The 54,844-nt window shown below is 75.1% G+C and carries 52 protein-coding genes and 1 pseudogene (2 of these 53 running past the window's edge); 19 read left to right on the forward strand and 34 right to left on the reverse strand.

Features of this window, described 5'->3' with window-relative positions; all coding sequences use genetic code 11:
* Positions 1–608: the final stretch of a glycoside hydrolase domain-containing protein gene (locus ACFCLZ_RS07200; RefSeq protein ID WP_380283919.1), read on the forward strand. 1,321 nt of this gene lie to the left of the window's left edge; only the last 608 of its 1,929 coding nucleotides appear in the window; the start codon falls outside the window, past its left edge; its stop codon occupies positions 606–608.
* 69 nt (positions 609–677) lie between these two features.
* Here ACFCLZ_RS07200 and ACFCLZ_RS07205 read toward each other — a convergent pair whose 3' ends face one another.
* Positions 678–1,061, reverse strand: a complete 384-nt coding sequence (locus ACFCLZ_RS07205; protein ID WP_380283920.1) for a VOC family protein — start codon at positions 1,059–1,061, stop codon at positions 678–680.
* 368 nt (positions 1,062–1,429) lie between these two features.
* Here ACFCLZ_RS07205 and ACFCLZ_RS07210 point away from each other — a divergent pair, with 368 nt between their 5' ends.
* Positions 1,430–2,590: a serine hydrolase domain-containing protein gene (locus ACFCLZ_RS07210; RefSeq protein WP_380283921.1), complete on the forward strand. Its 1,161-nt coding sequence runs from the start codon at positions 1,430–1,432 to the stop codon at positions 2,588–2,590.
* A 52-nt stretch (positions 2,591–2,642) separates the two neighbouring features.
* Here the strand turns inward: ACFCLZ_RS07210 and galK are convergent, their stop codons facing one another.
* From galK to ACFCLZ_RS07230, 4 genes are all read right to left on the reverse strand, one after another.
* Positions 2,643–3,797, reverse strand: a complete 1,155-nt coding sequence (galK, locus tag ACFCLZ_RS07215) for a galactokinase (protein ID WP_380283922.1) — start codon at positions 3,795–3,797, stop codon at positions 2,643–2,645.
* Positions 3,794–5,020 carry a galactose-1-phosphate uridylyltransferase gene (galT, locus tag ACFCLZ_RS07220; protein ID WP_380283923.1) on the reverse strand — a complete coding sequence of 409 codons (1,227 nt, stop codon included), beginning with the start codon at positions 5,018–5,020 and terminating at the stop codon, positions 3,794–3,796. Before galT ends, galK begins: the two co-directional genes overlap by 4 nt.
* A 103-nt stretch (positions 5,021–5,123) precedes the next feature.
* Positions 5,124–5,432 (reverse strand): sulfurtransferase TusA family protein, encoded by a 309-nt coding sequence (locus tag ACFCLZ_RS07225; protein ID WP_380283925.1) that lies wholly within the window; start codon positions 5,430–5,432, stop codon positions 5,124–5,126.
* On the reverse strand, positions 5,429–6,094 hold the full coding sequence (locus ACFCLZ_RS07230; RefSeq protein WP_380283926.1) for an ArsR/SmtB family transcription factor: 666 nt from the start codon (positions 6,092–6,094) through the stop codon (positions 5,429–5,431). The genes ACFCLZ_RS07225 and ACFCLZ_RS07230 overlap by 4 nt, the downstream gene beginning before the upstream one ends.
* Before the next feature lie 96 nt (positions 6,095–6,190).
* On the opposite strand from ACFCLZ_RS07230, the gene ACFCLZ_RS07235 reads away from it, so the two are divergent.
* On the forward strand, positions 6,191–7,474 hold the full coding sequence (locus tag ACFCLZ_RS07235; protein ID WP_380283927.1) for an MFS transporter: 1,284 nt from the start codon (positions 6,191–6,193) through the stop codon (positions 7,472–7,474).
* A gap of 1,144 nt (positions 7,475–8,618) precedes the next feature.
* Here the strand turns inward: ACFCLZ_RS07235 and ACFCLZ_RS07240 are convergent.
* Together ACFCLZ_RS07240 and ACFCLZ_RS07245 are read right to left on the reverse strand one after the other, a co-directional pair.
* Positions 8,619–9,917 (reverse strand): MFS transporter, encoded by a 1,299-nt coding sequence (locus tag ACFCLZ_RS07240; protein ID WP_380283929.1) that lies wholly within the window; start codon positions 9,915–9,917, stop codon positions 8,619–8,621.
* Between the two features lie 150 nt (positions 9,918–10,067).
* Positions 10,068–10,424: an ArsR/SmtB family transcription factor gene (locus ACFCLZ_RS07245; RefSeq protein ID WP_380283930.1), complete on the reverse strand. Its 357-nt coding sequence runs from the start codon at positions 10,422–10,424 to the stop codon at positions 10,068–10,070.
* Between the two features lie 203 nt (positions 10,425–10,627).
* On the opposite strand from ACFCLZ_RS07245, the gene ACFCLZ_RS07250 reads away from it, so the two are divergent.
* On the forward strand, positions 10,628–11,500 hold the full coding sequence (locus ACFCLZ_RS07250) for a nuclease (RefSeq protein ID WP_380286099.1): 873 nt from the start codon (positions 10,628–10,630) through the stop codon (positions 11,498–11,500).
* Between the two features lie 24 nt (positions 11,501–11,524).
* On the opposite strand, the gene paaK is transcribed toward ACFCLZ_RS07250, so the two are convergent.
* Complete coding sequence (paaK, locus tag ACFCLZ_RS07255) at positions 11,525–12,883, reverse strand: phenylacetate--CoA ligase PaaK (protein ID WP_380283931.1); 1,359 nt, start codon at positions 12,881–12,883, stop codon at positions 11,525–11,527.
* 217 nt (positions 12,884–13,100) lie between these two features.
* Here paaK and ACFCLZ_RS07260 point away from each other — a divergent pair, with 217 nt between their 5' ends.
* Both ACFCLZ_RS07260 and ACFCLZ_RS07265 read left to right on the forward strand, forming a co-directional pair.
* A complete protein-coding gene (locus tag ACFCLZ_RS07260) occupies positions 13,101–14,057 on the forward strand; it encodes an ATP-binding cassette domain-containing protein (RefSeq protein ID WP_380283932.1) in 957 nt (318 codons plus the stop codon).
* A complete protein-coding gene (locus ACFCLZ_RS07265) occupies positions 14,054–15,730 on the forward strand; it encodes a hypothetical protein (protein ID WP_380283933.1) in 1,677 nt (558 codons plus the stop codon). Before ACFCLZ_RS07260 ends, ACFCLZ_RS07265 begins: the two co-directional genes overlap by 4 nt.
* Before the next feature lie 29 nt (positions 15,731–15,759).
* Here ACFCLZ_RS07265 and ACFCLZ_RS07270 read toward each other — a convergent pair whose 3' ends face one another.
* Entirely contained in the window at positions 15,760–16,497 is a 738-nt protein-coding gene (locus tag ACFCLZ_RS07270; RefSeq protein WP_380283934.1) for a hypothetical protein, read from the reverse strand.
* 92 nt (positions 16,498–16,589) lie between these two features.
* On the opposite strand from ACFCLZ_RS07270, the gene ACFCLZ_RS07275 reads away from it, so the two are divergent.
* Entirely contained in the window at positions 16,590–16,937 is a 348-nt protein-coding gene (locus ACFCLZ_RS07275) for a GntR family transcriptional regulator (RefSeq protein ID WP_380283935.1), read from the forward strand.
* Entirely contained in the window at positions 16,934–17,935 is a 1,002-nt protein-coding gene (locus ACFCLZ_RS07280) for a DUF1648 domain-containing protein (protein WP_380283936.1), read from the forward strand. The genes ACFCLZ_RS07275 and ACFCLZ_RS07280 overlap by 4 nt, the downstream gene beginning before the upstream one ends.
* Before the next feature lie 187 nt (positions 17,936–18,122).
* On the opposite strand, the gene ACFCLZ_RS07285 is transcribed toward ACFCLZ_RS07280, so the two are convergent.
* Positions 18,123–18,950 carry a LysR family transcriptional regulator substrate-binding protein gene (locus tag ACFCLZ_RS07285; RefSeq protein ID WP_380283937.1) on the reverse strand — a complete coding sequence of 276 codons (828 nt, stop codon included), beginning with the start codon at positions 18,948–18,950 and terminating at the stop codon, positions 18,123–18,125.
* Positions 18,951–19,008: 58 nt separating this feature from the next.
* Between ACFCLZ_RS07285 and ACFCLZ_RS07290 the strand changes: the two genes are divergently transcribed.
* On the forward strand, positions 19,009–19,443 hold the full coding sequence (locus ACFCLZ_RS07290; protein ID WP_380283938.1) for a DUF5997 family protein: 435 nt from the start codon (positions 19,009–19,011) through the stop codon (positions 19,441–19,443).
* A gap of 294 nt (positions 19,444–19,737) precedes the next feature.
* Complete coding sequence (locus ACFCLZ_RS07295) at positions 19,738–20,397, forward strand: transglycosylase family protein (RefSeq protein ID WP_380283939.1); 660 nt, start codon at positions 19,738–19,740, stop codon at positions 20,395–20,397.
* Positions 20,398–20,444: 47 nt separating this feature from the next.
* Here ACFCLZ_RS07295 and ACFCLZ_RS07300 read toward each other — a convergent pair whose 3' ends face one another.
* Positions 20,445–20,861 (reverse strand): cupin domain-containing protein, encoded by a 417-nt coding sequence (locus ACFCLZ_RS07300; protein ID WP_380283940.1) that lies wholly within the window; start codon positions 20,859–20,861, stop codon positions 20,445–20,447.
* A gap of 149 nt (positions 20,862–21,010) precedes the next feature.
* The gene (locus ACFCLZ_RS07305; RefSeq protein WP_380283941.1) at positions 21,011–22,009 is read right to left on the reverse strand and encodes an MBL fold metallo-hydrolase; all 999 of its coding nucleotides are present in this window, start codon (positions 22,007–22,009) and stop codon (positions 21,011–21,013) included.
* A gap of 208 nt (positions 22,010–22,217) precedes the next feature.
* On the opposite strand from ACFCLZ_RS07305, the pseudogene ACFCLZ_RS07310 reads away from it, so the two are divergent.
* The 3 genes and pseudogenes from ACFCLZ_RS07310 (at position 22,218) to ACFCLZ_RS07320 (ending at position 24,827) form a co-directional block, all read left to right on the forward strand.
* A pseudogene (locus ACFCLZ_RS07310) lies at positions 22,218–23,121 on the forward strand (ABC transporter substrate-binding protein).
* Between the two features lie 38 nt (positions 23,122–23,159).
* A complete protein-coding gene (locus tag ACFCLZ_RS07315) occupies positions 23,160–23,999 on the forward strand; it encodes a helix-turn-helix transcriptional regulator (protein ID WP_380283942.1) in 840 nt (279 codons plus the stop codon).
* A 9-nt stretch (positions 24,000–24,008) separates the two neighbouring features.
* A complete protein-coding gene (locus tag ACFCLZ_RS07320; RefSeq protein WP_380283943.1) occupies positions 24,009–24,827 on the forward strand; it encodes a GNAT family N-acetyltransferase in 819 nt (272 codons plus the stop codon).
* Positions 24,828–25,159: 332 nt separating this feature from the next.
* On the opposite strand, the gene ACFCLZ_RS07325 is transcribed toward ACFCLZ_RS07320, so the two are convergent.
* From ACFCLZ_RS07325 to ACFCLZ_RS07340, 4 genes are all read right to left on the reverse strand, one after another.
* Positions 25,160–26,473 (reverse strand): M64 family metallopeptidase, encoded by a 1,314-nt coding sequence (locus ACFCLZ_RS07325; protein WP_380283944.1) that lies wholly within the window; start codon positions 26,471–26,473, stop codon positions 25,160–25,162.
* Positions 26,474–26,548: 75 nt separating this feature from the next.
* Positions 26,549–28,450, reverse strand: coding sequence for an amino acid transporter (locus ACFCLZ_RS07330; RefSeq protein WP_380286100.1), 1,902 nt, complete (start codon positions 28,448–28,450; stop codon positions 26,549–26,551).
* 315 nt (positions 28,451–28,765) lie between these two features.
* Positions 28,766–31,015 carry a heavy metal translocating P-type ATPase gene (locus ACFCLZ_RS07335; RefSeq protein ID WP_380283945.1) on the reverse strand — a complete coding sequence of 750 codons (2,250 nt, stop codon included), beginning with the start codon at positions 31,013–31,015 and terminating at the stop codon, positions 28,766–28,768.
* Positions 31,016–31,148: 133 nt separating this feature from the next.
* A complete protein-coding gene (locus ACFCLZ_RS07340) occupies positions 31,149–31,436 on the reverse strand; it encodes a heavy-metal-associated domain-containing protein (protein ID WP_380283946.1) in 288 nt (95 codons plus the stop codon).
* A 180-nt stretch (positions 31,437–31,616) separates the two neighbouring features.
* Between ACFCLZ_RS07340 and ACFCLZ_RS07345 the strand changes: the two genes are divergently transcribed.
* Complete coding sequence (locus ACFCLZ_RS07345) at positions 31,617–31,898, forward strand: metal-sensitive transcriptional regulator (RefSeq protein WP_376097686.1); 282 nt, start codon at positions 31,617–31,619, stop codon at positions 31,896–31,898.
* A gap of 98 nt (positions 31,899–31,996) precedes the next feature.
* Complete coding sequence (locus ACFCLZ_RS07350; RefSeq protein ID WP_380283947.1) at positions 31,997–32,992, forward strand: hypothetical protein; 996 nt, start codon at positions 31,997–31,999, stop codon at positions 32,990–32,992.
* A 103-nt stretch (positions 32,993–33,095) separates the two neighbouring features.
* On the opposite strand, the gene ACFCLZ_RS07355 is transcribed toward ACFCLZ_RS07350, so the two are convergent.
* A complete protein-coding gene (locus ACFCLZ_RS07355) occupies positions 33,096–33,890 on the reverse strand; it encodes a metal-dependent hydrolase (protein ID WP_380283948.1) in 795 nt (264 codons plus the stop codon).
* 320 nt (positions 33,891–34,210) lie between these two features.
* Here ACFCLZ_RS07355 and ACFCLZ_RS07360 point away from each other — a divergent pair, with 320 nt between their 5' ends.
* Positions 34,211–34,816: a disulfide bond formation protein DsbA gene (locus ACFCLZ_RS07360; protein WP_380283950.1), complete on the forward strand. Its 606-nt coding sequence runs from the start codon at positions 34,211–34,213 to the stop codon at positions 34,814–34,816.
* Here the strand turns inward: ACFCLZ_RS07360 and ACFCLZ_RS07365 are convergent.
* On the reverse strand, positions 34,809–36,137 hold the full coding sequence (locus ACFCLZ_RS07365; RefSeq protein WP_380283951.1) for a DUF418 domain-containing protein: 1,329 nt from the start codon (positions 36,135–36,137) through the stop codon (positions 34,809–34,811). The two genes, ACFCLZ_RS07360 and ACFCLZ_RS07365, sit on opposite strands and share 8 nt — an antisense overlap.
* 95 nt (positions 36,138–36,232) lie before the next feature.
* On the opposite strand from ACFCLZ_RS07365, the gene ACFCLZ_RS07370 reads away from it, so the two are divergent.
* Positions 36,233–36,859, forward strand: a complete 627-nt coding sequence (locus ACFCLZ_RS07370; protein WP_380283952.1) for a GNAT family N-acetyltransferase — start codon at positions 36,233–36,235, stop codon at positions 36,857–36,859.
* A gap of 716 nt (positions 36,860–37,575) precedes the next feature.
* Here the strand turns inward: ACFCLZ_RS07370 and ACFCLZ_RS07375 are convergent.
* The 13 genes from ACFCLZ_RS07375 to ACFCLZ_RS07435 all read right to left on the reverse strand — a co-directional run bounded on the left by ACFCLZ_RS07375 (position 37,576) and on the right by ACFCLZ_RS07435 (position 48,728).
* On the reverse strand, positions 37,576–38,004 hold the full coding sequence (locus tag ACFCLZ_RS07375; protein ID WP_380283953.1) for a PPOX class F420-dependent oxidoreductase: 429 nt from the start codon (positions 38,002–38,004) through the stop codon (positions 37,576–37,578).
* Positions 38,005–38,009: 5 nt separating this feature from the next.
* A complete protein-coding gene (locus tag ACFCLZ_RS07380) occupies positions 38,010–38,948 on the reverse strand; it encodes an NAD(P)-dependent oxidoreductase (protein ID WP_380283954.1) in 939 nt (312 codons plus the stop codon).
* Between the two features lie 63 nt (positions 38,949–39,011).
* Positions 39,012–39,656 carry a response regulator gene (locus ACFCLZ_RS07385; RefSeq protein WP_380286101.1) on the reverse strand — a complete coding sequence of 215 codons (645 nt, stop codon included), beginning with the start codon at positions 39,654–39,656 and terminating at the stop codon, positions 39,012–39,014.
* Entirely contained in the window at positions 39,608–40,945 is a 1,338-nt protein-coding gene (locus tag ACFCLZ_RS07390) for a sensor histidine kinase (protein ID WP_380283955.1), read from the reverse strand. The genes ACFCLZ_RS07385 and ACFCLZ_RS07390 overlap by 49 nt, the downstream gene beginning before the upstream one ends.
* 22 nt (positions 40,946–40,967) lie before the next feature.
* Positions 40,968–41,933: a CPBP family intramembrane glutamic endopeptidase gene (locus ACFCLZ_RS07395; RefSeq protein ID WP_380283956.1), complete on the reverse strand. Its 966-nt coding sequence runs from the start codon at positions 41,931–41,933 to the stop codon at positions 40,968–40,970.
* Positions 41,934–42,187: 254 nt separating this feature from the next.
* Complete coding sequence (locus ACFCLZ_RS07400; protein WP_380283957.1) at positions 42,188–42,490, reverse strand: DUF1905 domain-containing protein; 303 nt, start codon at positions 42,488–42,490, stop codon at positions 42,188–42,190.
* An 81-nt stretch (positions 42,491–42,571) separates the two neighbouring features.
* Complete coding sequence (locus tag ACFCLZ_RS07405; protein WP_380283958.1) at positions 42,572–43,090, reverse strand: GNAT family N-acetyltransferase; 519 nt, start codon at positions 43,088–43,090, stop codon at positions 42,572–42,574.
* Positions 43,091–43,244: 154 nt separating this feature from the next.
* Positions 43,245–43,817 (reverse strand): dihydrofolate reductase family protein, encoded by a 573-nt coding sequence (locus ACFCLZ_RS07410; RefSeq protein ID WP_380283959.1) that lies wholly within the window; start codon positions 43,815–43,817, stop codon positions 43,245–43,247.
* Between the two features lie 57 nt (positions 43,818–43,874).
* Positions 43,875–44,612 (reverse strand): SRPBCC domain-containing protein, encoded by a 738-nt coding sequence (locus ACFCLZ_RS07415; protein WP_380283960.1) that lies wholly within the window; start codon positions 44,610–44,612, stop codon positions 43,875–43,877.
* Positions 44,609–45,238: an ArsR/SmtB family transcription factor gene (locus ACFCLZ_RS07420; RefSeq protein ID WP_380283961.1), complete on the reverse strand. Its 630-nt coding sequence runs from the start codon at positions 45,236–45,238 to the stop codon at positions 44,609–44,611. The genes ACFCLZ_RS07415 and ACFCLZ_RS07420 overlap by 4 nt, the downstream gene beginning before the upstream one ends.
* Before the next feature lie 183 nt (positions 45,239–45,421).
* Positions 45,422–45,637 (reverse strand): cold-shock protein, encoded by a 216-nt coding sequence (locus tag ACFCLZ_RS07425; RefSeq protein ID WP_380283963.1) that lies wholly within the window; start codon positions 45,635–45,637, stop codon positions 45,422–45,424.
* Positions 45,638–45,722: 85 nt separating this feature from the next.
* Positions 45,723–47,738, reverse strand: a complete 2,016-nt coding sequence (locus ACFCLZ_RS07430) for a hypothetical protein (RefSeq protein WP_380283964.1) — start codon at positions 47,736–47,738, stop codon at positions 45,723–45,725.
* A gap of 258 nt (positions 47,739–47,996) precedes the next feature.
* The gene (locus ACFCLZ_RS07435) at positions 47,997–48,728 is read right to left on the reverse strand and encodes a hypothetical protein (protein ID WP_380283965.1); all 732 of its coding nucleotides are present in this window, start codon (positions 48,726–48,728) and stop codon (positions 47,997–47,999) included.
* A 456-nt stretch (positions 48,729–49,184) separates the two neighbouring features.
* On the opposite strand from ACFCLZ_RS07435, the gene ACFCLZ_RS07440 reads away from it, so the two are divergent.
* Entirely contained in the window at positions 49,185–50,282 is a 1,098-nt protein-coding gene (locus ACFCLZ_RS07440; RefSeq protein WP_380283966.1) for a LuxR C-terminal-related transcriptional regulator, read from the forward strand.
* A 63-nt stretch (positions 50,283–50,345) separates the two neighbouring features.
* On the opposite strand, the gene ACFCLZ_RS07445 is transcribed toward ACFCLZ_RS07440, so the two are convergent.
* The 3 genes from ACFCLZ_RS07445 to ACFCLZ_RS07455 form a co-directional block, all read right to left on the reverse strand.
* Entirely contained in the window at positions 50,346–51,287 is a 942-nt protein-coding gene (locus ACFCLZ_RS07445) for a hypothetical protein (RefSeq protein WP_380283967.1), read from the reverse strand.
* Positions 51,288–51,529: 242 nt separating this feature from the next.
* Positions 51,530–52,192: a response regulator gene (locus ACFCLZ_RS07450; protein ID WP_380283968.1), complete on the reverse strand. Its 663-nt coding sequence runs from the start codon at positions 52,190–52,192 to the stop codon at positions 51,530–51,532.
* Positions 52,189–53,490 carry a sensor histidine kinase gene (locus ACFCLZ_RS07455; protein WP_380283969.1) on the reverse strand — a complete coding sequence of 434 codons (1,302 nt, stop codon included), beginning with the start codon at positions 53,488–53,490 and terminating at the stop codon, positions 52,189–52,191. The genes ACFCLZ_RS07450 and ACFCLZ_RS07455 overlap by 4 nt, the downstream gene beginning before the upstream one ends.
* Positions 53,491–53,816: 326 nt before the next feature.
* Between ACFCLZ_RS07455 and ACFCLZ_RS07460 the strand changes: the two genes are divergently transcribed.
* Positions 53,817–54,844, forward strand: partial view of a hypothetical protein gene (locus tag ACFCLZ_RS07460; protein ID WP_380286102.1) — the 5' portion only. It continues 466 nt past the right edge of the window; the window shows 1,028 of its 1,494 coding nt (coding positions 1–1,028); it begins with the start codon at positions 53,817–53,819; its stop codon lies beyond the right edge, outside the window.

Below are 54,844 nucleotides of genomic sequence, written 5' to 3' on the forward strand. Positions count from 1 at the left end.
TCGCCGGCTCCACGACGTACGGCGACCCGGGCGACCGCCCGCTGACCGGTGACTGGAACGGCGACGGCAAGGACAGCATCGGCATCTTCCGGCCGTCCACCAACCTCTTCGCCCTGTCGAACGACGGGAGCACGGTGGCCGTCTCCCAGCAGCTCGGCACCACGGGTGAGATCCCGGTGGTGGGCGACTGGGACGGCAACGGCACCGACACCATCGGCGTGTTCCGCCCCTCCGACGCGAAGTTCTTCCTCACCAACGACAACGCCACCGTCAGCATCGTGGTGGCGATGGGGAACCCCAACGACACCCCGGTCATCGGCGACTGGAACGGCGACGGCAAGGACACCATCGGCGTCTACCGCTCGGTCAACCAGACCTTCTACCTGAGCGACACCAACGCCGTCGGCCAGGTCGACCACCAGTTGGGCTTCGGCAACCCGGGCGACACGCCGATCGTCGGCGACTGGGACGGCGACGGGACCGACCAGGTCGGTGTCTACCGCGCCACCGAAGCGACCTTCTTCGGCGCCGCCAAGGACGCCCCGACGGTGGTCTACAACGTCGGCTTCGGCAACCGGGGCGACCGGCCGGTCGTCGGCCGCTGGTAGCCCCGGCCCCGGCAGGACCGGCGGGCCGTCGCGGGACATCCGTCCCGCGGCGGCCCGCCGTCTTCTGCGTCAGGACTCGCGGTCGACGATCCGGCGGACCAGCTCCGGGACCCACTCGACGTACTCGACCTCCGCGCCGTCGGCGTGGCGGGCGTAGAGGAAGCGGCCGGTCGGGGCGGCCGTCTCGGGGGTGGTGACGACGGCGCCGGCGGCCTCCAGGACCTCGCGCAGCTCGTCGAGGTCGGAGACCACGACGGTCGCCGAGGCGTGCGCGTACTTCGCCCGTTCGGCGGGCGGGCCGGCGATCACCAGGAAGTCGCCGATGGCGGCGAGTTCGATCTCGTGGAAGCGGAACAGCAGGTCCGGCTCGGCCCCGGTGAGGGTGCGCAGCAGCGGGAGCGCGTGGTCCACGCCGTCGGCCCAGAGCCGGGCGTAGGTCTTGAGGATGGCCATCGGTGCTCCGAGTCGTCCGGCGGCTTTCGGTGACATCCGGTGTCAATCCGCCGAACGCCGGGTCTTCGACAGGTACCGAATCACCGTAGGCGGATGAACTCCCGGACAGAAGACCGTACTTTGCGGTGCGTCAGTGCCCGTCGGTAACCGACCCGCCACCTCGGGCGGAACTCCTCGTGACCGCCCGGCGAACCGGGCCGGGCCCGCGCCGGGCCCCGCCCCCGCCCGACCGGGTGGGGGCGGGGCCCTGTCCGGGAACCGCTCCGGGAGATCTCCGGGAACGATCGGTCCGCAGGAGGATCCGGCCCGCGCCGGCCTCGGCGGAGGCTGGTTCCGGGGGGCGGGCGTCATGGACCTCGGAGGAACGAATGACGCACAGCAGCAGGACAGTTCGACGCACAGTGGGCGCGGTGGCCGTGGCCGCGGCTCTGACGGCGGGGGCGGCGGCGCCGGCGGCCGCCGCGCCCGGCGGGCCCGCGCACGCGGCGACCGGGGCGGCGATGGAGCAGAGCCTGCGGACCTCCGCACTGCCGGGTATGATCGCCACCGCCGTTGACGAGAAGGGGAGTTGGTCGACGGCCACCGGGGTGGCGGACACCACGACCGGGCAGCCGCGGTCACCCCGGGAGCGGTTCCGGATCGGCAGCGTGACCAAGCCCTTCGTCGCGACCGTGGTGCTCCAGCTCCAGGCCGAGGGGCGGCTCGACCTCGACGACACCGTGGAGCGGTGGCTGCCCGGCCTGGTGAGCGGGAACGGGAACGACGGATCGGCCATCACCGTACGCCAGTTGCTCAACCACACCAGCGGCGTCTTCGACTACGGCGACGACCCCGGGATGGGCGCGGCCCTGTTCGCGCCGGCCTTCCTGACCCGGCGTTACGACACCTACAGCCTGGAGCAGTTGGTGCGGATCGCGGTCGCCCATCCCCCGGTCTTCGCGCCGGGGACCTCGCACCGGTACTCCAACACCAACTACCTGCTGGCCGGGATGGTCATCGAGCGGGTGACCGGCCGCCCGTACGGCGAGGAGGTGGAGCGGCGGATCATCCGGCCGCTGGGCCTGACCGGGACGAGCGTGCCCGGCACCACGACCGGCCTGCCCCGGCCGCACGCGCGCGGCTACTCGACGCTGTTCGGCGGCTCGGCGACACCCCTGGACGTCACCGAGCTCAACCCGTCGATGGCCGGATCCGCGGGCGAGATCGTCTCCACCACTGCCGACCTGACCCGCTTCCTCTCCGCCCTGATGCGCGGACGGCTTCTTCCCCCGGCCGAGTTGGCCGAGATGACCACCCCCGGGCCGCACGGCAGCGGCGGTCTCGGCCTGGGCTCCGGGACGCTCTCCTGCGGTGTCACCGTCTGGGGACACGACGGCGGAATCCACGGGTCGTCGACGCTGGCGCTGACCACCCGGGACGGGCGGCACGTCCTGGCGCTCAACGCCAACGCCGACTGGTTCCGCGACAAACTCCCCTTGGCCGAGGCCGAGTTCTGCGGCCGACCGGGCCAACCGGGCCGGCCGAGCTGAGCCGAGCCGAGCCGAGCGAACAGGGCGGGACAGGACCGGCCGGGAGGCGTCGTCAGGCCTCCCGGCGGGCCCCTTCCGCGGGAACCGCCCGGTACACCTGCGGCTCGGCGTACCCGGCCGCCGCGAAGGCGCCGACCACCGCCTCGGCCACCGCCTCCGCCCGCTCCGTCGCCACCAGGGCGATCACCGAACCGCCGAAACCGCCACCGGTCATCCGCGCGCCGAGGGCTCCGGCGGCGACGGCGGTGGCGGCCGCGAGGTCGGTCTCCGGGCAGGACGTCCGGTAGTCGTCGCGCAGCGAGGCGTGGCCGGCGGTGAGGATCGGGCCGAGCGCGGCGGGACCGTGCCGCTCCAGCTCGTCGACGGCCCGCTCGACCCGGTCGTTCTCGGTCACCACGTGCCGCACCAACGGGACCAGGTCGGCGGGCAGTTGCCCGAGAGCGGCGGGCAGGTCGGCCGGGGCGAGGTCGCGCAGGGCGGGCAGTCCGAGCAGGGCCGCGGCCCGTTCGCAGCCGGCCCGCAGGGCGGCGTAGGCGCCGTCGGCGAGGTCGTGCTGCACCCGGGTGTCGAGGACCAGCAGGGTGAGGCCGGCGCCCGCCAGGTCGAGCGGCACGTGCCGGGCCGAGAGGTCGCGCGCGTCCAGGTGCAGGGCGGCCCCCGCGCGGCAGACCATCGAGGCCATCTGATCCATGATCCCGCACGGCACGCCGACGAACTCGTTCTCGGCCCGCTGCGCGAGCAGGGCCGCCTCGGCCGGCTCCAGCCCCAGTCCGTACAGGTCGTTGTACGCGGTGGCGACGGCGCACTCCAGCGCGGCGGAGGAGGAGAGGCCGGCGCCGGCGGGCACGTCGCTGTCGAGCAGCACGTCCGCGCCGCCCACCTCGTACCCGGCCCGGCGCAGCGTCCACACGACGGCCGCGGGGTACGCGGCCCAGCCCGCCACGCCGCCCGGGGCGAGCCCGGCGACGTCCAGCTCGACGACCTCGCCGGGCACCCGGGTCGAGGTGAGCCGCAGCACCCCGTCGGCCCGGCGGCGGGCGTAGGCCCGCACGGCCTGCGGGATCGCGATCGGGAGCACGAATCCGTCGTTGTAGTCGGTGTGTTCGCCGATCAGGTTGACCCGGCCGGGGGCCGCCCAAACGCCCTCGGGGGCGTGTCCGTAGAGCGCTTCGAAGGTGTTGCCGAGCGTGGTGCCGGTCGTGGTCATCCCTGCGGTCCTCCGTCGGTCGGAGCAGTGGGGGCGGTGGGGGCGGTGGGAGCGGTGGGGACGGTGGGGACGGTGGCCGCCGCCTCGCGCAGGCGCCGGGCGGCGTCCTCCGGGGCGACGTCGTTCATGAACGCCTCCATGCCGGACTCGGTGCCCGCCAGGTACTTGAGCTTGTCGGCCGTCCGCCGGACGGTGAACAGCTCCAGGTGGAGGGCGAATTCGGCCTCCTGCCCGGCGGGCGCCTGATGCCAGGCGGAGATGTAGGGCGCACGGACGCGGCGGCCGTCGTCGGCGGGGTCGGTGAAGAGGTTGTCGAACCGGCGCAGCAGTTCGAGGTAGACCCGGGCGAACTCGGCGCGCTCGGCCTCGGTGAGGTGGGTGAGGTCGGGGACCCGGCGGTGCGGGTGGAGGTGGACCTCGTAGGGCCAGCGGGCGGCGAAGGGCACGAAGGCCGTCCAGTGCTCCCCCGCGAGCACGACGCGCGAGGAGGTCCGCTCGGCGGCGAGGAGGTCCTCGAACAGGTTGCGGCCGGTGGCGGCGCGGTGCCGGGCGGCCTGGTCGAGCATCCGGGCGGTGCGTGGCGTGATGAAGGGCAGCGCGTAGATCTGGCCGTGCGGGTGGGCGAGGGTGACGCCGATCTCAGCGCCGCGGTTCTCGAAGCAGTACACCTGCCGGACGCCGGGCCGGGCGGCGAGCGCGGCGGTGCGGTCGGTCCAGGCGTCGAGCACCAGACGGGCGCGGTCCTCGTCCAGTTCGGCGAAGGAGGCGTCGTGGTCGGCGGTGAAGCAGACCACCTCGCACCGGCCGACCCCGGGGCGGCGGCTGTGCAGCGGGTCGCCGTCGGCGGACGGCACGGGGTGGGTGCCGGGCTCGCCCGCGAGCGAGGGGAAGCGGTTCTCGAAGACGGCCACCTGGTAGTCGGCCGCCGGGATCTCGCTGAGCCGTCCGTCCCGGCTGGGGCAGAGCGGGCACTCGTCGGCCGGCGGATGGTAGGTGCGCGCCTGCCGGTGGGCGGCGATGGTCACCCAGGCGCCGGTCAGCGGGTCGAGCCGCACCTCGGAGGAGGGCGCGGCGGCGTCCAGCGGCCGGCGGTCGGCGACCGTCCGGCCGGCGGGCGGCGCGCCCCGGTCGTAGTAGATCAACTCGCGGCCGTCGGCGAGTTCGGTGACAGTCCTGGTCGTCGTACCGGCCGGCCCGGCCGGGTCGGTCACCGTCGCGGGCATGACGTGCTCCCTCTCATGGGGCTTCCCTTCAACCACATGACCAAACAATATCGAACAGGAACCAACATGCACGCCGGGGGTGGGGGCGACCGGCGTCAAGGCTTCAGCCGGTGGCCGGATGCCAGGGGGCGTCGGGCCGGGTCGGCGTCGGGTCCGCCGCGAGCCGGAGCGCGTAGACGTCACGCCCTTCCGGGTCGGGGACGGGCCCGAGGTAGCGGTGGCCGGTCAGGTGGCACCAGGCCGGCAGGTCGAGCGGCGCCGCCGGGTCGGTGCTGACGATGTGCACCGTCGTCCCGGCAGGGTGGCCCGCGATGCGCTTGCGCAGGTGCAGCAGCAGGGTGACGCAGAGCATGCCGGTGCCGTCCACGAGGACCGCCCCGGGCTCGCCGACCCCGGTCGCGGGGGCGCTCACGCGGCGCCCGCCTCGACCGGGAGGGCCGCCAGGCGCCATTCGAGCATGCCGTCGGCGAGCCGCTTCGCGCTGCGGCCGCGCACGGTGAGCAGCCGCACGGCGTCGTGGGCGAGGACGCAGTTGGCGCCCCGGCAGTACGCGACGACCTCCACCCCGGCGGGCAGCTCGGCGAGCCGGGCCTCCAACTGGTCCAGCGGGACGGACAGCGCACCGGGGATGTGCCCGGCGGCGTACTCCTCGGCCGGGCGCACGTCGATGACGGTCGCGGTGCCCGCCTTGACCCGCGCCAGCAGCTCCTCCCGGGTGAGGTGGCCGGTGTCCGGCGGCCCGAGATAGGCGGCGCGGGCCTGCCCGGTGGCCGCCAGGTGGGCGAGCGCGACCCGCTGGAGCTGCGCGTACAGGGCGGCGACGTCGTCGCCGGCGAGGCGGTAGTGGATGCGCACGCCGTCCCGGCGGGTGGCCACCAGCCCGGCCTGCTTGAGGGTCTGCAGGTGGGCGGAGGCGGTGGTCAGGCCGAGCCCGGCGGCCTTGGCGAGGGCGTCGACGCTGCGCTCGCCCTGGGCGAGCAGGTCCAGCAGCTCCAGGCGCTTGCCGTTGGACAGCGCCTTGCCCGTGGCGGCCAGCGCGTCGAACAGCGCGGCCTTGCGTGCGGGATCTCCCATGGCTTCCTCCATAAATCCATGGATTATTGTAGAAGCGGCGAGGTGGGCATGCCACCCGGCCGCCACCCGGATCCCGCCCATTCTGGAGGACGGTTCGTGACCGCCACCGTGTCCCCTCCCCGCCCCGCCGTCCGGCTCGGGCTCCGCGCCAACCTCGCCCGGTTCACCCTGCTGGTCGCGGTGAACGCCCTGGTCGGCGGCATGCTCGGCCAGGAACGCACCGTCCTGCCGCTGCTCGCCGACCGCACCTTCCACCTCTCCGCCCACACGGCCGCGCTGACCTCCATCGTGGCGTTCGGCGCGACCAAGGCCGTCACCAACTTCTTCGCCGGCGCCCTCTGCGACCGCTACGGCCGCAAACCGGTCCTGGTCGCCGGCTGGCTGCTCGCCCTCCCGGTGCCACTGCTGCTGATCTGGGCGCCGACCTGGGGCTGGGTGGTGTTCGCGAACGTCCTGCTCGGCGTCAGCCAGGGTCTGACCTGGTCGACCACCGTCATCATGAAGATCGACCTGGTCGGCCCCGCCCGCCGGGGCCTGGCGATGGGCTTCAACGAGGCCGCCGGCTACCTCGCCGTCGCCGCCACCGCGATCGGCACCGGCGCGATCGCCGCGCACTGGGGACTGCGCCCGCAGCCGTTCCTGCTCGGCATCGCGTACGCCGCCCTCGGTCTCGGGCTGTCCGCGCTCGCCGTGCGCGAGACCCGCGACCACGCCCGGGCGGAGGCCGCCCTCCACCCGGCCCCCGCCGACCCCGGCCACCACGGCGCCCTGACCACCGGCCAGGTCGCCCGCACCACCAGCCTCACCGACCGGGCCCTGTCCTCGGCCAGCTGGGCGGGCCTGGTCAACAACCTCAACGACGCCCTGGCCTGGGGAATCTTCCCGTTGCTGTTCGCCGCGCACGGCCTGTCGATCGGCCGGATCGGCCTGCTCGCCGCCCTCTACCCGGCGGTCTGGGGTCTGGGCCAGATCCTGACCGGCTGGTGGTCCGACCGGATCGGCCGCAAGCACCTGATCACGGCCGGGATGCTCGTGCAGGCGGTCGCGATCGGCCTGGTCGCCGCCGGGACCACCTTCGAGGTGTGGGCGCTCGCCCAGATCCTGCTCGGCGCCGGCACCGCGCTCGTCTACCCGACCCTGCTCGCCGTCATCGGCGACGTCGCCCACCCCGCCTGGCGCGCCCGCGCCGTCGGCGTCTACCGGCTCTGGCGCGACGGCGGCTTCGCCGTCGGCGCCCTCCTCGCCGGAGCGCTCGCCGACGCCTACGGCCTGACCACCGCCATCTGGGCCGTCGCCGCCCTCACCGCCGTGGCGGGCGCGGTGGTGGCGGTACGGATGTACGAGACCCACCCCCGCCCGGCTCGCGCCGACGCCCGCTGAGGAGACGATTCCGCCTCCCGGCAGGCCGACCAGACCTCGCAACGGCCGCAGGCCGGACGCGACGGGCCGGCGAGCGGGCGAGCGCGACAGGGACGGAGCACTGCCCTCCCTGCCGCCCCCGCCCGGCTGCCGGGCGGGGGCACCACACCGAACACCGGCGCCGGCAGACACGAGCCCCCTCCCACGACCTGCCCCGGGGCGGCGTGAGAAGTCGAGCATGCCGACTTCCCACGCCGCCCCGAGCCACACACCGCCCACCCTCACGGCCACGGCCACCGGCCCCGCCCCCCGCGCAGGAAGTCGGCGGGTCCGACTTCCTGCGCCGGGCAGCAAGGCTCCGCCCCGACCGCACTCACCCGACAGGCACCTACCACCGGGAGCAGGAAGTCGGCGGATCCGACTTCCCCCGCCAGGCAGCAAGGCTCCGCCCCGACCACACTCACCTGACACGCGCCTACCACCGGGAGCAGGAAGTCGGCGGGTCCGACTTCCTGCGCCGGGCAGCAAGGCTCCGCCCCGACCGCGCTCACCTGACGGGCGCCTACCACCGGGCGGGGAAGTCGGCGGATCCGACTTCCCCCGCCAGACAGCAAGGCTCCGCCCCGACCGCACTCACCTGACACGCGCCTACCACCGGGAGCAGGAAGTCGGCGGATCCGACTTCCTGCGCTGCCGGTAGGGCTGCGGCGAGGACCGCCCTCGTCGTGCCACCACCCGACGCACCCCTACCCGGCATTCGAACAAACGCAGCCCGGACGCAACATCCCGACGAACAAGCCACACCGACACCGGCCCACCGACCACCCACCCACCACCGAGGCGTCGGCGAACGACCGGGCGACGGTGGAACCAGTCCCGAGGGAGATCCCCTCCCCAACACCCTCCGCCGGAACGTCAGCGGGCGCCCGGACGGTGCCGAGACAGGGAGCGGAGAAACCACCCACCCACCACCAGGGCATCGGCGAACCGCCGGGCGACAGTGGAACCAGCGTCGGCGGAAATCCCCCGCCACCGGAACGTCAGCGGGCGGCCGAACGGTGCCGGGACAGGGAGCGGAGAGACCACCCACCCACCACCAGGGCATCGGCGAACCGCCGGGCGACGGTGGAACCACTGCCGAGGGAAATCCCCCGCTGCCGGAGCGTCAGCGGGCGGCCGAACGGTGCCGGGAGAGGGGGCGGAGGCGGGCCGGGGTGGGGCGGGGGGCCGGGGTCGGGTGCCACAGGCGGGTGGCGAGGACGGCCGCGGCGAGGGCGAGGGCGCCGAGGGCCAGGGTGGCGGCGGGGAGCCCGGCGGTGGCGCCGAGCCAGCCGGCCAGGGGGTAGGCGAGCAGCCAGCAGCCGTGGGAGAGCGAGAACTGCGCGGCGAAGGCGGCGGGCAGGGCGGCCGGCGGCACCGCCGCGCGCAGCAGCCGGCCGCCCGGGGTGAGGATCAGCGAGCCGGCCGCGCCGAGCCCGGCCCACAGGGCGAGCAGCGCCGGCCAGCGCCATCCACCGCCGCCGCCCGCCGTCCGTCCCGCCGCGGTGACCACCGCCAGGGTGGCGAGCAGTCCGGCGACGGCGAAGGCCGCGGGCAGCATCACCGCGCGGTCGGCGGCCCGGTCGAGCACCCGGGGCAGCAGCAGCGCGACCGCCATCGACCCGCCGCCGTACGCGCCGAGCGCGAGGGGCACGTCGCCGGCCGACCGGCCGAGCTGGTCGCGGACGTAAACGACGGTGTTGACGATCACCATCGCCCCGCCGGCGGCCACGGCGAGGTCCAGCGCGAGCAGCGCCCGAAGCCGCGGGACGGCGAGGAAGAGCCGGATCCCGGCCAGCGAGCGCGCGCCGAGCGCCCCGGCCGGGCGGGCCACCGCCGCCCCGGCCCGGTTCGCGCGGCCCGGCAGGGCCACCGAGACGACCAGGACCGCCGAGGCGAGGAAGCCGGTCACCGTCCCCCAGAACAGCCACTGGTAGCCGACCAGCGCCAGCAGTCCGGCGGCCAGGACCGGGCTGACCAGGCTCTCGGTGTCATAGGCGAGGCGGGAGAGGGACAGCGCCCGGGTGTAGTCGCGCTCCTCGGGCAGGACCTCGGGGATCACCGACTGGAACGCCGGGGTGAACGTCGCCGAGGCCGCTTGCAGGACGAAGATCAGCAGATAGACCTGCCAGACCGAGCCGACGAACGGCAGCCCGAGCGCCACCCCGGCGCGCGCCAGATCGGCGGCGACCAGCAGCCGGCGGCGCGGGATCCGGTGCGCGAGCGCGGCGACGACCGGGGCGATGCCCACGTAGGCGACCATCTTGATCGCCAGCGCGGTGCCGAGCACCGAGCCGGCCGCGGGCCCGGCCAGGTCGTAGGCGAGCAGGCCCAGTGCCACGGTGGCCAGGCCGGTGCCGGCGAGGGCGACCACCTGGGCGGTGAACAGGTGGCGGTAGGTGCGGTTGCGCAGGACGGAGAGCATCGGGGACTCCGTTCGGACTCGGCGCGGGCCCGGGCAGGCCGGGGCGCCACGTTCGGGCTGCCGTCCCTCCAGAATAGGGCAACATGTGCATACGTGTGCACGCATTGGTGAGGAGAAGGCCCGCCCCGGCAGGGCGGCGGATCACGGCGGTCAGTCGTGCGGGGGCAGCCCGCTGATCTGGTGGTCGGCCACGTTCAGCGCCTCGTGGACCAGCCGCCGCAGGTGCCCGTGCCGCAGCGCGTACACCACCCGCCGGCCGTCCTTGCGGGTCGACACCAGCCCGGCCAGCCGCAGCTTGCCGAGGTGCTGGCTGACCGACGGGCGCGCCGCGCCGGCGGCCTCGGTCAGCGTGGTCACGTCCGCCTCGCCCTCGCTCAGCCGCTGGAGCAGCGCGAGCCGGGTGCGGTCGGCGAGCAGGGCGAGGATCCCGGCGGCCACGTCCAACCGTTCGTCCGTGCCGGAGTGCTGCGACGCATGTGCACCTGATACCTGGACGCTCCCGCTCATGGGCTCAGCTTAGAGGGCGCGCGAGCACCGTTCACCCGCCCCGCACAGCCCGGTTCACGCCCCCCGCCGCAGCGCCCCCCGCTGTTCACCGGACCGTTCCCCCGCCGCGCCGCCTCCCGCCGCCAGAATGAGGCCGCCGGGGCCCCGGCCCACCGGCGCCACACCCACCCGGGGCAGACCCACCAGCGGAGGCGACCGTGTCCATGCTCGTCATCAAGGGCACCTACCGAATAGTCGACAGCCAACCCGACGGCGACACCGTCCACTTCACCCCGCAGGACCCGGGCTTCTGGCACGACGTGCCGGGCGGCCACCGCGTCAAGCGCAACAGCACCGGCGGCGGCACCGTGCGGTTGGAGGCGATCGACGCGCTGGAGACCCACTACACGGGCGTCGGCCCCGGAACCGTGCACCAGCCGCTCGACCTCGGCGCGCACGCGGCCCGCGACGAACTGATCGCCTGGCTCGGCTTCACCGACGTCGTCCGGAACGCCGACGAGAAGGTGACGGCCGCGACCCCGGAGACCGTGCCCGGGTACGTGCTGACCGCCGGCGCCGACGTCCACGGCCGCGCCATCGCCCTGGTCGGACGCGGCAAGCCGCCGGCCGGCACGCGCAGCGGCGAGCGGATCACCCTCGGCGTGGACCTGTTGCGGGAGACCGCCAACCACCACCTGCTCGCGCGCGGGCTGGTATACCCGACCTTCTACAGCAGCCTGCCCGACGTGCTGCGGGCCGAACTGGCCGCCGTCGCCGGGCAGGCGCGCGCCGCCAGGGCCCCCGGCAGCGTCTGGCAGAACGACCTCACCACCGACGGCGCCAAGGTGACCGGCCTCGCCTCGATCACCGATCAGCAGGTGCTGCTGCCCAAGCTGTTCCGCCGGCTCGCCGACTACCTCCGGCTGTTCGGCCCCGCACTGGACTCCTTCCCGGCCTATCTGGCCGGCGAGGGCGAGGAGTTCCGCGTCCCGGAGCGGCGGACGGCCGTCCGCGGCCTGCAGCACCTGGTCGAGGTGAGCGGGGACACGGTCCGGATGACCCGGCCGATCGAGGACGTCGTGCTCGTCGAGAAGTGACGCCCGGCGACGCCCTCCTGCGACTCAGCCCTCCCGCAGGTCCGCGATCCGGCGGATCTTGCCGACCGAGCGCTCCAGGCTGTACGGGTCCACCACCTCGACGTCCACGCTCACGCCGACCCCGTCCTTGACGCCCCGCGCGATCGCCGCGGCGGCGGCGTCCCGCTGTTCGGGGGCGGCGTCCGGGCGCGCCTCGACCCGCACCGTCAGCTGGTCCAGCCGGCCCCGCCGGGTCAGCCGGAGCTGGAAGTGCGGCGCGACGGCGGGCACCCGCAGCAGGACCTCCTCGATCTGGGTCGGGAAGACGTTGACCCCGCGCAGGATGATCATGTCGTCGCAGCGCCCCGTCACCCTGGCCATCCGGCGGAAGGCGGGGCGGGCGGTGCCGGGCAGCAGCCGGGTGAGGTCGCGGGTGCGGTAGCGGATCACCGGCAGCGCCTCCTTGGTGAGCGTGGTGAAGACGAGTTCACCGCTCTCGCCGTCCGGCAGCACGTCGTCGGCCAGCGGGTCGACCACCTCGGGGTAGAAGTGGTCCTCCCAGATGTGCAGGCCGTCCTTGGTCTCCACGCACTCCTGGGCGACGCCGGGCCCCATCACCTCGGAGAGGCCGTAGATGTCGACGGCGTGCAGGTCCATCCGCCGCTCGATCTCGGCACGCATCTCCTCGGTCCACGGCTCGGCGCCGAAGATGCCCACCCGCAGCGAGGTGGTGCGCGGGTCGACGCCCTGCCGCTCGAACTCGTCGAGCAGGGTGAGCAGGTAGGACGGGGTGACCATGATGATCTCGGGGCGGAGGTCCTGGATCAGCCGGACCTGCCGGGCCGTCATGCCGCCGGACGCCGGGACGACCGTGCAGCCGGCCCGTTCGGCGCCCGCGTGCGCGCCCAGGCCGCCGGTGAACAGGCCGTAACCGTAGGCGATGTGCACCGTGTGGCCGGGGCGGCCGCCGGCCGCCCGGATCGAGCGGGCCACCACGTCGGCCCACACGTCGAGGTCGTGCTCGGTGTAGCCGACCACGGTGGGGCGGCCGGTGGTGCCGCTGGAGGCGTGGATCCGGCGGACCTTCTCCTTCGGGACGGCGAACATGCCGAACGGGTAGGTGTCGCGCAGGTCGGCCTTGGTGGTGAAGGGGAAGCGGGCGAGGTCGGCGAGGGTGCGGCAGTCCTCGGGGGCGACGCCGGCCGCGTCGAACCTGCGGCGGTACAGCTCGACGTTGTCGTAGGCGTGGCGCAGCGTGGCCCGCAGGTGCTTCAGCTGGTGCGCGCGCAGTTCCTCGCGGGTCATCCGCTCGCCGGCGTCCAGCAGACCGGCCGGCGGGGCTTCGCCGAGTCGCGCCGCCTCCGGTGCCGCCGTTCCACCCGGGTCCGCCGTTCCGCCGCTCATCGCGCCTCCCTCCAGCAAAACCGACCGATCATTCGGTTGGCCCTTGATGGGGCCAAGTAATCCAGTACCCGAACCACCTGTCAAGGGTCGGCGCGCGCCGACCTCCGTCCTTCGCCGAGCCCGATCTCTGCCGAACGGCAGATGGCAGCGACCCGCCGATCGGGGACGCTCGTCGACGTCAGCCACCGTCCACGCACCCGCCGGAAGAGCAGATCACATGAGCCGACCCGACGTCCGACCCGACACCCGACCCGGTGCCCGCCACAACGACCCGCCCCACCTCGAACTGACCGACGTCAGCAAGGTCTACCGCGGCGGCAAGCGCGCCGTCGACGGCCTCACGCTGCGACTCGGCCCCGGGCTGCTCGGCCTGCTCGGGCCGAACGGCGCGGGCAAGTCCTCACTGATGCGGATCGTCGCCACCATCACCCGGCCCACCGCCGGCCGGCTCACCTACCGGGGCGCCGACGTGCTCGCCAAGCCCGAGCTGCTCCGGCGCGAACTCGGCTTCCTCCCGCAGGACTTCGGCGTCCACCCGAAGCTCACCGCCCGGGAGTTCCTCGGCTACCTGGCCGCCGCCAAGGGCCTCTCCGCCCGCTCCGCTCGGGCCCGGATCGACGAGCTGCTCGCCCTGGTGAACCTCACCGAGGCGCTGCGCCGACCGCTCGGCGCGTACTCCGGCGGCATGCTGCGCCGGGTCGGCATCGCCCAGGCGCTGCTCGGCGATCCGCGCGTCATCGTGGTCGACGAGCCCACCGCCGGTCTCGACCCGGAGGAGCGGGTGCGCTTCCGCAACCTGCTGAGCGCGCTCGCCGAGGAGCGGGTGGTGCTGCTGTCCACCCACATCGTCTCGGACATCGAGTCGGTGGCCGGGGACATCGCGGTCGTCGCCGGCGGGCGGCTGCTGCGCCGGGGCAGCCCGGAGGAGCTGCTGCACGGCCAGGCCGGCCGGGTGTGGGAGGTCCTGGTCGACCCGCAGGCGGTGCCGGCCGTGCAGGCGCGGTACGTGGTGAGCCGCATGGTGCGCACCGGGGACGGCCGGGTGCGGCTGCGGCTGCTCGCGGACGGTTCGCCGTTCGCCGACGCGGTGCCGGTCGCGCCGGACCTCGAGGACGCGTACCTCGGCCTGGTCCGGCCGGCCGCCGCGAACGACCGCCCGGAGGTGCGGCGATGACCGCGAGCCTCCCCGCCACCGACCTCCCCGCCGCCGACCTCCCCACCGCGAGCCTCCGCGCCGCGACCCGGGCCGGCCTGCTCGCCCGCCTCTGGCGGCTCGCCCTCGGCGACTTCCGCGACCGGGTCCGCCGGCCCGCCTACGCGGTGACGCTGCTGGCCGCCGTCGGCCTCGGCCTGCTCGCCGTCCCGCCCGCCGACAGCCACTGGGCGATCCTCGCGCTGGGCCGCTACCGGGGCGAGTACACCAGCGCGTACGTCGGCGCCGCGACCGCCCTGGCCGGCGCGCTCTGGCTCACCCTCGGCGGGTTCTACGTGGTCCGCAAGGGGCTCGGGCGCGACGAGGAGACCGGCGTCGGCCAGGTCCTCGCCGCGACGCCGCTGCGGACCGCCGAGCTGCTGCTCGCGAAGTTCCTCGGCAACCTGCTGGTCCTCGCGTCGATGCTCGGCGTGCTCGCGCTCACCGCGCCCGCCCTGCAACTGGTCCGGGGCGAGGACCGCTCCCTCGACCCGCTCGCCCTGCTGACGCCCTTCCTGGTGCTGACGCTGCCGCTGCTCGTGGCGACGGCGGCGCTGGCCGTCCTGTTCGAGACGGTGCCGCTGCTGCGCGGCGGTGCGGGCAACGTCGTCTGGTTCGCCTGCGCCCCGCTCCTGCTGATCGCCGGGGAACGGGACGGCGCCCCGCTCGGCGGGCTGGGCCTCGGGCCGGTGGCCGCCTCGCTGCGCGACGGGCTGGCCGCGCGCGGCGTCGACCTCGGCGGCGACGACTTCAGCCTCGGTCTGACCAAGGTGGACGGCCCACTGGAGCCGTTCCGGTGGGACGGCGCGGGCCTGGACGGCGGCTTCCTCGCCCAGCGGCTGCTGCTGGTGCTGCTCGCGGTGGCACTCGCCGCGCTGCCCGCGCTCTGGTTCGACCGCTTCGACCCGGCGCGCGGCGCCTCGGCCGAGCGACGGCCGCTCGCGGGCGGCCGCGAGCCGGCGCCGGCGCCCGCCGCTCCCCCGGCCCTCCCGCTCACCCTGCCCACCACGGCCCCGGCCACGGCCCCGGCCGGCGCGGGAGCGGGCCCCGGCTTCGGCCGACTGCTGCTCGGGGAGGCCCGGATGCTGTTCGCCGACGCCTCGCGCCGGTGGTGGCTCGCCGCCGCCGGCCTGGTCGCGGCCGGCCTCGCCGTCCCGCCGGACACCGGCGCGGGCGCGCTGCTGCCCGCCGCCTGGGTCTGGCCGGTCCTGCTCTGGTCCCGCCTGGGCAGCCGCTCGGCCGAGTACGGTCTGGAGGCCCTGCTCGCCGCCTACCCGGCCGCCCGCGCCCGGCTGCTCGCCGAATGGGCCGCCGGGGTCCTGCTCACCGCCCTGGTCGGCGCGGGCGTCCTGGTCCGCCTCGCGGCGGCCGGCGACACCGCCGGCGTGGCCGCCTGGTCGGCCGGCGCCCTGTTCATCCCCTCGCTGGCCCTCGCCCTCGGCACCCTCTCCCGCACCCACCGGCTCTTCCAGGCCCTCTACCTCCCGCTCTGGTACCTGGCGGTGAACCAGGTCGCCGCCCTCGACTTCATGGGCACCGTCCGCCGTGCCGGCCACCCCGCCGGGCCCTCTCCGGTCCTCGTCACCGCCCTGGCCCTCGCCCTCCTCGCCACCGCCCTCCTCACCACCTCCGCCCGCCGTGCCCTGCGCAGCTGACCACCCGGGCGGGCGGGCCGCCACCGCCGTCACCGGTCGGAGACGATCCCGTCGGCGACGGCGAAGCCGACCTCACAGACGGGGCAGACCGCACGGCCGAAGACGTACGTCAGCACACCGGCGACCTCGCGCCGGCCGTCGGCGAGCGCGAGATCGTGAAGGCGCCGGCCGATGCCGTCGAGCTCGGCGGGGGCCGCGGGGCTCAGCGGACGGGTCTCGACGTCCGCCTTCGCGAGCACGTAGTCCTCGGCGGCCGAGAAGAACCCGCGCTCGCCGAGGGCGATGAACACATCGACCTCGCAGCCCGGGCAGGCGATCTGGTACTCCTCGTTGACGATCCCCCAGGCCAGCTCCTCGCTCCAGCCGGCAGTGCCCTCGAAGCCCAGCATGGCCTCCAGCAGGTGGACGTAGTCGGTGGGGTCCGTTTCGGTCCGAAGGTGCCGGTTCACCGCCGCCAGCAGGGTGGCGGTCTCCGCCGCGAACCGCGCGCGGACCTCGCCCGCCCCGTCGGACTGCCCGGCTCCGGCCAGGATCGCGCCGGCCAGGAGCAGGGCGTTGACCTCCTGCTCCCGCTCCCCGCACCCGGCCCTTCCGGCCAGCCAGGGCAGCGCCGCGAAGCTGGCCGGGTACACGGTGCCCTGGTGGTGGAGCGCCGACCACAGGTCGCTCCAGAGGTCGGCGTCCGGGGCCGAGACGAGCCGGTCCAACAGGTCCGGAATGTCGTCGGCGGGACCATGGGCATGGGTGAGTCGGGACCAGTCCGTCATACCGGCATCCAACCAGCCCGCCCCGCCTCTCGGCACCGGAGGAGTCCTCACCCCTGGCCGGACAGCAATATGGTGCTACCGTCACTAGCACCATGTTGCTGAAGCTGGAGGCCGGGGACGCACGGCCGTTGCACGAGCAGGTCGCGGCGGCGGTCCGGCGGGCCGTCGGGGAGGGCGAGTGCGCACCCGGGGAACGGCTGCCGCCCGCACGGGAGTTGGCGGCGGCGCTCGGGGTGAACGCGAACACGGTGCTGCGGGCGCTGCGGGCGCTGCGCGACGAAGGGGTGCTGGAGTTCCGGCGCGGGCGCGGCGTCACCGTCGCGCAGGGCGCCGACCGGCGTGCCGAACTGCTGGACGCGGTACGCCGGCTGGTCGCCGACGCGGCGCACGCCGGATTCGGCCGGGAGGAGCTCGTCGAGATGATCAGGGGGCTGGAATGAGCGAGGGCGCGCGGCGGGACGGACGGCGCGGCAGGACGGCGGCACTGTGGGCCACCGGGGCGTCCGGGGTGCTCGTGCTGCTGCTCGGACTTCCGTGGACGGCGCGGGGCCGGCTGCCGGAGCCCGTGGCCACGCACTGGAGCGGAACCCACCCGGACGGCTCGATGTCGCTGACGGCCGCGGCACTGGCCCCCGCCTGCGCCTGGGCGGTCGCGGTCGCCGCGGGCGCCGTCGCCCGCCGGCGCGGCGGGGAGCAGGCGCGGCCTTGGGCGGCCGCCGGACTCGCCTTCTGGGGTGTGCTCCTGACGGGCGCCCAGCTCTCGATCGTCTCCGCCAACCTCGACCGCGCGAGCTGGCAGGAGGCCCGGCCGCTGGGCGCCGAGGTGGCGCTGATCCTGGCGGCGGCGGTCGGCGCCGGCCTGGCGGCGTGGCGGCTCGCCCGGCGCGGGGCCCCCGGGCCGCGCGCCGTGACGGCCGCCGACGGACCGCGGCTCGAACTCCCGGACGGGCAGCGCGCCGTCTGGCTCTCCCGGGCGGCCAACCCCTGGCTCGGCCTGCTGGCCGCGGTGACGGGACTGGGCGCGGCGGGATCCGCGCTGGCCGGGTTCGCCGGGCTGGGCGGTCTGGCCTGGGCCATCGCCGCGCCGCTGGCGGTCGTCGCGGTGGCGGGAGCCGTCTGCTCGTCGGTGCGGGCGCGGGTCACCGAACAGGGCCTGACCGTGGCGTTCGGCCCGTTCGGCCGGCCCTCCCGGCACTGGGCGCCGGAGGAGATCGCCTCGGCCCGGTCCGAGCACCGCACCCCGGCCCAGGTGGGCGGCTGGGGCTACCGGCTGAGCGGCCTGGGCACCACGGTGATGCTGCGCCGGGGCGAGTGCCTGGTGGTCCGCCCCCGCAAGGGCGCGGACTTCGCGGTGAGCGTGGACGACGCCGAGCGGGGCGCCGCCCTGCTGAACGCCGTGACCGCCCACCGGAACGACACCCCGGCGCCGCCCACCTGAGCCCGAGGGCCGAGCCCGCGAGCCGGGCGCCCTCCCGACTCGCCCGGGAGGCCATCGCCCCGGGCGCCGCGGTCACCGAACGGCTGCGGCGGCCGGAGGAACGCGGCCCGGTCGCCCGCCGCACCGACGAGCTGTCCAGGGACAGCAGGGGGAGCACCCGGCCCCGACCCGGCGGCTCGGCCCCGGATCAGCCGCGGCGCTTGGGGCGGCCGCGGCGGGCGGCCGCCGAGCCGCCGGAGGAGGAGCCGGAGCCGCCGCGGGGGCGGCCGCCGCCGGTGGCGGTGCGGCCCGTGGTCGGTCGGCCGCCGGTGGACCTGCCCTTGCCCGCGCCCTTGGCGGAGCCGGGCTGCTGCTTCGCCGGGGGCTGCTGCTTCACCGGGGGCTGGGCCGCGGCGGCGGTCTGGCCGCGGCCGCGGGAGCTGTTGACCGTGCGGCCGCGCACGATGCCGATGAACTCCTCCACCAGGTCGGTGGTCAATTCCTCCGGCCAGGACAGCGCGACCCGGGACTGCGGGGCGTCCGTCATCGTCCGGTAGGTGAGGTCGCGCCGGTGGTGCAGGCGCGCCAGCGACTGCGGGACGAGGAGCACGCCGACGCCGGCCGCGACCAGCTCGATCGCGTCCGCCGTGGTCGCCGGGCGTTCGATGGCGGGCCGGCCGGGCAGCTGCTCCCATTCGAGGGTGTCGTCGAGCGGGTGGAAGACCACGTCGTCGGCGAGGTCCTCGACGGTGACCTCCTCGGCCGCCGCCAGCCAGTGGTCCTTCGGGAACACCACCACCGTCGTCTCGGTGTACAGCGGGATGGCGCTCAGACCGGTCCGGTCGACCGGCAGCCGCACCAGCGCCGCGTCCGCGTCGCCCGCCCGCAGCGTCGGCTCGCCGTCGGCGGCGTCCACCGCGACCAGGGCGAGCGGAACGTCCGGCAGCCGGTCCGACCAGACCCGCGCCCACTTGCCGGGGGTCACGCCCGGGACGTACGCCAGCCGGAACGAGGGTGTCACCTGCATCTCTGTCACCCGACCAAGGCTACCGACCGTGACGGGGGGCGGCGTCCGCTCGCTTACCCTGGTGACCATGACATCGCTCAAGCAGAAGACCACGCAGACCATGAAGCCGGCCACGGCGGCGAAGAAGCTCGGGGTCTACCTCGGCGCCACCCCCGCCGACTTCCAGTCGGGCGTGATCTCCCGCGAGGAGCTCACCGCCCTGCAGACCGAGCCGCCGCAGTGGCTGCAGGACCTGCGCCGCAACGGCCCGCACCCGCGGTCCGTGGTGGCCTCGCGCCTCGGCGTCTCGGCGTCCGGCCTGGCGCGCGGCGGCATCACGGAGGCGCTCACCACCGAGCAGATCGAGGAGCTGCGCGACGAGAACCCGGAGTGGCTCCGGCGCGAGCGCACGATCCAGGCGGAGGTCCGCAAGGAGGCCACCCGGGTCAAGGAGATGCACGAGAAGGAGGAGAAGCGGCGTCAGCAGGCCGCCGCCGCGGCCGAGCGCCAGCAGGCCCGCTGACCTGCGGCTTCACCGCCTTTTCGAATACGCTCCTCCCCCGGCCCCCCGGCGTTCGCGCCGGGGGGCCGTCGTCTGCCCGGAAGGGCTCCGGACGGCCTGGGCGGGATGCGCGCGGGGCGGTCGCGGGGCGGTCGCGGGGCGCGAACGGGCCGGGGGCCGGTCGGGTGGTGGCGCGGAGCCGGTCGGGTGACCCGGCCGACGTGTCGGCGGCGCAACGGCGCCCCCGGCGTGCGTCGGTGGAACGCGCCGCTCCCCGAGCGGCCCACGCCCTGTCCCCGGACCTGAGAGCCGCCGATGCCCCCCACCGCGCACCTGCGCCGCCTGCTCCCCACCGCCGTCTGCACCCTGGCCGCCGCCGTCCTCGCCGCCCCTGCGGCACACGCCGCGCCACCGGGTCGGGGAGGTGGGACGGGCACCGATCGGGGGGCCGTGATCGACTGGGACCGGGTGGCCGCCTGCGAGAGCGGCGGAAACTGGAGGATCAACACCGGAAACGGCTACTTCGGCGGCCTCCAGTTCGACCGGTCGACCTGGCGGGAGAACGGCGGCCTCGCCTACGCCCCGCGCGCCGACCTCGCCAGCCGCGAGGAGCAGATCGCCGTCGCCGACCGGCTCGCCGAACGGCGCGGCCTCAAGCCGTGGCCGGTCTGCGGCGCCCGCGCCACCCGCACCAGCGAGCGGCCGGCGGTCGGCACCCGGCCGGTCCACGAGGCGCCGCCCGCCGACGAGGAGGAGACCACGAGCGGGACGCCCGCCGCGCCTCCCCCCGCCGCGCCTGCCCCCGCCGACGGATCCGGCACCTGGACGGTGCGTCCCGGCGACACCCTGGACAGCATCGCCGAACGGTTCCGGCTCCCCGGCGGCTGGCCCGCCCTGTTCGAACGGAACCGGGCCGTACTCGGCGAGGACCCGGACCTCATCCAGCCCGGCCAGGAGCTGGACCTGCCGCTCTGACGCTCGCCGCGTCCACCCCGCCCCGCCCGCCCCGGGAGCGGTCCCCGTCAGCCCACCGTGGGCTGCCAGGGGCCGCGCTCGGGGCGGGCCTCCGTGGTGGAGCCGTCCGGCCAGGGCGGCATGGTGACGGCGACGATCCGCAGCGGGCCGGGGCTGTCCTCGTCCGCCCGGAACTGGAAGGCCGTCCCCAGCGGCACCGAGACCGATGTCCCCACCCGCAGCGCGTCCACGCTCTCCCGGCCGGACTGCCGCCGCCAGATCCGCCCGCTGCCGCCGGTGACGTGCCAGAGTTCCTCGACGGTGGTGTGCGACACCGCCCTGGTCACCGCGCCGGGGGCGAGTTCGAAGACCGCCTGGCTGCCGAGGCCGTCCAGGGCCAGCAGCGGCCGGACGACGGCGCCGTCCGGGGCGAGGACCACCGGGGCGTCCCCGGTCTCCGTGGTGCGGAACGGCTGCTCGCCCATGCCCACCCGACCCCTCTCCGCTCCGGCGGTGCCCCCCGGCCCGCCCCTTGGAGCCGATGGGACCACACCTCCGCCCGTCCCGCCAGGGCGCCGAAGGACACCCGGGAAGCCGTGGGCCCGGCCCCGACCTCGGCGGACCCCGGCGGGCGTCAGCCCGTGGCCACCTCCACGGCCCACGGCCGTACGAAGGGCCGGTTGAGGTGGGCGGTGGCGAGCACCGCCCTTGTGCGGCGGGCGTCGTCGAGGAGCTGCTCGCGGCTGCGGCGGGCCGTCGCGGGATCGGCCTCGTAGGCGTAGCGCACGGCGGGCGAGACCAGCTGGACGGCGTGCACCAGCACGTCCCCGGTGACCAGCAGCCGGTCGCCGCCGCCCTCGACCAGCACCGACTGGTGGCCCGGCGTGTGCCCGGGGGTCGGCAGCAGGGTGACCGCGCCCCCGGGGCCGGCCGGGCCGGCGAGCACCGTCCGGCCGTCGACCTCGGTCAACCGCCCGGCGCGGAGCAGCGGTTCGACGACGTAGGTGCGCGCCGTGCGGGTCGGCCCCAGCGCCGCGACCTCTGTGCGCTGGACCAGGTAGCGGGCGTTCGGGAACACCGGCACGCCCTCGGGGGTGACCGACCAGCCGTAGTGGTCCTCGTGCAGATGGGTCAGGACCACCGCCTCGACGTCCGCCGGGGAGATCCCGGCCCGCGCGAGCACCGCGGGCAGCCTGCCGGGGACGGGTGCCCAGCCGGAGGCCGGGCTGCCGACCGGGCCGATACCGGTGTCCACCAGGGTGACCCGGCCGCCGGGGCGGCGGACGGCGTGGCAGCGGAAGTCCGGCTCCCAGGTGTCGCCCGGGCCGAACGCCGCCGGGTCCAGCCGCCGGGCGCGCTCCCAGTCGGCGGCCGTCGCGTCGGGGAAGGCGGCCTGCCGGGTCCCCGGGAAGGGGCCGTGCGCGTCGAGCAGCGCCAGTACCTCGTAGCGGCCGAACCGCCGCACGGCGATGGCGGACCCGGTCGGCGCTGCGGCGGCCGGCGCTGCGGCGGCGGGCGTCGCGGCGGCCGACGGCCGGAGCGCCACCGTGCCGGCGAGGGCGAGCGCCCCGCGCAGCACCCGGCGCCGACCGGGCGCGGCGGAAGGGGCGGAAGGGGCGGTCGGATCGTTCATCGGGACTCTCATCGGGACTCCTCGGGCGGGGTACGGGCAGCACGGGGGCCGACGGACCGGGCCGGCGCCCCGACCCCCGTCCGGGGCGCCGGCCGTCTCCACCTTCCCGCCGTGCCCGCGCCCGCGGCTTGTCGTTTCTTGCGCGATCCGCCCCCGCCCGGGCAAGCCGCCGGTAGCCGCTTGCCTCCCGGCGGCGGTCGTGGCTGCCATGTCCGGCATGATCACGGGCCCCGGCACCCTGCGGTCCGGGCCCGGCTGGGTCGAGGCGGGCGGGCATCTGCTCGCCGGACTCGAACTGGCCGTGGAGAACGTGAACGGGGCCGGCGGGATCGCCGGACGACCGGTCGGCTTGGTGGTGCGGGACACCGCGGCCGACCCGCAGCGGGCCGCGGCCGTCGTCGACGACCTGGCCGGCCTGGGTGTGGCCGCTCTCGGGCTGCCGTACCTCTGCTCCTCGGCGGCCCTGGACACCCTCACCGACCGGCCGACCGCCCTGGTCGCGCGCCTCGCGCCGGCGCAGTCCCACGGCCGGCGGATCTTCGGGGCTTCCTTCTCGGCGCGGGCCACCCCCGGATCGCCGTGGCGGCCGAGCTCAGCGTCTACCGGGCATCCGGGACACCGGTCCTGCGCAACCACCTCGCTCCGCGCGGCGGCAGCGTCGTCGGGCTCGTCGACAGCCGCGCGACCGCCCTGCTCCTGCTGCCCGGCGCCCCGGCCGGTCAGCCGGGGTTCGCCGGCCGGCGGACGCTGCTGGGCGGTGACGGCGCCGCGATCCCGTTTCTGCGGTATCTGCCCGAACTCCTCTGGCCGCTCGGCGCGCGCGTCGGGGCGGCCCGGCGCGAGCGGCTGGCCGAGGCGCCGTCCTTCGTCGCCTACAAGGGATACGGCACGGTCGCCGTCCTCGCGGAGCCGCTGCGCTCCGGAGGCGCGGACCGGGAGCGCGTCGCGGTGGAGGGCGCCCGGGGGCGGACCCGGTTCTCCCGTGCGCCGGGCACCGGCGTCCGCCACCGGCGTCCGCCACCGGCGTCCGGCCGTGGGCCCGGCCGCCCGTCCAAGTCGCCGACCGGGATCCGGCGGACCTCGGCAACTTCCCTCCCCTGCACACCGGTTGAAAGGAGCGGCAGCCTGCGGCAGCGGGTAGGGTGCGGGCATGCCGGTGGAGCGCGCGTGCCTGTTGAACGGCGACGACCTGTTCCTCGCCGACGTGTCCTGCCAGGACCCGCCGCACGGGTGGACGGAGCTGCGGCCGGCGCCGGTGTTCGGGCTGGTGCTGGTGCGGCGCGGGATGTTCCGGGGGCGGGCCGACGGGCTCGAGCAGGTCCTGGACCCGGCCTGCGTGTACGTCGAACGGATGGGCTGCGAGCAGCAGTTCGCGCACCCGTGCGGCGGCGACCGCTACACCGAGCTGGTGCTCTCCGAACCCCAGGTGGCCGACCTGCTGGGCGGCGATCCGGAGGTGCCGCAGGGGCTGGTGTTCACCACGCCCCGGATGGCGGTGGCCCACCGGCTGCTGGCCGCCCGGGCGCGCGACGGGGCGGATGCCTTCGAACTGGCCGAACGCGCCCTGGCGTTGGCGGGCGAGGTGCTGTCGGCGCTGGCCCCGGCGGCCAGGGTCGAGAGCGGCCGTCCGGTCCGGGACACCGAGCGCCGACGGCTGGTGGACGCCGCACGAGCGGCGCTGGCGGCCGACCTCGGCCTCGGGCTGGACGAGCTCGGGCGGGCGGTCGGCTGTTCGCCGCACCACCTGAGCCGGATCTTCCGGGCCGCGACCGGCGAGGGGATCGCCCGCTACCGCAACCGGCTGCGGGTCACCCTCGCGCTGGAGCGGCTGACCGAAGGTGAGACGCGACTCGCCGCGCTGGCGCAGGAGTTGGGGTTCAGCGACCAGGCGCATCTGACCCGGGTGGTGCATCGGACCGCCGGCCTGCCGCCCGGCCGGCTGCGCGCGCTCCTCGGCCCGGCCGGCCGGGGGCCCGGCGGGCGGGCGTAGGCTCGGCGGATGCCCTCCGCTGCCTCCCCCTCCGCCCCGCTGACCAGCCTGCACGACCGCACGGCGCTCGCCGACCGGTTCGGCCGCGACCCGGAGCTGCATCTCTTCGAACTCGGCGATCTGGACGAGCCGTTCTGGTCGCACACCGCCTGGTACACCGCCTCGGCGGACGGCCCGGTGGCGCTGCTGTACGCGGTCGGGGAGGTGCCCACGCTGCTGGGTCTGGCCAGGCCCGAGCGCGCCGGCGAGCTGGCCGGGCTGCTGCGGGCGATGTGCCAGGTCCTGCCCCGGCGCCTGCTCGCCCACCTCACCGCCGGCGGGGTGGACGCCCTGGCACCGGACTACCGCGCCGAGCACCGGACGGCGATGCTGCGGATGGCGCTCACCGACCGCACCGCCCTCGCGCCCCACCTCGGGCCCGGCGCCGCGCCGGTCGCGCCGCTCGGCGCGGCGGACCTGCCGGACCTGCTCGCCCTGTTCGCCGCCGGGTACCCGGGCAACTGGTTCGACGAGCGGATGCTGACCGCCGGCCCGTACGTCGGGGTCCGGGACGACGCGGGCCGGCTGATCGCCACGGCCGGCGTGCACGTGTCCTCCCCCGAACGGCGGGTGGCGGTGATCGGCAACGTCACCACCCACCCGGAGGCCCGCGGCCGCGGCCTCGCCGCCGCCTGCACGGCCCGCCTCTGCGAACTCCTCGCGGAGGGCGGCGCCGACCACATCGGCCTGAACGTCCGCGCCGACCACCCCACCGCCCTCGCCCTCTACCACCGCCTCGGCTTCACCACCGTCACCCCGTACGACGAGGCGGTCCTCACGGCGACCTGACCCCCAGCCCAGAAAGTCGGACCCGCCAACTTCCCACGCCCAGCGGCACGCACCCGTCAGCCGAACACGGCCGGAGCAAAGCCTCGCCCCCCGGCGGGGAAGTCGGACCCGCCGACTTCCCACGCCGGGGCGAGTCCGGGGAGTGGGTGAGGAGGGCGGCTGTGGCCACGCGCAAGGACGGCGATGCCCGGCCCGGCGCAGAAAGTCGGACCCGCCGACTTCCCACTCCCGCCACGCCCAGCGGCACGCACCCGTCAGCCGAACACAGCCGGAGCGAAGCCTCGCCCCCGGCGCAGAAAGTCGGACCCGCCGACTTTCCACGCCGGGGCGGGTCAGCGGGTGGCGGGCCAGGAGAGGGTGGCGGTCAGGCGGGGGCGGAGGGCGGGGTCGAGGACGGCGGGGGTGGGGTCGGTGGCGGTGGCGGTGAGGGTGTGGACGCGGCCGCGGGGGCCGGGGAGGGGGACGGTGGCCAGGTTGACCTCCGTGCGGCCGCGCAGTTGCGGGAGTTCGCGCCCGTCCACCGACCAGGTGAGGACGGTGCCGGCCACCGGGAGGTCGACGGTGAGCCGGTCGGCGCGGGTGAGCGGGGTGCCGGCCGGGGTGGGGCTGGTGAGCGGGACGGCGTGCCGGTAGAACCCGGCGATCATCGCCTCCCGCCCGGGCAGGTTGAACTCCCGCCCCAGCGAGCGCATCACCGAGTTCTCGGTGGGCCGGTACAGCCCCTTGGGGTAGTAGCCGCCGCCCTCGTAGCCGCCGACCACTCCCCCGTCGGGCGAGGTCCGGCCGAGCCACAGGTACCACTTGGTGTGGTCGCGGGCCAGCCGGTCGGCGGTGGACAGGCTGATGTTGGGCTCGTCCGGCTCGCCCAGCTCGGCCGGGTAGACGTCGTCGCCGTCGTAGAAGTACTCGTCGGCGAGCTTGCCGAGCGAGTGGCCGGTCTCGTGCACGGCGATCTGGCCGGCCCTCGGGTTGCCGCCCGCCACGGTGGCGATGCCGTCGTAGCCGAGCGGGGAGGCGACGTTGTAACCGGCGCCGCCGTACTTGGCGGTGTTGGCGACGACGAGGACGAGGTCGGCCTGCGGGGCCTTGGCGGCGTAGGTCTCGACGGCCTTGGTGTCGACGCAGAGCAGGCGCTCGATGTCGTCGCACCAGAAGTAGGAGCCGAGGGCGGTGGTGCGGACGGTGGTGCGGTTCGGGTCGCCGGTGATGCCGGACTCGGCGGAGACGGTGGCGACCGCCCAGACGTTGAACAGGCCGCGGTAGGCGGCGTAGGGCTCGACGGCGCTCAGCTCCTGCCACTTGGCGGCGGCGTCGGCGCGGAACTTCTCCTGCTCGTCGGCGGTGTAGCCGTCGCCGATGACGACGACGTCGACCTTGCCCGCCGGCTCGCCGTTGCGCAGCACCGTGGTGACCTCGCCGTCCCCGGCGGCGGGTGCGAGCCCGGGCCGGCCGGCGGCCAGGTACGGGGAGGCGGCGGGCACGGTGGCCCGGCCGATCGAGCCGTCCTCGCCGAACACCTCGACGCCGTGCCGGGCGCCACCCGACGGCGAGGGCCCGGCGGCGGACGCGACGGCGGGGGCGCTGCCGAGGGCGACGAGCGCGAGGGCGCCGGTCAGGGCGATCGAGCCGAACCTGCGATGGCGCACGGGTGTTGCTCCTCTGCGGGGTGGGGCCGATGGGTACGCCATGGTAGGCATCTGACGACCCATCGGCACAACCCCTCACCCGACGTGCACGCGAGGGCGGTGGGCCGGGTCCGGCTCGGCCTCGCGCAGGACCTCGCGGGTGACGGGCGCGACCTCACCCTGCCCGAACAGGAAGAAGCGCAGGAACTGGGCGAACGGGTTGCCCTCGGTCCACTCGAAGTAGATGTGCGGCTGCTGGCCGGTGCGGTCGCGGACGGTGAGGAGCAGGGCGGCGAGGGCGTTGGGCACGCTGGAGCTCTCCAGGCTGAGCACCCGGTAGCGGTCGTGCAGGACCTCGCCGTGCACGGTGAGCACCGCCTCGAACTCGGACGGGTCGCGGACCGTCACCTCGACGAAGACCAGGTCGTCCTCGGCGGGGATGTCGTTGTCGGCGCGGATCTGGTGCTTCTTCTCCTGGTACTCGGCGAGGTCGCGGCTCTTCGCCTCGTTGGCGATCAGCCGCAGCGGCCGGTGGGTGTAGTCGCGCACGAAGCGCTCGGCGGACTGGTCGAACACGACGTCGGTGACCCGCAGTTCGAAGGCGCGCTTGAGGCGGGAGAGGAAGGAGACGAGCATGATGGCCGCGATGAAGCAGGCGCCGATCTTCACGCCGTCCGGCCGCTCGGCGATGTTGAGGGCCGTGGTGTAGACGAAGACGGCCGCGATGACCGCGAAGCCGATGGTCCAGCCGCGCTGGCGGGCGGCGCGGGCCGCGATGGTGACGGCGATGGCGGCGGAGCTGATCAGCACCAGGACGCCGGTGGCGTAGGCGCCGCCCTGGGCGTCCACACTGGCGTCGAAGATCCAGGTGACCAGGAAGGCGATCAGGGTGAGCACGATGACCATCGGCCGCACCGCCTTCGCCCAGTGCGGGGCCATGCCGTAGCGGGGCAGGTAGCGCGGCAGCAGGTTGAGCAGGCCGGCCATCGCGGAGGCGCCGGCGAACCAGAGGATGGCGATGGTGGAGAGGTCGTAGACGCTGCCGAAGGTGTTGCCCAGGTACTCGTGGGCCAGGTAGGCGAGCGCCCGGCCGTTGGCCTGGCCGCCCTTCTCGAAGGCCTCCTTGGGGATCAGCAGGGTGGTGATGAAGCTGGTGGTGATCAGGAAGACGCTCATGATCAGGGCGGCGGTGGTGAGCAGCTTGCGGGCGCCGCGGATCCGGCCGGTGGGGCGTTCCTCGGTGTCGTCCGGGTCGCCCTCGATGAGCGGCATGACGGCGACGCCGGTCTCGAAGCCGGAGAGGCCGAGCGCCAGCTTGGGGAAGGTCACCAGGGCGACGCCGACCATCGCGACGACGTTGCCGTGCTCGGCGGTGAGCGCGTCCGCCCAGTCGCCGACCACGTGCGGGGACTTGAGGACGTGGTAGAAGCCGGTGACGACGACCACCACGTTCAGCGAGAGGTAGACCGCGACCAGGACGACCGCCAGCCCGATCGCCTCACTGAAGCCCTTGAGGAAGACGGCGCCGAGCAGGGCTACCAGCACCAGGGTGATGAGGACCTGATGGCCGGTCAGGGCGCTGTTCAGGTGGGGGTTCTCGACCAGGTGGGCGGTGGCGTCGGCCGCGGACAGGGTGATGGTGATCATGAAGTCGGTGGCGGCGAAGCCGAGCAGGGCGAGGACGAAGAGCTTGCCCTTCCAGAACGAGAGCAGGCGTTCCAGCATCGCGATCGAGCCCTGACCGTGCGGGCTCTCCACGGCCACCCGGCGGTAGACGGGCAGGGCGCCGCAGAGGGTGACCACGACGAGCACCACGGTGGCCACCGGGGAGAGCAGACCGGCCGCGAGGGCGGCGATGCCGGGTTGGTAGCCGAGGGTGGAGAAGTAGTCGAGGCCGGTCAGGCACATCACCCGCCACCAGGGGCGGCCCCGTTCGGCGGGGGCCTGGGCGTGCGGGCCGGGGTGCTGCTTGGCCATGTCGGAGAGGCCTTCCAGCAGCCAGGCGCGGAACCGCCGTTCGCGCGGGGTGCCCCCGCCGACCGAGCCGGGGACCGGCGTCCCGCCGCCCGGGCCGTACGAGCCGCCCGCGCCGTCCGCACCCGAGGAAGCCACCCTGCACCCCTTGTCCACGGCCCCGAAGCCGTCCGGCCGACGGCAGGGCGACAGGCTATGCGACCGGGCCGCCGACCTGCGGGAACGCCTCGGCGGTGTCCCCTCATCGGGCCAGTGCGGGACGCGGCGCGGGCGGGGCGGGCCGCACGTGCGGGAGCCCCCGGGCGGTTCCGGGGGCTCCCGTGATCGGCGGACGGACGGTCAGCGGAAGGTGCGCAGCCGGAGGCTGTTGCCGACCACGAAGACCGAGGAGAAGGCCATCGCCGCACCGGCGATCATCGGGTTGAGCAGCCCGGCGGCGGCCAGCGGCAGGGCGGCGACGTTGTAGCCGAAGGCCCAGAACAGGTTGCCCTTGATGGTGCCGAGGGTCCTGCGGGAGAGCCGGATGGCGTCGGCGGCCGAGCGCAGGTCGCCGCGGACGAGGGTGAGGTCGGCGGCCTCGATGGCGGCGTCGGTGCCGGTCCCCATGGCGAGGCCGAGGTCGGCCCGGGCGAGCGCGGCGGCGTCGTTGACGCCGTCGCCGACCATCGCGACGACCTTGCCCTCGCCCTGCAACCGCTGGACCACCGCGACCTTGTCCTGCGGCAGCACCTCGGCGATCACGTCCTCGGCCGGGATGCCGACCTCGGCGGCGACGGCCTGGGCGACCAGCCGGTTGTCCCCGGTGAGCAGCACCGGGCGCAGGCCGAGGGCGCGCAGTTCGGCGATGGCCTCGGCGCTGGTGGGCTTGACCGCGTCGGCGACCTCCAGCACGGCCCGCGCCTCGCCGTCCCAGCCGACCGCGACGGCGGTGCGGCCGGCGGCCTCGGCGGCCCGCTTGGCCTCGGCGAGCGCGGCGGGCAGGTGCTGCGACCACGCGGCGAGCAGGGCTTCCCGGCCGGCGACCACGGCGTGGCCGTCCACGACGCCCTGGACGCCCAGGCCGGGGACGTTCTCGAAGCCCTCGACGGCGGGCAGGGCGCCGAGCCTCTCGGCGGCCGCGGCGGCGACGGCGGCGGCGATCGGGTGCTCGGAGGCGTGTTCGACGGCGCCGGCCAGGCGCAGCGCCTCCTCCTCGCTGACGCCCTCGGCGGTGCGCACGGCGAGCAGGGTCATCCGGCCGGTGGTGACGGTGCCGGTCTTGTCCAGGACCACGGTGTCGACGCGGCGGGTGTTCTCCAGTACCTCGGGGCCCTTGATGAGGATGCCGAGCTGGGCGCCGCGCCCGGTGCCGACGAGCAGCGCGGTCGGGGTGGCCAGGCCCAGGGCGCACGGGCAGGCGATGATCAGCACGGCGACGGCGGCGGTGAAGGCGGCGGTCCAGCCCTCGCCGGTGCCGAGCCAGTACCCGAGGGTGGCCAGGGCCAGGGTGATGACGACCGGCACGAAGACGGCGGAGATCCGGTCGGCGAGCCGCTGGGCGGCGGCCTTGCCGCTCTGGGCGTCCTCGACGAGCTTGGCCATCCGGGCGAGCTGGGTGTCGGCGCCGACCCGGGCGGCCCGGACGACCAGGCGGCCGCCGGCGTTGACGGTGGCGCCGGTGACGGCGTCCCCGACGCCGACCTCGACGGGCACGGACTCGCCGGTGAGCATCGAGGCGTCGACGGCCGAGGCGCCCTCGACCACCACGCCGTCGGTGGCGATCTTCTCGCCGGGGCGGACCACGAACAGCTCGCCGACGGTCAGCTCGCCGACCGGGACGCGGACCTCGGTGCCGCCGCGCAGGACGGTGACGTCCTTGGCGCCGAGGTGCAGCAGCGCCTTGAGCGCGGCGCCCGCGGTGCGCTTGGAGCGGGCCTCGAAGTAGCGCCCGGCCAGGATGAAGGCGGTGACGCCGGCGGCGGCCTCCAGGTAGATGTTGGACGAGCCGTCGCTGCGGGCGATGGTGAACTCGAAGCCGTGCCGCATGCCGGGCATCCCGGCGTGGCCGAGGAACAGCGCCCAGAGCGACCAGAGGAAGGCGGCGCCGGTGCCGAGCGAGACCAGGGTGTCCATGGTCGCGGCGCCGTGCCGGGCGTTGGTCCAGGCGGCCTTGTGGAAGGGCCAGGCCGCGTAGGTGACGACGGGGGCGGCGAGGGTGAGCGAGAGCCACTGCCAGTTGTCGAACTGGAGGGCGGGGACCATCGCCATCGCGATGACGGGGACGGCCAGGGCGAGCGCGGTGATCAGCCGTTGGCGCAGCGGGGCGAGCTCGTCGGCGGGTTCGGCGCCGCCGTCCGCGCCGGCGGGCTCGGGGGTGGCGGGGCGGGGCACGGCGGCGGTGTAGCCGGTGGCCTCGACGGTGGCGATGAGGTCGGCGACCTCGACGGCGCCGGTGACGCTCACCCTGGCCTTCTCGGTGGCGTAGTTGACGGTGGCGGTGACACCGTCCATGCGGTTGAGCTTCTTCTCGATCCGGGCGGCGCACGAGGCGCAGGTCATGCCGCCGATCTGGAGTTCCACCTCGGTGGAGGCGGGTGCCTGGGTGGTCATCTGGGCTCCTCGTGGGTCGTCGGTGGGGCGGGTGGGACGGGTGGGGCGGGTTCAGGTCCGGGGCCCGATACCCCCAGGGGGTTCGGAGAGGGGCGGCTCCGGCCGGAGGCCGGGCCCCGGGCCCGCCGGGCGGTCAGGCCCGGCCGGTGAGCGCGTAGCCGGCGTCGTCGACGGCGGCGGCCAGGGCCGCCTCGCCCAGCTCCGTGCCGGCGGAGACGGTGACCAGGCCGGCCGCGACGTCGACGCGCACGGCGGTGACGCCGGGGAGGGCGGAGACCGCCCTGGTGACGGCCTGCTCGCAGTGGCCGCAGGTCATCCCGGCGACGGCGTAGACGGTCGTGACGGCGGCGGGGTCGACGGTGGCGGTCGCGCCGGTGGAGCAGGTGCCGTCGGTGGAGCAGCAGGACATGGGTTCCTCCATGAGGTCGATCGGGGCCGTCGTACCCGGTGGGGGTATCGCTCGGCGATGGCTCCTTTATACCCCTGGGGGGTATGCCGTGCAACCCCTCGGCCCTCGCGGCCCCTCCTTGACTCTATACCCCCTAGGGGTATCTAATCGAGGGCGTCGGAGGACCAGCTCGACGATCCCGGGAGATCCCCCATGACCGGCTACCACCACGAGAAGGACCAGGTGCAGCGCAGGCTGCGCCGGGTCGAGGGCCAGATCCGCGGACTGCAGCGGATGGTCGACACGGACAGCTACTGCATCGAGGTGCTCACCCAGATCTCGGCCGTCACCAAGGCGCTCCAGTCGGTCGCGCTCCAGCTGCTCGACGACCACCTCGGCCACTGCGTCCAGGACGCCATCGCCAAGGGCGGCGCCGACGCGGACGCCAAGGTCACCGAGGCCTCGCAGGCGATCGCCCGCCTGATGCGGGCCTGAGGCGCACCCGGGCCCGCCCTGTCCACCGCCCCCGCCCGCACCCCCGTCCGAAGCCACACCCGCGCCCCCGCCCATGCCCGCGCCGCAAGGAGTCCGCCATGAACACCGCCCTGAAGATCGCCGCCTTCGCCACCGGAGTGACCACCGCCTTCGGCGCCGCGTACGGCGTCGGCCACCTCACCGGCGACGGCACGCCCGACCCGCGCCCCGCGAGTGCCGCGCACGCCGGGCACACACCGGCCCCCGCCGCCACGGACGCGGCAGCCGCAGCCGCAGCCGCAGCCGCAGCCGCCGAGCAGCGTCCGGGCGGTCTGCAGGTCTCGGAGCGCGGCTACACGCTCGCCCTGGAGAACCCCTTCGTCACCGCCGGCGCCCCGACCGAGCTGCGGTTCCGCATCCTCGGCGCCGACGGTCGGCCGGTCACCGACTACCGCCCGGCGCACGAGAAGGACCTGCACCTGATCGTCGCCCCGCGCGACCTCGCCACCTTCCAGCACCTGCACCCCGTCCGCGCCGCCGACGGCACCTGGAGCGCGCCCGTCGCCCTGCCGGCCGCCGGGGATTACCGGGTGTTCGCCGACTTCACCCCGGCCGCCGACGCCGAGGGCCTGACCCTGGGCGCCGACCTGCACGCCGCCGGCGAGCTGCGCCCGGCACCGCTGCCCGGCACCGGACGGACCGTCACCGTCGACGGCTACACGGTGACCCTGGACGGCGAGCTCACCCCGGGCCGGGCCGGGCGGCTGACGCTGAGCGTCGGCCGGGACGGCCGGCCCGTCACCGACCTCCAGCCGTACCTCGGCGCGGCCGGCCACCTGGTCGCGCTGCGCGCCGGCGACCTCGCCTACCTGCACGTCCACCCCGACGGCCAACTGCCCGAGGGCGCCGCCACGGCCGGCGGTCCGGCGATCACCTTCACCACCACGGCGCCCAGCGGCGGCGAGTACCGGCTGTTCCTGGACTTCCGGCACGAGGGCACCGTGCACACCGCCGCCTTCACCCTCCCCGTCGGCGGCGCACCGGCGCCCGCCCCGGAGGCGCCCGCACCGACCACCGCGACCGCCGGTCACGACGCCGCGGGACACCGGCACTGACCCCGCACCGGCACTGACCCCGCACCGGACACGCAGAAGGCCCCGCACCGGAGGAAACCCTCCGGTGCGGGGCCCGTTCGCGAGTCACCGCACGGCGGCCCGCTCAGCCGAAGTAGCCGAGCGCACCCACCGCGCACAGACCGCCGGCGCCCATGAACACCGGCATCAGCACCTTCAGCTCCACCCAGCTGCCGGCCCGGAACCGCATCCCCTTCGGCGGCCCGATCGGGTACCAGCGCCTGCGGCCGATCGGGATCGGCCACAGCACGGGGCAGCCAGAGACGGTCAGCGCGTCGCCCAGGCAGTGCACCAGCGCGCCGAGGGTGATCGGCAGGCCGATCCACAGGTACTCCTGCCCCGGCTGGTCGAACAGCCAGAGCGCGCCGTTGCCGGGCTTGTCCAGCACCCCGGTGATCACCCAGGTGCCGGCCGCGCCGAGCAGCCAGACCAGTACGTCGCTGGAGACCCGGGCCTGGCGCCACAGCAGGCCCTCGATGGCCAGCACCATGTGCACGAAGAGCACCACCAGCACGCCCCACCGTCCGCCGTACACGGTGACGGCCGACGCGCCCGCGCCGCACAGCACCGCCCAGACCCAGGTGTGGGTCAGCGTGCGGTGGCCGCCGGAGCGGCGCGGGTCGTGCCTGCTGCGGGTCGCCTTGTAGACGGCGTAGGAGAGGTTGTCGATCACCTCGCAGAGGATGCGCGACACCGGGCCGAACGCCCGGGATATGGTCGCCGCCTTGTGGTCGAGGTCCGGCGCGAGCGCGGCGCCCGCGCAGATCAGCGCCCCCGTCAGCAGCACCGGCCAGGGCATCGGTTCACCCATGGCCTCCGCGATCGCCCCCACGCCCAGCCACGCCGCCGCGCCGGACAGCGAATGCGCCGGTCCCATCATCTTCTCGGCTCCCGCCCTCGTCCCGAACCGCCCATCGCGAGGGCTTCGCGAGGGCCTGACCCGGCGGCAGCATAGTCGCCCATGATCGAAAACATCGGAAGCCGCGAATTCACCCGAATGGCGGATGGGATTCAGCGGCGAGGGGGAGGCCGCCGAGCAGGCACGCTGACGCAGCGTCACCCCTGAGGATGGTTTCGCGGCCCGGGCGCGTCGCGGGTGCCCCGGGCGTGCGCCCGGCGGGCCGTTCCGGCAAGTGGTCCGGGGAATCCCCGCCGGACCGGCCCTTCCCGGCGGTCCGCCGGGCCCCTACGCTCGACCGGGTGACCAACACCGTGGACTTCTACTTCGACCCCGTCTGCCCGTTCGCCTGGATCACCTCCCGCTGGATCCTGGAGGTCGAGAAGCACCGGGACCTCGACCTCACCTTCCGGGTGATGAGCCTGTCGGTCCTCAACGAGGGCCGCGAGGGCCTGCCCGAGCGCTACCGGCAACTGCTCGCCACCGGCTGGGGCCCGGTCCGGGTCTGCACCGCCGCCGCCGAACAGCACGGCGTCGAGGTGCTGCGCGACCTCTACACCGCGCTCGGCACCCGGCTGCACATCGAGGACCGCGAGGCGGACGACAAGCTCGTCCGGGAGGCGCTGGCCGAGACCGGCCTCCCGGAGGAGCTGGCGGAGGCCGCGCACGCCACCGAGTGGGACGAGGCGCTGCGCCGCAGCCACCACGCGGGCATGGACCCGGTCGGCGAGGAGGTCGGCACCCCGACCATCCACGTCGACGGCACCGCGTTCTTCGGGCCGGTGCTCAACGCGATCCCGCGCGGGGAGGAGGCCGTCCGGGTCTTCGACGGCGTCCGGCTGCTCGCCGGGAACCCGGCGTTCTTCGAACTCAAGCGCACCCGGACGGGGTCGCTGGACTTCAGCTGAGCGGCCCCCGGGGGCCGGGCGCCGTCGCCCGCCCGGCCTCCGCCGCGCCGGCCCGCACCGCGCCGCCCGCCACGGTGCCGGCCTCCACGGTGCCGGCCTCCGCCGCGCCGCGCCAGCGCGGCCACGACAGCGTGGTGAGCGCGCGCAGCAGCCACTCCACCGGCCCGTACGGGTGCCGGGCCAGCCACCAGCGGCAGCACACCGCCTGCGCCGCGAACAGGGCGACGCCGATCGCCGCCACCCCGGCCGGCGCCACCCGCCCGACCAGCCCGGCCCCCACCCCGGTGAACACGAGCACGCAGACCAGCGACTGCGTCAGGTAGTTGGTCAGGGTCATCCGCCCGGGCGGCGCCAGCACCGCCACCAGCCGCCGGCCGTGCCGCCCGCGCGCGAGGCGCAGCACGGTGGCCGCGTACGCCGCGGCCAGCAGCGGCGCGGTGACCACGTCCACCCCGAGCGCGAACACCTGGACCGAGGGGCCGGGGTGTCCGAGCGCCGACCAGGTGTAGACGCCCGCGCCGAGCAGCCCCAGCGGGAAGCCCACGGCCTGCAGCCGGCGCAGCGTCCGGTCGTGCCGGGCGAGGTCGCTCAGCGCCCGGTGCCGGCCGGCCGCCAGCCCGAGCAGGAAGGCCGCGAGGGCCGCCGGGGCCTGGAAGAACACCAGCAGGAACACCACGCTCGGCAGCTGGTCGAGATGGGCCCCGACCACCGACCCGAAGCCGCCGCGCAGGGCCTCGGTGGCCCGCTGCGCGTCGGCCGCGGCGACGGCCGGGTCCCCGCCGTCGGCACCGCGCAGGGCCAGGGCGAGCAGCAGGTAGGCGGCGCAGGTCACCGTGAACAGCACGACGGCCGTGCGCACGGCGGTGCGCGGCCGGATCCGGTGCAGCGCCAGCAGGATCAGCCCGAGCACCGCGTAGGTGGTGAGGATGTCGCCGGGGAAGAGCAGCACGGCGTGCAGCCCCCCGAGCACGAACAGCCCGGCCAGGCGCCGCAGGAAGCGCGGGGTGAAGCGGGCTCCGCGCCGTTCGGCGGAGTCCAGTTGCAGGGTGAAGCTGTAGCCGAAGAGGAACGAGAACAGCAGGAAGAACTTGGCCTCGAACAGCAGCGCCACCACGGCCCGCACGCCGGTGTCGAGCGGCGAGCCGAAGCCGGGCTCGTCGACGCCGGTGCCGTGGAAGGCGGAGGCGAGGTAGGTGATGTTGACGGTCAGGATGCCGAACAGCGCGAATCCGCGCAGCGCGTCGACGTCCGCGAGCCGCCCCGGACCGGCCCTCTCCCGGTCCGGGGCGGCGGTGGTCGCGGCGGGTCGGGTCTGCTCCATGGAATCCCCTCCAGAAACTATCGCGATGCAAACGCTCGTTCTGAGCATGAACGTTATAGGATCGATCACGCAAGTTCGAGCGAGAGGGGCGCACCATGAGGGGAACCACGGACGGGAACGGCGGACCGACGCTGCTGCGCGCGGTGCCGACCGGGGCCGAGGCGCGGGTCGCCGCGCTGTACTGGGAGGCGTTCGGCCGCAAACTCGGCCCGGCGCTCGACCCGCCCGACTCCGGGCGCGCCTTCATCGCCGAACACCTCCACCACGACCGCGGCATCGTCGCGGTGCACGGCGGGGAGGTCGTCGGCGTGGCGGGCTACCAGCTCGGCGGGCGCGGCCTGACCGGCGGCGACGTCGGGGACGTGCTGGCCGCCTACGGCCTGTTCCGCAGCCTGCCCCGGCTCGCCGTCCTCGCCCTCTTCGAGCGCACCCCCGAACCGGGCGAGCTGGTGATGGACGGCATCGCCGTGGACGCCGGGCGGCGCGGCCTGGGCATCGGCGGACGGCTGCTCACCGAGGTCACGGCGGTCGCCGCCGAGCACGGCTGCCACCGCGTCCGGCTCGACGTCATCGACGTCAACCCGCGCGCCCGCGCCCTCTACGAGCGGCACGGCTTCACCGCCGCCCGCACCGAGCGGACCCCCTACCTGCGCACGCTGCTGGGCTTCGGCGCCGTCACGACGATGCACCGCCCGGTCACCCCGGCCGACGCCCGCGCCTGACCGGACGTAAGGGGCCGCCGGCCGGCGGGCGCCGCGTCGCACGGCCGTCAAGACGGTCGGCGCCCTGCCGGGCCGGAAGCGGGGCGCACGGGCCCGGGCGAACTGCCGGCGGGGAGCGGCAGACCGTCACCGTCCGCCGCTCCGACGCCGAGGGAAACGGCCCGCCGCCCCCGTCGGCGCGATGCCGGGAGCGGACGGCGAGGCCACCCGGCTCGCCGCCGGCCCCCGGCTCGGCGACACGGCGCGCCGCGTCGGCGACCGGACGATCGCCGCGCTCTCCGACCTCGGGCAGCCGTTCCTCCCCCGGCTGGACCGCCCCGGCAAGCGGTACGCCCTGCCGGGCGGGCCGAGCCGGGTGACCTCGCCGGCCGTCGGCCCGGCGACTCCCGGCCGACGGCGCCCCGGCCGGGAGCGCCGAGCTGATCGCGCAGACCCGCCTCGACCGCTCCGGCCTCACCCCGGCGGGCTTCCGGCCGGGCGACGGCGGGCTGCTGCTCCGGGTCCCGTCGAGCCCGCCGGCCCTGCTGGGCGCCGAGAGCCTCCTGGTGCCGGCGGACTTCGACCGGCTCCACCGGGGCCTCTGCGCGGTCCGCGCGGTCCGCTACGCCCGGGCCGAGTGGGAGAACACCTTCTCCGACTCGGCCCTACGCCGACCCCTGCGGCCGACCGGCCCCGAGCGCCGCGCCCGGGCGCCAGAGGCGCGGCCCGGGGATGGGTCAGCCCGACTGCGCGCCGTAGACGTGCTCGACGGCGAGGACCATGAGGACGCGCCGCTCGGCGACCATGGCGGCCCGGTACTCGTCCCAGTCCGGGTGCTCGCCGGCGGCGCGCCGGTAGTAGTCGACCAGGGCCGCCACCTCCGGCCCGGCGGGGTCGGCCGACGGGCCGACCAGGGTGACCGTGCCCTCGGCGGTGGCCCAGGCCCACCCGTCGGCGCGGGTGACCTCCAGGGCGGCGCGCGGGTCGCGGCGCAGGTTGGCCGTCTTGGCGCGGCCCTCCGCCATCGAGACGTAGAGCCGCTCGGCGGCCCGGTCGTAGAACGGCATCACGGGCGAGAGCTGGGGCCGCCCGTCGGACTTGAGCGTGGCCAGCACGCCGAGGCGGCTCTCGGCGAGCAGGGTGCGGGGATCGAAGGTCGTCGTCATGGCGGTCATTCTCCGCCGTCCGGACCGGCGGGCGGCGCAGGTCGGCGGAACTGCTCGATCAGCGCCGCGTAGCTCTCGCCGCCCCGCCCGGCCGCCAGTGCCCGCCCGGCCAGCGCCCGGACCAGGTCGGGGAGTTCGGTGCTCACGCCGAGGGCCGCGCTCTCCTCGGCGAGGTGGTCCATCGCGGCGGCGTGGGTCTCCAGGGTGGCGTCGTCGGCCGGGTAGGCGCCGGCGTCGATCTGGCGGGCGTAGTCGGCCAGCCAGCCGGCCACCGTCACGGTCGAGCGGGCAGCGAGCGGGGCGAAGGCCGCCGCGTCCGCACCCGCCGCGCCGAGCAGCGCGGCGCCGTGCAGGAAGCCGTTCAGGACGCTCCACATCAGCCCGAGCACGGCGGCGTCGTGCAGCGCGGACAGACCGTGGTCCTCGCCCAGGTGGGTGGTGGCGTCCGGGGCGAGGCTGCGCAGCGCGGGCGCGTGGCGCTCGAAGTCGGCCTGGGCGCCGCTGTACAGCACCACGGCCTCGGGCGTGCCGATGGCCGGCGGCACGGCCAGGATCGCGCCGTCCAGGTACCCGCCGCCCGCGGCGGCCACCCGGGCGGCGTGCTCCCGGGCCCCGGCGGCGGTGCCGGAGGTCAGGTCGACCAGGACGCGGCCGGCGAGCAGGCCCCGGTCGGCGGCGTCGAGCCGGTCGAGCAGCGCGCGGACGGCGGTGTGGTCAAAGACGCACACCACCACCAGGCCGGCGGCGCCCACCGCCTCCTCGGGCGTCGCGGCGGGGCGGGCCCCTGCGGCGGCGAGCTCGTCGGCCTTGCCGGGGGTGCGGTTCCACACCGTGGTGGGGTGCCCGGCGCGCAGGAACGCCCCCGCCAGCGCCCGCCCCATCAGCCCGAGGCCGAGGACGGCCACGGGAACGTCTTTCGCTGATCCGTTCCGATCGTCGATCATGGCGCCATCCTCGGCCTTCACACCGGTGTGAAGGTCAAGCGGCGAACGGAAACTGACGCCGGATCAGCGCTTGAGGTAGGCGAGGACGGCGAGGACGCGGCGGTTGTCGTCGGCGGAGGCCTCGATCCGCAGCTTGCCGAAGATGCTCGCGGTGTGCTTGGCGACGGCGCTCTCGCCGATGTGCAGGGTGTGCATGATCGCGGCGTTGGAGCGGCCCTCGGCCATCAGCCGCAGCACCTCGTGCTCGCGCGGGGTCAGCTCGGCGGTGTTGCCGCGGGCGTCGCTGCGGGCCAGCAGCTTGGCGATCACCTGCGGGTCCATCACCGTGCCGCCGCCCGCGACGGTCCGCACCGCGTCCACGAACTGCGCGGTGTGGGTGACCCGGTCCTTGAGCAGGTAGCCGATCGCGCCCTGACCGCCGGCCAGCAGCTCCTGCGCGTAGAGCTGGTCGACGTACTGGGAGAGGATCAGCACCGGCAGGCCGGGGCGCGACCGGCGCGCCTCCAGGGTCGCGCGCAGGCCCTCGTCGGTGAAGCTCGGCGGCAGCCGGATGTCGACCACGGCGACGTCCGGCTCCTGCTCGCGCAGCGCGCGCAGGAGGGCCGGTCCGTTGTCGACGGCGGCGACCACGTCGCAGCCGTGCTCCTGGAGCGTACGGATCAGGCCGTCCCGGAGGAGGAAGAGGTCTTCGGCGAGGACGACGCGCAGGGGATCTCGCAGGGGGGCTCGCACGGTATCTCCAGGGTCACGGTGGTCGGGCCGCCCGGCGGGCTGTCCAGGGCGAGTGTTCCGTCGACGGTACTCAGCCTGCGCACCACACCGCGCAGGCCGGTGCCCCCCTCCGGGCGGGCGCCGCCGTGGCCGTCGTCCGCGACGACGACGCGCAGCGTGCCGTCCGCGTGCGCCAGGCGGACCGTCACCTCGCGGCCGCCCGAGTGCTTGGCCGCGTTGGCGAGCAGCTCGGCGACGGCGAAGTAGGCGGCGGTCTCGACCGGCGCCGGGAGGCGCCCCGGCAGATCGGCCGTGACGTGCACGTCGAGGAAGCTGTCCAGCGCGAGGGAGCGGACGGCGTCGCCGAGGCCGCGGTCGGTGAGGATCGGCGGGTGGATGCCGTGGACCAGGTCGCGGAGGTCCTGGAGCGCCCGCGCCGAGCCGGCCCGCACCTCCCGCAGGAGTTTCCGGGCGCCGCCCGGATCGGTGTCCAGCAGCCGGGTCGCCTCGTCCAGCGCCATGCCGACGGCGACCAGCCGGGCCTGCGCGCCGTCGTGCAGGTCCCGTTCGATGCGCCGCAGTTCGTCCGCCCGGGCGTCCAGCGCCTCGGCGCGGGTGTCGGTCAGGTGCTCGATCCGCCGGACCAGTTCGGTGGTGTACGGCGCGGCGAGCGCCCGGCCGCTCCAGCGGGCGTGCAGCTCCAGCGCGGTGGGCGCCAGCCGCAGGCCCGCCCCGACGAACAGCAGGCCGAGCACGGCGGCGGCGAGCATCGAGGCGGTGGAGTCGACGAGCACGAAGGCGTACCAGTTGCTGGGGCCGAGCCACGGCCAGACGAAGGGCTGGACGACCGCGCCGAACAGCCCGAACCCGACGAGCCAGAGCGGCACCGCGACCAGCAGCCCGCCGGTCCACGGCTCCAGCCACGACCACCTGAGGTCCCGCCAGAAGCCGTCGTCGCCGAGGATGCGCACGGCCCGCCGACGCCGCGGGCCCTCCGCGGGCGGCAGGGGCTCGGGCGGGCTGATCCTGGTTCCCGTCCAGCGCTCCGTCCAGCAGCGGTAGCGGTCGGACAGCCGGCGCAGCGCCTCCGCCGCGCCCGGCAGCAACGGCCGGCCCACCCCGATCGGGAGCAGCATCAGCGCCCCCACCACCAGCGCGCCGACCGCGCTCACCGCGAAGGAGTACAGCGAGAGCCGCTGACAGCGGGCCAGCGCCCGCAGTTGGGCGCGCGCCGTGGGCACCGCCTCCGCGCCGGCCCCTGCCGTCCCGCCCCGACCCGCCGTCATGCCCGCCCGCCGCTCCGTCACCTCAGCGCGCCCCGTGCCGCGCCGCCGGGATCCTATCCGGCACGACCGGTAGCGCCTCGCCCCGGTGCGGTCGGGCGCCGTCCGCCGCCCCGTCCGGCGCACCGTCCGGCGCACCGCGCCGCCGGGCCCGCAGCACCCACGGCACCGCCGCCAGCAGGCACGCGGCGCCGAACAGCACCATGGGCAGCACCGTGCCGTCCTCCTCGTCCATCGTCAGCAGCATCCCGAGGTTGATCAGGGTGTGGAAGCCGCCGGCGAGCAGCAGCCGGTTCGCCCGCACGCCCTCCAGCGCCAGCCCGAGGACGACCGACATCGCCACCGCGGCCAGCAGGAACCCGGCCGCGTACGCGGGCCGCTGCGCGAACACCTGCACATGCCAGCCGCCCCAGAGCAGGCCCACCACGACCGAGGCGGCGAGGGGTCCGAGGCGGGTGCGCAGCAGCGGCTGGAGGAAGCACCGCCAGCCGATCTCCTCGCCGCACGCCCCGACCAGCTGGGCCAGCACGATCAGCGTGAACGGGTGGGCGAGGGAGCGGGGGTCGGTCAACCTGGCGTCGCCGTCGAGCAGCGCGTAGGCCCCGGCGGCCAGGGCGATGACGAGCGGCGCGGTGAGCAGCAGCAGCCGCCCGGCCCGGCCCGGGCCCGCCCAGGCGGTGTCGGCCCAGGCGGTGTCCCTTCGGGCGGTGTCGGGTCGGGCGGTCTCGGCCCAGGCGGTGTCCCTTCGGGCGGCCCGCGCACCGGTGCCCGTGCCGGACAGCCGCCCCCGGATCCGCTCCGGCCACACCAAGGCCGCCACCAGCACCCCGGCGGCCGGGCCGAACTGGGTGAGCTGGAGCACCTCCTCCGGGATCCCGGTCGCCGGCTGGAGCGCGCCCAGCGCCCCGGCCGCCGGGAACGCGACGGCGAGGAACACCGCCGCCTCCGCCTTCCACGCCGCGCGCTGTTCCCGTTCTCCCCGTACCCGCATGTCGTCCGCCTTCCGGTCCGCTCGATCGCGTGCTTCCTTCGGCGTCGACTCTTCCGGTCCACGGGCCCCGGGCCATTACGGGTAGCTGCCCAAGCGGGGTACAGCTAGCTATACCCGACTCATCGCTCGGCGAGCGTTTCCGTCCTGGCATGGAGAGGGGCAACTCCGCCCTGCGGAGCGTCAACGGGGCCCTGGGCCACCGGCCGATCCACGGGACGTACCGGTACCGGCGGGTGCTGCGGCGGGCCGGTCGTTCAGAGGTCGATGAGTTCGACGGTGACGGCGGCGAGGTCGCCGGGTTCGAGGTCCTCGGCCTTGCGGACGGCCCGCTTGACCGGCAGGACGTAGCAGCCGCGGGTGCTGTCCGGGAAGATCGACGTCTGCCAGGCGCTGTCACCGAGCGTGACCCGCACCCGCAGCGAGCCGAAGCCGCGGCGCGGCCCGGCGGCCACGTCGCGGATCTCCTCGGACGCCTCGACCGGCAGGCTGACGAAGGTCCAACTGTCGTCGCGCCGCGCGTCCCAGATCCAGAGCTCGGCCTCAAAATCGAACACCACAGACCCAGCATCGCACGCGCCACCGACAACCCGGCCGTCCGCGCGCCCCGGGGCGCGTGCGCTCGCATCGGCAGCCCGCGTTCACATCGGCAGGGAGTGCAGCCGCACGGCGCCCACGGGACCCTGCGCGCCCTCGTGCAGCGGGAACCACATCGTGCGCAGCGGCATCACCACCGGCCCGGCGGGCTGGTCGACCTCGACGGGCCCCTCCAACGGTTGCCAGCCGAGGCGCGCGTAGAGGCCGGCCACATCCGGGCGGCAGAAGAGGATCGCCAGCTGCGGCCCCAGGGTGCGGGCGCCGGCCAGCGCGCCCTCCACCACCGCGCGGGCGAGGCCCTGCCCGCGGCGGTCGGCGACGACGGCCACGCCGCCCAGCCCGACGACGTCCGTGCGCCGACCGCCCGCCGACAGCGACAGGACCACCAGCCCGGCGTGCGCGACGACCCGGCCGCCCGGTTCCGCGCGGATCCCGAAGTGGTGCTCCTTGGGCCGCCAGGTGAAGCCCAACGCGGCGACCCCGAACGCGTCCTGGGTGTCCCCGAAGATCTCGGCCAGGTCGTAGTTCTCCAAGGGCACGACGATGTTCTGATGATCAGTCATCCCCGCATGCTGCCACCCGGCGCGCCCGTCGAAAACGGGGCGGGGGTACCCTCCGGCCGGAGACCCCGGGACGCCCGGGGCCTCCGGGAGCGGTGACGCTCCGGGAGGCGGCGGGCACTTCGGGAGGCGGCGGGCGGCCGAACCGGAGCCGGCGTCAGCGGACCACGTCGAAGACCTGCTTCTGCAGGCCGTTGGAGTAGACCGCGTGCTCGACCAGCTTCAGCTTCTGGGCGTCCTTGTCCGTGCCGCTGAACAGGCGCTTGCCCGCGCCGAGCAGCAGCGGGTAGACGAGCAGGTGGTAGCGGTCGACGAGGCCGGCGTCGGAGAGGGCCCGGTTGAGGGACGCGCTGCCGTGGACGATGATCGGGCCGCCCTCGGTCCGCTTCAGGGCGGCGACCTCGTCGAGCGAGCGCAGGATGGTGGTCTCGCCCCAGTTCGCCACCAGGTCGTCCTCGGTGAGGGTGGTGGAGACGACGTACTTCGGCAGCTCCTTGTAGCGGCCGAACTCCGCCATGTCCGGCCACACCGGGCTGAAGGCCTGGTAGCTGACCCGGCCCAGCAGCACGGCGGTGGCCTCCTCCTGCTCCCGGCCCTTGATCTCGTAGGCCTCGGGGACGAACTCGATGTCCTTGAAGGTCCAGCCGGAGTTGCGGTAGCCGGGTTCACCGCCGGGGGCCTCGACGACGCCGTCGAGGGAGATGAACGCGGTGCTGATCAGGGTGCGCATGGTGGTTCCTCGGTGAGCTGTGGGGTGCGGTGGGGTGCGGTGCGGTGCTGTTCGGGATCAGGCGAGGACGCCGGTCAGCCACTGCTGCCAGGCGGGCTCGGCGGCCTCCGGGTGGGGGCCGAAGAGGTGGTGGAACATCAGGACCAGGCCGGTGCTGTGGTGGAAGGTGTAGAGGCCGTCGGCGGTGCGCAGGGCGAAGCGCTCGCCGTCCGCCCAGACCACCTCGCCCTCCAGCGGCGGCAGGCCGGCCGGCTCGGCGTGCAGCCGCGCGCCGACGGCGGGCGGCTGCGGCAGGGCGAGGGCGCGGGCCAGGACCGCGCGGAGCTCCTCCGCCGGCCGCCCGGGCACCGGGCCGACGGCGAAGACCGGGGTGCCGGTGCGGCCCGGGAAGTGGGCGAGGTACTCGCGCAGGGTGTGCAGGTGGAACGGCCAGCCGCGGCGCAGCGCGTCGTACTCGTCCTCCCAGTCGTCGCCGAGCAGGCCGCTGTGGACGACCCGGAGCACGGTGGCGGCGCCCTCGCGGCCCTCGATGAGGTACTCGAAGGCCATGAAGCGGCCGTTCTCGGCGGTGGCGGTGCGGGTGGCCAGGCGCTTGCCGGGCTCGTAGGCGGTGATCACCGCGTCCTCGCGGTGGCCGCCGATCTCCATGGCGGCGGTGCCGCCCTCGCGCGGATCCAGCTCGTTGCGGCCCATGAACCAGGAGTCCAGGCCGGGGCCGGTGGCGATCGCCTCCCAGACGTCGTCCGGGCTCGCCGGCAGGACGGTCTCCAGCTCGATCTCGAACGGGTGGGTCATCGGGCGTTCTCCGGTCCTGACTCGGGGGCGGTGTCCGCGCCGGGGGCCGTCGCGGGGATCTGGTGGAGCCCGGCGACCACCCGGTGGGTGCGGCCGGCGGGGGCCGACTCGTCGTGGTAGCGGCTGACCAGGACGGCCACCGCCTGGGCGAGCTCGTCGGCGAAGGCGGTGCGGTCGGCGGCGGAGGCGAACCGCACCTGCGCGTCGATGCCGAAGGTGGCGACCCGCCGCCGGGCCCGGGCGCCGCCGGTGAGCAGCGTGCCCACCTCCTGCACCAGCCGGGAGCCCAGCGCCAGCAGCCACCGGGCGGAAAGCTGGTCGGGCGAGCGGGACGGGTCCGGGCTCACGGCGCCCAGCACGGCGGGCGAGATCACGTAGGAGGCGGCGGTGGCCCGGTACACCCGTTCGGTGACGTTGCCCTTACGCCGTTCCTCGGCGAGTTCGACCAGTCCGTGCCGCTCCAGCTCCTTCAGGTGGTAGTTGACCTTCTGCCGGGGCAGGCCCAGCCGGCCGGCCAGCATGGCCGCCGAGCCGGGCTCGGCCAGGGCGGCGAGGATCCGGGACCGGATGGGGTCCAGGGACGCCTCGGCCGCGGCGGGTTCTTCGATCACAGCGACGTCCAGCACGTCTCCAGAGTGCTGCCGACAAGAAAATTTGTCAAGGAAAGAAGACTTGTCGGCGAGCCCCGCGTCGCCCTCGGTCAGTGCTGCGCCTCCGGTGCCGTCGACGCCTCCCGGGGGCGGGCGAAACGACTGACCGGGGCCCACGCGTGTGCGTGAGCCCCGGTCGCGGTCCGTCCCGGTCCGGTCCTAGCCTCCGACGACCTGGACCTTGTCGGCCTGCATCCCCTTCTGGCCCTGGACCGCCTCGAACGTCACCTTCTGGCCCTCGACGAGGGACTTGAAGCCGTTCCCTTCGATCGCCCTGAAGTGCACGAACAGGTCAGGGCCGGACTCCGGGGTGATGAAGCCGTAGCCCTTCTCGTCGTTGAACCACTTCACGGTGCCGTTCTGGCGCTCGGCCATGTCTTCTCCTTGCACGCGGGTCACGCTGACCGCGCCAGTCTCTCACGCAGTGGCGCGGGTCCGGCACGAAGCGTAGCGGCGAGCGTCAGCTGTCCGCGTGGAGGCTCCCGTGGACCCGGAGGTCGGCCTGGATCGCCACCTTCTCGTCGTTGGTGTGCAGGATCCAGCCGACGCCCTCGCTGCGGACGGACAGGTGCTTGTTGGCGTTCACCTTCCCGTGGAAGAGCGACTCCCCGCTGACCCAGAAGTCGCCCTGGATCGCCACCTTCTCGTCGTTGGTGTGCAGGATCCAGCCGGCTTCCGCGCTGCGGACGGACAGGTGCTCGTTGGCGTTGACCTTCCCCTCGAAGACCGACTCGCCGTGGACGGTGAGGGCGTGGTCGCCGCTGGTCGTCAGCTTGCCCCTGACCGTCAGGTCGCTCGCGCTGACCGTGCCGCCGACCTCCAGGTTCCGCAGCGGCCGGACGTCGCCGTGGACGGTGAGGTCGCCGTCGACCACCAGGCTCCGGTGGGCGTGCACCTCGTCCCCGGCCTCCAGCCGGCCGTGCACGATCAGGCGGGACGGGCCCTCCTGCGTCTCCAGCACGTCACCGACCGTCAGCCCGCCCTGGATGGTCAGCCGCTCCTTCACCAGCGCGCGGGCGGTGACCAGGTCGTCCAGGTCCGCCTTGCCGGCCGCGACGGTCCCCCACTGCCGGTCCCCGGCGCCCTGGAAGACGTTCAGCCCGGCGGGCGGGAACTCGATCCACCCGGCGCTGCCGTCCCGGCCCTGCACCCACGAGGTGTTGACGCCGGTCACGTCGGCCCGGTGCGCGGTGACGGTGCCCGCCTCCCGCTGCGGGCCGTGGAAGACGTTCACGCCGCTCTCGGGGAAGTCGATCCCGCCGTCGGCGTCGTTCCGGCCCCGCACCTGCCGCACCTTCACCGTGTCGGCGTCCACGGTGCCCAGGTCCCGGTTCGGGCCGTGGAACACCTCGATGCCCGTGTCCGGGAAGTCGATCCACCCCGCGCTGTCGGTACGCCCCTGCACCCACTTGGTCTTCACGCTGTTCACGTCGGCCGAGCCGGCGGTGACGGTGCCCGCCTCGCGCTGCGGGCCGTGGAAGACGTTCACGCCGCTCTCCGGGAAGTCGATCCACCCGTCGGCGTCACCGCGCCCCCGCACCAGCGCCGTCTTCACGCTCTGCACGTCGGCGCTGTCGGCGCTGACCCGGCCCGGGGCGTGGCCGTCGTTCTGGACCGCCACGCCGTCCGACGCGAAAACGACACGGCCCTTGGCCGCCGTCCCCTCGATCCACGGAGTGCGCGTGCCGCTCGCGAACTCGGGGACGAGGGCGTGGACGGTGGTGGTGAGGAAGTAGCCCGCCCCGGGCAGCCCGGCGCCGGCCGGCGCGGCCACCAGGGTGTAGGTGGTGCCCCGCCTCGGAGCGTCGAGGAACGGGGAGTAGCCGTCCTGCGTCACCACGGGATGACGGGACGCCGGAGCGTGGTGGACCTCGGTCCCCGTGGCGTCGAGGACCCAGTAGTCGAGGTTGCTGGGCCCGTCCCACTTCAGCACGAGGGCGTCACCCGCGTCCCCGTCCAGCAGGGAGGTCTCCGCACGGAAGTTGCGCGGGGCCTTCGAGGTCTGCTTGGCCACGCCCAGGACCGTGGTGTAGTGACCCGACCGTTCGGGCGTTCCGCTGTCCCCGCCCTCGGACTTCTCGTGGATGCTCAGGCAGACCAGGCCCTCCTTGCCGGAGACCGGGATGTTCTCCAGCTTCAGGATCAGGGCCTCGTCGCGGCGCAGGGTCACCGGGTCGTCGTCGGAGGGGCCCTTCGCCCGGAAGGTCGTGCCGCCGGCCCGCGCGAAGCTCGGCTCCGCTCGCCACTTCCGCGTCCCCGTCTTGCTGATGCTCGGCCTGATCGCGTCAGGGTCGTCGGTGAGGTGTTCGGCGTCCTTGCCGACCGGGATCTCGACGTCGATGTAGTACCAGTCCACCGCGGCCTGGTGGGTGTTGGAGGCGATCACGTACACCGTCCCGACCGACGGCACCCCGTCGGAGGACACTTGGAGCGATGTCGGATCCGTGACGATCTCGTAGTTCAGCAGAGCGGGCACGATGAGGACTCCCTACCTCGGCGTTTCACACGATGCGGGCAGACGACGCGCAGCGGAGGACCGGTACGGGGGGGTACGGGGAAGCGGTGCCGACCAGCCTTCCGACCGTACGCGCCGACCGGCGGCCGACGAACCGCGATCCCGGGGAGCTGGCCCGAACCCGCCCTGCTCTGGCCTGAACAACGGCTGGGCGAACGTGATATGACGAGGCATCAGGTAGACGGGGCGGCGGAGACCCGCACAGACCCGCGAGTCCGATCACAGGTGGGAGCTGATCTCGCCGCCGGCACTGAGCACGATGCAGACGCCGTTGGCGACGGCTCCGGTGTCCTGCTGGTTCGCCTCCAGCGTGTCCATCACGGCGTTGTCGAGGCCGCGGATCTCCGCGCGGTACCGGAGTTCGCCGACCTTCGTGACCTTGGCCGTCCACCCGCCCGCGAGCTTGAAGGTGCCCGGTCCCTGGTGTTCGCCGCCCATCCAGGAGTGGACCTGGCCGTCCACCGAGAGGACGACGAACATGCCGTTGCCGTCCATCCCCGCGTCGGCGTCCTTCGTCTCCAACGTGGCCAGGACGGCGCCGTTGTGGACGATCCTGGCGACGTGGTTCTGGTTCCCGGTCTCCTGGACCTCGGCCGTGCTGCCGTCCACCAGGGGGAAGGTGTGGACCGGGCCCTTCGCCTTGGCCGTGGTGGCCGGAGCGGTGGTCCGCGGCGGGGTCGGAGCGGTCGGCGCAGCCGACGCGGTGCGGCCGGGTGCGCTGCTCGTGGTGGCCGGGGCCGCGGGCGGCGGGGTGGTGACGGGCGGCGCGGTGGGCGTGGCGGCGGGCGGCGCGGTGGTGACGGGCGGCGCGGTGGCGGCGGGCGCGGTGGCGCTGTTCGCGGCCGGTGTGGAGCCGCAGGCCGTCGCGACGGGCACGATCAGGGCGGCTGCCAGGACGGTGCCGGCCAGGGTGCGGACGGTGGTCGCACGGCGGGTCGCCGAGAGGGGCATGCGGGTTCTCCTGAGCACGAGGTCGAGTGAGGGGCGCCCGATCGAACCTAGTGCGAACAATCGACGGAACGGCGCGTTCCGTGTCACCGGACTGCTACACCTGCCCACGGATGTGACACCAGGTCACGCCCACTGCGCGGCGTCGCAGTCCCCCTCGTGACGACGGGCGGGAGCCGGGCCGCGCGAGAAGCCGCCGATGGCGAGGGCCGGCCGGCTGGTCGCGGCCGCGAACGAGACGTTCACCGCCGCGATGAACCACGGGACGCAGCTCTGCGCCCTGGCCGCCCTGCTCGGCGCCGCGGCGGCTCTGGTCCGGCTGCGCCGGCGCCCGGTCGCCGGGCCGTCGGTTCACCGGAACAGCGGAGGCCGCGGGTTCCGCCGGCAAGCCGTCACGGACGGCGGTCGCGGTGGCGGCGGCGTCGCGCGCACCGCCGCGGCTTCCGTAGGATCTCGTCCGTGGCCAATCGACGTGAAATCGAACGGGAAGTCCTGGGGGCCATCGCGGAGTTGTCGGCCTGCCGGCCGTCGACCGGCGAGCTGTTCCGCGAGCTCCACACGCTGCTGGCGGGCCCGCTCGGCTTCGACGGCGGCTGCTGGCACGGGACCGACCCGGTCACCGGCTTCCCCACCTCCACCGTCGCCGACGGGCTCGACCCCGGCCGGTTCGAACAGGCCGTGCACCTGGAGATGTTCGGCGAGGACACCACCAACTTCACCGCCATCCGCGCCGCCGGACACCGGGTGCAGACCCTCGACCGCGCCACCGACGGCCGCCCCGGCACCAGCGTCCGCTACCAGGAGTTGCTCCGGCCCTGCGGCTACGGGGACGAACTGCGCATCAACTTCGACCTCGGCGGCGGCCGCTGGGCCAGCGCCGCCCTCATGCGCGGACACCGACGCGGCCGCTACGGCCCGGCCGAACTGCGGCTGGCCGAACGCATCATCGCACCCATCGGCGCCGCGCTGCGCAACGCACACCTGGTGACGCTGCGCCGCGCCCGCTCCGACCGGTCGGTGCAGGCCGGCCACCCGCCGGCCGTCGCGATCCTGGACGCGCAGGGGCGGTTCCGCTCGGCCGACGCGGGAGCCCGCGAGCTGATCCGGCGGATGGCCGAACCCATCTCCCGCGCCTGCGCCGTGCCCACCGGCTTCCTCACCGTCGCCTGCCGGGCCGCACGCGACACCGGCACCTCGGAGGTGCGGGTGTGCACCCCGGACGGCCGGTGGTTCACGCTGTACGCGTCCCCGCTGGACGGCGGGGACGGCAGGGACGGCGAGGTCGCCGTCGTCATCTCCCCCGCCTCGCCCCTGCACCGCCTGCCGGTGGCGATCCTCGCCCACGGCCTGTCCCCACGCGAACGCCAGCTCGCCCTGCACGCGGTGCGCGGCAGCAGCACCAAGGACATCACCACGCTGCTCCACCTGACGGTGCCCACGGTCCAGCAGCACGTCACGGCCATCCTCGACAAGACGGGCGTGCGCAACCGGCGCGAACTCGTCGCCCTCCTGACGGCCGATCACCTGCCGACGCTCGCCCTGCCCCCGAGGACGTAACGGGGATTGCCGGAGGGGCGGCCGGTCGGCCCTCGGACCGACCGGCCGCCGGAGACGAGCGGTTCAGCTCCAGGGGTTCGCGGGCTGGTCGTCGATGGCGGTCCAGAACCGGGTGCCCGCGGGCAGTGTGCCGTTGGCCCACAGGCCCCAGCCGTTGCCGTCGTGGAACTCCGCCATCCGCCAGCCGCCGCCGAAGCTGTCGGCGCACTTCCGGTCGGCGGCCGCGCGGCTCGGGAGCTGCCAGCCGGCCAGCCCCGCGGTCACCCTCACCTCACCGCCCGACCAGGCGTGGTACCCGCTGGTGGGCACCCCGCTGGGGGCGGAGCGTCCGTCCTGGTAGATGCACAGCATCGGCAGCACCACGCTGGAGGGGTGGTCGCCCACGTACGGGTTGCTGCGGCTCGGGTCGTCGAACCCGACGTGCACCACGTTGTCGGCGCGCTGCTCCAGGGTGGTCCAGGTCATGCCGGCGTGCCCGCCCGGGGCGCCCCAGACCGACTCGTAGGCGGTGCGGTCGATGTCCCACTGCTGGCGGCCGGTGTCGAGGCAGGTGTTCTCCTTGAGCTCCCAGCCGCCGTAGCGCTTGGCCAGGTTGTCCAGGCACCAGCCGGTGCTCGGGTTCTTGATCCGCATTCCGACCAGGCCGTAGAGCGCCGCCTCGGGTTCGTAGCGGGTGATCTCGAACAGCTGGTAGGCGTCCGACGGCGAGCAGGGCTTGACGGTCGGCACCGTCATGGCGAAGGACAGGCAGCCGTGTCCGCGGGTCTCCGCGATCATGAACTGGTCGCGCCCGATCCGGTTGATCACCCACATGCCGGGGTTGTCCGACGGGGCGCAGGGGTGCATGTCCTGGCCGTCGACCGCGCCGTCCGGACAGCGTTGGGAGAGCTGGTTGAACAGCACGGTCGCCGGGGTGTTGGCCGACGCGGCGGTCGGCAACAGCCCCAGACCTGCCAGTGCCAGCACGAGCGCCAGCAGAACGCGCCTTATCGAGGAGAAACGCACGGGCCACTCCATGGTTCATCGACTGGTCGGGGAAGGGAGCGGGCCGGCCTGGTGGGGTGCCGTCGGAGCGGCCGGCCCGATCGGCCCCCAGTTTGTCCGTGTCCGGTCGACTTCCGGTATCCGAGTTTTCTAGGAGGGTCCGCCCCTGCGCTCCCCAGGGCCCGGACCTCGGGGCGGGAGAGGACAGCCGCCTCGGCGGGTCCCCGGGGGCGCGCGTCTCCGGGGCCCGCCGGGCGGGGGCGTCAGGCCGGGTGGATGAGGCGGCTCTCGTAGGCGAAGATCACGGCCTGGATCCGGTCGCGGAGTTCGAGCTTCTGGAGGATCCGCCCCAGGTGGGACTTCACGGTCGCCTCCGCGAGGTACAGCGCGGCCGCGATCTCCGTGTTGGACAGGCCGCGGCCCACCTCGACGAGCACCTCGCGCTCGCGCGGGGTGAGCCGTTGCAGCCGCTCGTCGGGGCCGGAGTCGGTGCCGTCGGGGAGGTGCGGGCGGAAGTTCTCCAGCAGGAGGCGGGTGATGCGCGGGGAGACCACCGCGTCGCCCGCCGCCACGCTGCGGATCGCGGCGAGCAGTTCCTCGGGCCGGGTGTTCTTCAGCAGGAAGCCCGAGGCCCCGGCGCTCAGCCCGGCGAAGGCGTACTCGTCGAGGTCGAAGGTGGTGAGGATCAGCACCCTGCTCCGCGGGGAGGCCCGGATGACCCCTCGGGTCGCCTCGATCCCGTCGGTCCCGGGCATCCGGACGTCCATGAGGACGACGTCGGGCCGCAGTTCCCTGGCGAGGCGCACGGCCTCGGCGCCGTCCGCCGCCTCGCCGACCGGTGCCATGTCGGGCTGGGCCTCCAGGACGGTGCCGAACGCCATCCGGAGCAGCGCCTCGTCGTCGACGATCAGGATGCGGATCGTCATGCGGACGCCGCCCCGCCGCTGCCGAGGTCGAGGCGGGCGTGCACGCCCCAGCCGCCGCCCGGGAGCGGTCCGGCCCGCAGCTTGCCCCCGTAGGCGGCCGCGCGCTCGCGCATGCCCGGGATGCCGTGGCCGGACGGCGTGGGGCCGGGGAGCGGCGGGCACGGGCCGCTGTCGGTGACGGCCACCGTGACGGTCCCGGCCGAGCAGCGCACCCGGACCTTCGCGTGCGTGCCGGGGGGCGTGTGCTTGAGGGCGTTGGTCAAGGCTTCCTGCACCAGGCGGTAGACGGTCAGCTGGGCGGTGGCGGGGATGCGGGTGTGGCCGCCGTGGACTTCGAGGCCGGTCGGCAGCCCGGCGGCGCACATCTGGTCGGCGAGCGCCTGGAGTTGGGCGATGCCGGGCAGCGGGTGGCGCTCCGCGTCCGGTTCGTCGGTCCGCAGGACGCCCAGGGAGCGCCGCATGTCGGTGAGGGCCTGCCGGCCCGTCTCGGAGATCTGGAGCATCGCGGCGGTCGCCTTGTCGGGCGCCCGGTGCTGCGCGTAGACGGCGGCGTCGGTGAGCGCGACCATGACGGACAGGTTGTGGGTGACGATGTCGTGCATCTCGCGGGTGATCCGGGTCCTCTCCTCGGCGACGGCCAGCCGCGCCTGCTGTTCCTGTTGGTGCTCCAAGCGCGCGGCCCGTTCCTCCACGGCCACGAGGTAGGCCCGCGTGGTCCGCACGTTCATGCCGAGCACGGCGGCGGCGACGGCCATCGCGGTCACCGCGACGAAGGGGGTCACGAACGCGCCGTCCGCCGTCCAGCGCAGACAGGCCAGCAGGACCCCCGCTTCCACGACGGCACCGGCGAGGAGCGTACCGCGCCGCCCCGCGTTCGCGGCCACCGTGTAGAGCGCCACCAGCAGGGCGACGTCCGCCGGGAGTTGGACGCCGAGCAGCCACTGGACGAAGGCCGCGGCCGCCACGACGCCGAACACGGTGAGCGGTGCCCGGCGCCGCCACAGCAGGGGCAGCGCCAGAGCGGCCGTGAGGGCGGCGGCCACCGGCAGCCCGTGCGGCGCTTGCGTGGTCAGGATGTTGACGAGGAGCAGCACCGGCAGCAGCGCGTCCCACACCACCGGCGGCAGCCGGGAGCCCCAGCGCCGGGCGGCGCTCAGCGGCCGCGCCGCCCGGGCGGAGGCCCGAGCGGAGGCCCGGGCGGCGTACCTCGCCGGCCGTCCGGCCGTCCAAGCCCGCCGCACCCGGTCCCGGTGGCGCACCGGAGGGGCGGTGCCGGGTTCCGCGGCCGCCTCGGTCATCACACGTCCCTGTCGATTCGGCGTGACGGCGGCCCCGGTCGGAGCCGCCACCGCGAACGGCCGGAGCCGGCGGCGGGAAGGGGGAGCGTGCGGCCCGCGCGGCCCGGCACGTACCGCGGCCCTGTCACGGTAGGCCGCCGTCCGGCGGAACGCATGAGTCCACCGGCCGACGGCACCGGGCCGGCCTCCGACTCCAGGAGGAGTCCCGGTACCTCCCGTGGTCGCAAAGCGGGCGCCGAGCAGGCGTGTTCGCCTGCGACTGCGGTGGCACGGGCGACCCGCCCCGGACTGCGACTGCGGTGGCACGCGTCGGCGACCCGGGATCGATGTGGCGGCGCCTGCCCCGCGCCGACGATGGCCGGGTGACCGAAATCATCACGGGACCGCACATGTCCCTCCTGGAGATCCTCGCCCTGCTGGGCGCCGTCGTGCTGGTGGTGGCGCGCTGGCTTCCGCCCGCCGCCCGCCCGCCCGTCACGATCGCGGCCGGGTCGGTGTTCGCGCTGTCCGCGATCGTGCTGGGCGTGGTGGGGATCCGCTGGCAGATGCTGCCGGTACTGGCGGGCGCCGCCCTGGCGTTGCCGTTCGCCCTCTCCCCGCTGGTCCGCCGGCGTACCGGCCGCCCGCCGGCGAGGCGGGCCCGGTGGTGGATGGCGCTGCCGGGATCGCTGGTCTGCGTCGGCCTGACCTGCACCGGACCGGCGGCCGCCTGGGCCTTTCCCGTCCCCGTGTTCCCCGAGCCGACGGGCCCGTTCGCGGTCGGCACCCGCGTGATGCAGTGGACCGACCCGGACCGCCCCGAGACCGCCACGCCCGAACCCGACGACCGGCGCACGGTCGTGGTCCAGCTCTGGTACCCCGCCGAGCGGAGCCCCGCGGGGACGCGGCGGGCCCAGTACCTCGGCCGCACGGAGCAGGAGGCGCGCACCGTCGCCGACGCCCTCGCGAGCTATACCGGCCTCCCCGCCTTCCTGATCGACGGCGTCCCGCGCGCCCGCACCCATGCGGTCCCCGACGCGCCGGTGGCCCGCGACGGCGGACGGTTCCCGGTCGTGCTGTTCTCGCCCGGACTGGGGGGCGTGCGCACCCAGAACACCGCCTGGGCGGAGGAACTGGCCAGCAACGGCTATCTGGTCGCCGGCCTCGACCACCCGTACGACTCCGCCGCCGTCGTCCTCGCCGACGGCCGGACGATCGACACCGAGATCGCCTCCACCGGCGACGACGACGAGGACGACCGGCGGGCCGTCGAGACGACGAGGATCCGGGCCGCGGACCTCAGCTTCGTCCTCACCCAACTGGGCCGGCTGGACCGGGGCGAGCTCGACGGCTCGCTGACCGGACGTCTGGACAC

Source organism: Kitasatospora purpeofusca (assembly GCF_042691725.1).
GTDB lineage: Bacteria > Actinomycetota > Actinomycetes > Streptomycetales > Streptomycetaceae > Kitasatospora > Kitasatospora purpeofusca_B.

Coding starts and splice junctions, on each gene's coding strand:
- ACFCLZ_RS07205 (WP_380283920.1), bottom strand. CDS start 1,061: ATGGCCATCCTCAAGACCTACGCCCGGCTCTGGGCCGACGGCGTGGAC.
- ACFCLZ_RS07210 (WP_380283921.1), top strand. CDS start 1,430: ATGACGCACAGCAGCAGGACAGTTCGACGCACAGTGGGCGCGGTGGCC.
- galK (WP_380283922.1), bottom strand. CDS start 3,797: ATGACCACGACCGGCACCACGCTCGGCAACACCTTCGAAGCGCTCTAC.
- galT (WP_380283923.1), bottom strand. CDS start 5,020: ATGCCCGCGACGGTGACCGACCCGGCCGGGCCGGCCGGTACGACGACC.
- ACFCLZ_RS07230 (WP_380283926.1), bottom strand. CDS start 6,094: ATGGGAGATCCCGCACGCAAGGCCGCGCTGTTCGACGCGCTGGCCGCC.
- ACFCLZ_RS07240 (WP_380283929.1), bottom strand. CDS start 9,917: ATGCTCTCCGTCCTGCGCAACCGCACCTACCGCCACCTGTTCACCGCC.
- ACFCLZ_RS07245 (WP_380283930.1), bottom strand. CDS start 10,424: ATGAGCGGGAGCGTCCAGGTATCAGGTGCACATGCGTCGCAGCACTCC.
- ACFCLZ_RS07250 (WP_380286099.1), top strand. CDS start 10,628: ATGCTCGTCATCAAGGGCACCTACCGAATAGTCGACAGCCAACCCGAC.
- paaK (WP_380283931.1), bottom strand. CDS start 12,883: ATGAGCGGCGGAACGGCGGACCCGGGTGGAACGGCGGCACCGGAGGCG.
- ACFCLZ_RS07260 (WP_380283932.1), top strand. CDS start 13,101: ATGAGCCGACCCGACGTCCGACCCGACACCCGACCCGGTGCCCGCCAC.
- ACFCLZ_RS07265 (WP_380283933.1), top strand. CDS start 14,054: ATGACCGCGAGCCTCCCCGCCACCGACCTCCCCGCCGCCGACCTCCCC.
- ACFCLZ_RS07270 (WP_380283934.1), bottom strand. CDS start 16,497: ATGACGGACTGGTCCCGACTCACCCATGCCCATGGTCCCGCCGACGAC.
- ACFCLZ_RS07275 (WP_380283935.1), top strand. CDS start 16,590: ATGTTGCTGAAGCTGGAGGCCGGGGACGCACGGCCGTTGCACGAGCAG.
- ACFCLZ_RS07280 (WP_380283936.1), top strand. CDS start 16,934: ATGAGCGAGGGCGCGCGGCGGGACGGACGGCGCGGCAGGACGGCGGCA.
- ACFCLZ_RS07290 (WP_380283938.1), top strand. CDS start 19,009: ATGACATCGCTCAAGCAGAAGACCACGCAGACCATGAAGCCGGCCACG.
- ACFCLZ_RS07295 (WP_380283939.1), top strand. CDS start 19,738: ATGCCCCCCACCGCGCACCTGCGCCGCCTGCTCCCCACCGCCGTCTGC.
- ACFCLZ_RS07300 (WP_380283940.1), bottom strand. CDS start 20,861: ATGGGCGAGCAGCCGTTCCGCACCACGGAGACCGGGGACGCCCCGGTG.
- ACFCLZ_RS07305 (WP_380283941.1), bottom strand. CDS start 22,009: ATGAACGATCCGACCGCCCCTTCCGCCCCTTCCGCCGCGCCCGGTCGG.
- ACFCLZ_RS07315 (WP_380283942.1), top strand. CDS start 23,160: ATGCCGGTGGAGCGCGCGTGCCTGTTGAACGGCGACGACCTGTTCCTC.
- ACFCLZ_RS07320 (WP_380283943.1), top strand. CDS start 24,009: ATGCCCTCCGCTGCCTCCCCCTCCGCCCCGCTGACCAGCCTGCACGAC.
- ACFCLZ_RS07335 (WP_380283945.1), bottom strand. CDS start 31,015: ATGACCACCCAGGCACCCGCCTCCACCGAGGTGGAACTCCAGATCGGC.
- ACFCLZ_RS07340 (WP_380283946.1), bottom strand. CDS start 31,436: ATGGAGGAACCCATGTCCTGCTGCTCCACCGACGGCACCTGCTCCACC.
- ACFCLZ_RS07345 (WP_376097686.1), top strand. CDS start 31,617: ATGACCGGCTACCACCACGAGAAGGACCAGGTGCAGCGCAGGCTGCGC.
- ACFCLZ_RS07350 (WP_380283947.1), top strand. CDS start 31,997: ATGAACACCGCCCTGAAGATCGCCGCCTTCGCCACCGGAGTGACCACC.
- ACFCLZ_RS07355 (WP_380283948.1), bottom strand. CDS start 33,890: ATGATGGGACCGGCGCATTCGCTGTCCGGCGCGGCGGCGTGGCTGGGC.
- ACFCLZ_RS07365 (WP_380283951.1), bottom strand. CDS start 36,137: ATGGAGCAGACCCGACCCGCCGCGACCACCGCCGCCCCGGACCGGGAG.
- ACFCLZ_RS07370 (WP_380283952.1), top strand. CDS start 36,233: ATGAGGGGAACCACGGACGGGAACGGCGGACCGACGCTGCTGCGCGCG.
- ACFCLZ_RS07375 (WP_380283953.1), bottom strand. CDS start 38,004: ATGACGACGACCTTCGATCCCCGCACCCTGCTCGCCGAGAGCCGCCTC.
- ACFCLZ_RS07380 (WP_380283954.1), bottom strand. CDS start 38,948: ATGATCGACGATCGGAACGGATCAGCGAAAGACGTTCCCGTGGCCGTC.
- ACFCLZ_RS07390 (WP_380283955.1), bottom strand. CDS start 40,945: ATGACGGCGGGTCGGGGCGGGACGGCAGGGGCCGGCGCGGAGGCGGTG.
- ACFCLZ_RS07395 (WP_380283956.1), bottom strand. CDS start 41,933: ATGCGGGTACGGGGAGAACGGGAACAGCGCGCGGCGTGGAAGGCGGAG.
- ACFCLZ_RS07405 (WP_380283958.1), bottom strand. CDS start 43,090: ATGACTGATCATCAGAACATCGTCGTGCCCTTGGAGAACTACGACCTG.
- ACFCLZ_RS07410 (WP_380283959.1), bottom strand. CDS start 43,817: ATGCGCACCCTGATCAGCACCGCGTTCATCTCCCTCGACGGCGTCGTC.
- ACFCLZ_RS07415 (WP_380283960.1), bottom strand. CDS start 44,612: ATGACCCACCCGTTCGAGATCGAGCTGGAGACCGTCCTGCCGGCGAGC.
- ACFCLZ_RS07425 (WP_380283963.1), bottom strand. CDS start 45,637: ATGGCCGAGCGCCAGAACGGCACCGTGAAGTGGTTCAACGACGAGAAG.
- ACFCLZ_RS07435 (WP_380283965.1), bottom strand. CDS start 48,728: ATGCCCCTCTCGGCGACCCGCCGTGCGACCACCGTCCGCACCCTGGCC.
- ACFCLZ_RS07450 (WP_380283968.1), bottom strand. CDS start 52,192: ATGACGATCCGCATCCTGATCGTCGACGACGAGGCGCTGCTCCGGATG.
- ACFCLZ_RS07455 (WP_380283969.1), bottom strand. CDS start 53,490: ATGACCGAGGCGGCCGCGGAACCCGGCACCGCCCCTCCGGTGCGCCAC.